Here is a 55,694-nt window from a genome sequence, read left to right as displayed (position 1 = left end):
CGACCACTTCAGTGACCTTGCCGGCTTCCTTCAGGCGCATCGCCTCTTCCAGTGCGATCTCATCGAAAGGGTTCATCGACATTTTGACGTTGGCGGTATCGACGCCAGTGCCGTCACTCTTGACGCGGACTTTGACGTTGTAGTCGACCACGCGTTTGACGGGTACCAAGACTTTCATAGCTATGCCTTTGGGAAATTATAAAAATGACGGATCAAGTGCTGATTGTGCGTTCGATTATAAGAGAAATTTGAATCTTGAACCGAATTTAAGCACGATCGTGCGATTTTTTGTTAGAGCAATCCATCTAAACTGTCCAGCTTTGATGATTTCAGGGGGCTCGGCCGCTACGCTGCAGGGCAGCAAAAGGGCCAGAAAGTGACGCAAAAACGGCACGGCAAGGAGAAAGCCAGGCCGCGCCACGGCGGCCCCGGCTGGCAGAATTATTTGCGTTGCATCAGGAAGACGAACTCGGTGCCCGTCTGCACATGCGACAGCAGGGCATTGCCCGTTTGCTTGGCAAAGGCCTGGAAGTCGCGCACGGAACCGGGATCGGTTGCCATGATGCGCAGCACTTCGCCGCTTTGCAGCTCTGACAAAGCCTTCTTCGCCTTCAGAATCGGCAAGGGGCAGTTCAAGCCCCGCGCATCGAGTTCTTTGTGAAATTCCATAATCTCGGTATCAAGTAGTGTGTCGCTCATCATCAATATCCCACCATTTTTGTTGTACTGATTTTCGACATACTACTCTAAATCAGGGGCATTGACGCGCTGCACCAAAATAGTTCATCGGCTGTTGTGGGGTCACAACGGGATTCAAAAATAAATAACGGCCCGCACACACCGTCTGCGGGCCGTTTTCAAGAGGCTGTGGGGCGAAAACCCCGCATGCCTGCTAGCTTACGCTTTATTTCGCGCGTTCGCCGACCCAGGCCGGCACGCCGGCCAGGGCGTTCGCCAGGCCGCTCGGATCGGTGCCGCCGGCCTGCGCCATATCGGGGCGTCCGCCGCCTTTTCCGCCCACTTGCTGTGCAACGAAGTTCACCAGCTCGCCCGCCTTGACCCGGGAGGTCGCGTCCGCCGTCACGCCGGCGATCAGGCTGACCTTGCCGTCCGCGACGCTGGCCAGCACGATGGCGGCCGTCTTCAGCTTGTCCTTCAGCTTGTCCATGGTCTCGCGCAGGCGCGCCACGTCGGCGCCGTCCAGCACGGCCGCGAGCACCTTGATGCCGTTGACGTCGACGGCTTGCGTGACCAGCTCATCGCCCTGGCCCGACGCCAGCTTCGATTTCAGCGCGGCCAGTTCCTTCTCCAGCGCCTTCACGTGGTCCTGCACCTGGACGATGCGGGCCGTCAGCTCTTCCGGCTGCGCCTTCAGCGCATTGGCCGCTTCGGCCAGACGGCGGTTGATGGTTTGCACCAGCGCCAGCGCGCCCTCGCCCGTCACCGCTTCGACGCGGCGGATGCCGGCGGCCACGCCGCTTTCGCCGATGATCTTGAACAGGCCGATGTCGCCCGTGCGCTGCACGTGGACGCCGCCGCACAGCTCTTTCGAGCTGCCGATGTCGAGCACGCGCACTTCGTCGCCGTATTTCTCGCCGAACAGAGCCATCGCGCCATGCTTGACGGCATCGTCAAACGACATCAGGTGCGCCTGCGTGGCGCGGTTTTCCAGGATCTCTTTGTTGACGATGGTTTCCACGGCGGCGATCTGTTCCACCGTCATCGGCGCATTGTGGCTGAAGTCGAAACGGGTCTTGTCCGGATCGACGAGCGAACCCTTTTGCGCCACGTGGCTGCCCAGCACTTCGCGCAAGGCCTTGTGCATCAAGTGCGTGGCCGAGTGGTTGCGGATGGTGCGCGCGCGCTTGGCAGTGTCGACTTCGGCCGAGACGGCGTCGCCCACCTTCAGCACGCCCGACTCGAGCACGCCGTGGTGGCCAAACACGTCGGCCTGGATTTTCAAGGTATCGCTGACGGCAAAGCGGCCGGCGCCCGAGGCGATCACGCCCTGGTCGCCCACCTGGCCGCCCGATTCCGCGTAGAACGGCGTGGTGTCGAGCACGACGATGCCCGCTTCACCGGCCTTCAGTTCAGCTACCTGCGTGCCGGCCGCGTACAGCGCCACGACCTTGCTGCTGAACGTCAATTGATCGTAGCCGACGAAGGTATTTTTCTCGCCCGTGTACTCAACCTTGCTGTCCTTGTGCGTCTTGCCGCCCTTGCGCGACAGCTCCTGGCTTTCCTTCAGGGCCGCGTCGTAGCCGGCCTGGTCGAACGTGATGCCGCGTTCGCGGCAGATGTCGGCCGTCAAGTCTGGCGGGAAGCCGTAGGTTTCGTACAGCGTGAAGGCGGTGGCGCCGTCGATGCCCGTGGCATCCTTGGCCAGCTGCGCTTCCAGCACTTTCATGCCCGTTTCCAGGGTTTCGCCGAAACGCTCTTCCTCGGCCTTCAGCATGTTGGCGACGTTGTCCTTCGCTTCTTCCAGCTCGGGATAGGCGCCGCCCATCTCGATGGCTAGGTCGGCCACCAGCTTGTAGAAGAACGGTTTCGTCTGGCCCAGCTTGTGGCCATGGCGCAAGGCGCGGCGGATGATGCGGCGCAGGACATAGGCGCGGCCTTCGCTGCCCGGAATGATGCCGTCGACGATCATGAAGGCGGCGGCGCGGATGTGGTCGGCGATCACGCGCAGCGACTTGTTTTCCAGGTCGGTGGCGCCCGTTTCGCGCGCGGCAGCCTTGATCAGGTGCTGGAACAGGTCGATCTCGTAGTTCGAATGCACGTGCTGCAGCACGGCGGCCAGGCGCTCCATGCCCATGCCCGTGTCGACGCACGGCTTCGGCAGCTTGTGCATGACGCCCGCTTCGTCGCGGTTGAACTGCATGAACACCAGGTTCCAGATTTCAATGAAACGGTCGCCGTCTTCGTCAGGCGAGCCCGGCGGGCCGCCAGGAATGTCGGCGCCGTGGTCGTAAAAGATTTCCGTGCACGGACCGCACGGGCCCGTGTCCGCCATCTGCCAGAAATTGTCCGACGCGTAGCGCGAACCCTTGTTGTCGCCGATGCGGATGATGCGCTCGGTAGGCACGCCGATTTCTTTCGCCCAGATATCGTACGCTTCGTCATCTTCGATGTACACGGTGACCGTCAGCTTTTCAGCCGGCAAGCCATACACCTTGGTCAGCAGTTCCCACGCGTACTGAATCGCGTCGCGCTTGAAATAGTCGCCGAAGCTGAAGTTGCCCAGCATTTCAAAGAAAGTGTGATGGCGCGCCGTGTAGCCGACGTTTTCCAGGTCGTTGTGCTTGCCGCCGGCGCGCACGCAGCGCTGCACGGACGTGGCGCGCGTGTACGGGCGGCTGTCCGTGCCCGTAAACACATCCTTGAATTGCACCATGCCGCTGTTCGTCAACAGCAAGGTCGGATCGTTGCCTGGCACCAGGGAGCTGGAACGGACGATGGAATGGCCCTTGGACTCGAAAAATTTGAGGAACTTGTCGCGGATTTCAGATGATTTCATGTTTTTTTGGCAAAGAGTGGCGGCAGCTTTAAAGGGGAGATTATACGTGATATGGGGTGCGGCAATGACGGCTGGCAAGGGCATTGTTGCGCCCGTGCCAACATCGACAACCTGCCCGCTCAGGCCGGGTCGTGCTGGCTGGCGCAGGCGTGCGCGGTGCCGGCAGCCGCGGCCCCCGCCGCGGCGGAGCCCGCGACGCCGGCGGCCGCATTGCAGTCGGCGCAGCGGCCGTACAGGGTCAGTTCGTGGCGCTCGACGACAAAGCCTTGCGGCGCCATGCGCTTCAAGTCGCCCGGGCAATCATGCACGTCGAACACGCGCTGACATGTGGTGCACTGGAAATGGTGGTGGTGGTGATTGGCGGCCGTGTTCGATTCGTAGCGCGGGTTTTCGCCCGGCAAGGTCACGACATGTACTTTTTCTTCCAGCACCAGCGATTTCAAATTACGGTAAACGGTGGCGATGCCCAGCTGCGTCACCTGCAGGCTGGCCTGTTCGAGGATTTCCTGCGCCGACAGCGGGCGCTGGGCCGACTCGATGGCGGCTTGAATGGCGGTTTTTTGGCGTGTTGTGCGTTCCATAGCCGACAGAATACACCATCCGCCTTTTTCCACCGCCCGGAAAAACTGTCACACAATAATGATAATGGGTTATCATTATCATCTTCAGGCAGTCACCCCATCCGGCAATGACCTGCCCAAACCCTGCCAACACCGTTAGCCGATAAAGGAATTCTCGCCCATGTCCGCACCATTGCACGCTTCCCACGCCCGACCGACCCCGCTCGCCATCGCCCTCATGCTGGCCTTTGCCGCGCCCGCCAGCGCATGGGCGCAGCAGGCAGCCACCTTGCCCGCCGTCACCATCTCGGCCAGCGCCCTGGCGCTGGGCAGCGACGACATGAGCACGCCCGTCACCGTGCTCGAAGGCGAGGAACTGGTGCGCGCCCGCGAAGCGACCCTGGGCGAAACCCTGGCCGGCCAGCCCGGCATCACGTCCAGCCATTTCGGCGCCGGCGCCAGCCGCCCCATCATCCGCGGCATGGATGGCCCGCGCGTCAAGGTGCTGTCCGACGGCGCCGAAGTGCAGGATGCCTCGACCATCAGTCCCGACCATGCTGTCGCGGCCGAGCCGATGCTGTCGGAACAGATCGAAGTGCTGCGCGGCCCGTCCGCACTCGCGTATGGCGGCGGCGCCGTGGGCGGCGTCGTCAACGTGATCGACAAGAAAATCCCCACGCGCGTGCCGGCCAAGGGTTTCGAAGGCAGCGCGGAAGTGCGCGCCAACTCGGCCGCACGCGAAAAGGCGGGCGCCTTTGAAGTGACTGGCGGCTCCGGCAACATCGCCTTCCACGCGGAAGGCGTCAAGCGCGACGCCAAGGAATACAAGGTCGGCAGCGGCTGGCAAGGCGGCTCGAAAGTGGCCGGCAGCTACAACGAAACGGACACGGGCAGCGTGGGCGTGTCGTGGGTGGGAGCGCGCGGCTTCCTGGGCCTGGCCTTCACCAGCCAGCACGCGGAATACGGCTTGCCCGGCCATAACCATGAATTCGAGAGCTGCCACCCGCACGGCACGCATCTGCACTGCGGCGGCCATGAAGGCCACGGCCACGGCGATGAAGAAGAGCACGACCATGACCACGAACACGGCAGCGTGCCGTACGTGAAGCTGAAGAGCGAGCGCTGGGACGTGCGCGGCGAATTGCGCGACCCCGTGCCCGGCTTCGCCAAGCTGCGCCTGCGCGCCGCGTTCACCGATTACAAGCACGACGAAATCGAAGGCACGGAAATCGCCACCACCTTTAAAAACAAGGGCCACGACGCGCGCCTGGAAATGGAACACCATCCCCTCTTCGGCTGGCGCGGCGTGGTCGGCCTGCAAACGTCGAAGCGCGACTTCTCGGCCCTGGGCGAGGAAGCGTACGTGGCGCCGACGGTGACCAAGAAACACGCGGCCTTCCTGGTCGAGGAATACAAGCTCGACCAATGGCGCTTCGAGGCGGGCCTGCGCCACGAATGGCAAGACATCACGGTCGACAGCCCCACCTTGCAAGACCGCAGCGCCAAGGGCACGTCCGTGTCGCTGGGCGCCGTGTGGAAATTCGCGCCCCAGTATTCGCTCGGTTCGATCATTTCGCGCACGCACCGCCTGCCCAGCGCCGAAGAGCTGTATGCACATGGCGTGCACATGGCCACGGCCACGTATGAGCTGGGCAATGAAAACCTGGGCAAGGAAACGTCGAACAATATCGACTTGACCTTGCGCAAATATGCGGGCGCCACGACGTTCTCGGCCAGCGCTTACCGCAACAAGGTAGATAATTACATCTTCGGCTCCACGCTGGACAGCCACGAAGGCTTCCAGCTGATCCAGTACGCCCAGCGCGACGCCACGTTTACGGGCGTCGAAGGACAGATCCGCCAGCAGCTCAACCCCATGTTCGGCGCCAGCGTGTTCGGCGACTATGTGCGGGCCAAGCTGGCCAACGACGGCGGCAACCTGCCGCGCATCCCGGCCCAGCGTTTTGGCGTGAAATTCGACGCCAACTGGCAGGCGTGGAGCGGCGTGGCCGAGTTCTACCGCGTGGGCAAGCAGGATAAAGTGGCGGCGTTCGAAACGGAAACGCCGGGCTACAACATGCTGAACCTCTCGGCCAACTACGACACGCGCATCGGCACCACGCCGGCCCAGTTCTACATCAAGGCCAACAACCTGACGAACGAACTGGCGTACAGCCACACCTCGTTCATCAAGAACGCGGCGCCTTTGACGGGGCGCAATATCACGGTCGGCATGCGCGTGACGTTCTAAGGACGGCTGTCGGTCGGGTTAGGCTGTAGGTCGGGTTAGCGCAAGGCGCGTAACCGGACATCGCCACCGGCTGTGCCAACGCTGTCGTCGGATTACGCGGGGCCTTGCCCCGCTAATCCGCCCTACTCCATGGATGGAATCAGATCGATCCGGTCCGTGCAAAAACCGTCCACGCCCCAGGCCAGCAATTCACTGGCCCGTTCGGGCGTGTTGACGGTGTAGCAGAACAATCCCAACCCTGCTTCCTTGATTGCCAGCGCCAGCGCGTGCGTCAGCTGCTGGTGGTCGCAATGGAGCGCCACCACGTCCAGTTCGCTCGCCTGCCGCGCCCAATCGGGCGGTAGCTGTTCGACCAGCCAGCCGCGCGCCAGTTCCGGCGCCGCCTGGCGCGCCGCCTGCAAGGCTGCGGTGCTGAACGACGACAGCAAGGGCAATAATTCCCCGGCGGCGATCTCTTGCGCAAAGTAATCGCGCGCGGCACGCGCCACCGCTTCGCCCGTCTGCGCGTCATGGCCGGGCGCCGGCTTGATCTCGATATTCATCCAGATGCGCTGCGCCTTGCAATACGCCACCACGGCCTCAAACGTGGGCACGCCCTCGCCCGCGAATGCGGGGCCGAACCAGGCGCCCGCCTCCATCGCCCCCAGCTGCGCCGCCGTGTAATCGCTGACAGCGCCGCTGCCGGCCACCGTGCGCCCCAGCTCGGGGTCGTGCACGACGACGGGCACGCCGTCGGCTGCCAGCATGACGTCAAATTCCACGGCGCGGTAGCCGTAGGCGAGGCCGCAGCGCAGGGCGGCCAAGGTATTTTCAGGCGCCAGGGTGCCGCCGCCGCGGTGCGCCAGGATGCGTGGATAGGGCCACATGGGATTTCCTTTTTCGCGAAACTGCTAGTTCAAGACTGTCTTGCCGTACTATTGCGCGCAGGGAGCAAAAAGTAAAGCGGGGCCGCTTGGCGCCGCCATGGCGCTTCTGGCGCCGTGCCGGTACCGTTTCGTCGCAGCCCTGTTGCGCCGCCGGCAGCGCCGGCAGACAATGCCCCATCGCTCAACGCTCCTTGCCACCACCAGACACGCGCATGAAATCCGACGCCCGCATCGCTGACGCTCCAGCCGCCTCCAAGGCCCGCTCACCCTACTACCGCATGCTGCCCGACGCGCGCTATGCGCTGGCGCTGAACGCGATCTGCGCACTCGTCATCACCTACATCCTCAATCCCGGCAGCCATCTGGGACAGAACATGGTCGCCTCGATGTGCATCGGCACGATCGCCTTCCTGCTGATCGACGGCATCCGCCTGACCCTGTGGGGCGATGGCCAGCGGCCGAAGTTCCTGCCTTTCCTGCTGATCATCGCGTTCTCCGTGCCCGTGGCACAAGTGCTGGGCCTGCTCCTGTTCGGCTGGCTGACGGGCGTGGAGGTGGGCGGCATGGAAAACCTGATTCCCACCAGAATGATGGGCACGCTGGTCTTCACCCTGCTGGTCACGGGCGGCGCCGTGCTGTTTTTCTCCAGCCGCGAAAAGATTGCACGCCTGCAAATGGCGGCAGCCGAGGAAAAGGCCCGCGCCGAATCCGTGGCGCGCCAGGCCATGCAGGCCCAGCTGCAACTGCTGCAGGCGCAGATCGAACCGCACATGCTGTTCAACACCCTGGCCAACCTGCAAGGCCTGATCGGCTTCGACCCCGACCGCGCCCAGCTCCTGCTCGACCAGCTGATCCAGTATCTGCGCGCCACCCTGACTTCCTCGCGCGCCGCATCCACTACGCTGGGCCAGGAATTTACGCTGATGCAAGCCTACCTGGGCCTGATGACCGTCCGCATGGGCGCGCGCCTGCACTTTACGCTGGACTTGCCGGACGCCTTGCGCGACATCAAGGTGCCGCCCATGCTGCTGCAGCCACTGGTGGAAAACGCCATCCAGCACGGACTGGAACCGAAGATCGAAGGCGGCCACATCCACGTACAGGCGGCCATGGCCGGCGGTCTGCTGACCCTGACCGTCGCCGACGACGGCCTGGGACTCGATCATCCGGGCCAGACCAAGGGCACGCAGCTGGGCGTATCGAACATCCGCGCACGCCTGCACGTCATGTACGGCACCGCCGCCAGCCTGTCGCTGGACGCCAACACGCCGGCCGGCGTCGTCGCGCGCCTGGCCCTGCCCCTTTCCTCCACCACTACCACGAGCGCCCTTCCATGACCGACCACACGACCGCCGCGCGCGCCCTGATCGCCGAAGATGAACCGATACTCGCCGCCGCCCTCGCGCATGCCTTGCAACGGCTATGGCCCGAACTCGACATCGTGGCCACCTGCCCGAATGGCGTCGACGCCGTGCGGCAAGGCCTGGCGCTGCAACCCGACATACTCTTTCTCGACATCAAAATGCCGGGCAAGACAGGCCTGGAAGCGGCCGAGGAGCTGGCCGAGCAATGGCCGGACGGCGCGCCGTTCCCGCACATCGTCTTTGTCACCGCCTATGACGAGTACGCGCTGGCCGCCTTCGAGCATGCGGCCGCCGATTACGTGTTAAAGCCCGTCAACGACACGCGCCTGGGCAAGACGGTGGAACGCCTGCAGCAGCGCTGGCAGGACAGCCAGGCCGCGGCAAGGGCAGCAACAGGTTCAACAGATTCAATCGCGCCAGCCTCGCCGGCGCCCACGGTCATCGGCGAGGCCAGTGCCCATGCCAATGCCAACGTCAACAGCGAGGCCGCCAGCGACGCCAGGCTGGCCCATCTGTTGGCCCAGCTGCAGGCGATGGTGCCGCCCGCCCCGCGCCTGCAAATGATACGGGCGGCCGTCGGCAACAGCGTGCGCATGATCGCGCTGGCCGACGTCGTGTATTTCGAAGCGCTCGACAAATACATCAATGTCGTGTGCCGCGACAGCGAAGCGCTGATACGCACGAGCCTGAAGGAACTGCTGCCCCAGCTTGATCCACAACAATTCTGGCAAATCCACCGAGGCACCATCGTCAATGCCAGCGCCATCGCCAGCGCCGTGCGCGACGAAGCGGGCAAGCTGTCGCTGACCCTGCGCCAGCACCCGGCGCAACTGCGCGTCAGCCCCTTGTATGCCCATCTGTTCCGCCAGATGTAAAACCGTTACGACGCCTGACAAAACCGTGCTGACAAAACCCTGGCGAGCGGGTGTGAAGCTCGGCGCCCCGTTGGCCAGAGAAACACGGCCGTGCGAATGCACGGGGACGCCGGGCCGGTGAGCATCGCAGGCCGCGCCCCACGACGCGCAGCAGGTCTTGACAGGCGTTCAATGCAGCTGGTGCTTCAAGTCCGATAATTCGTTGTGGACCTTCAGCACGGCGCGCTGCATTTCCGGCGTCAGGCCGGCCGCCGTGCCGCACGCCCGCTTGGCGCGGTCGCCCAGCGATTCCATCTGGTCGACGGCCTGGCGGATGCGCGCATCGTCATGCGTCTCGATGGCTTGCCGCACGGCGCTCTTTTGCTGGTCCATCTGATTGAGGCAATCCTTCAAGTCCATCGGCATGCCCTGCTGCTTGCCGCACAGCTGCGCCGCCTCGCCTATCGCTTGCTCGATGGAGCCAAAGCGCCGCGCCACTTCCTTTGCCTGCAACATGGTGATCTCCTCTTCGCGTGATGTCTTCCTGATTGGATCATCCGGCTGGCGCAGGGTTCCCTGGCGGCCGCCTTGGCGTTGAAATTGCCAAGAGGAACTTTTTTGTAAGCGCTTGTGACATTTTAGATAATTATCAAATACCTCAGATACATTGGCGTACCTGAACCACCATGTCCTCCATGACCTCGCTGCCATCCCTGCCCCGCCGCGCTCCCGGCCTGCTGCTGATCGTCCTGCTGCACGTGGGCCTGGCCTATATCTTCCTGCAGTCGCGGCCCCGCGTTGCCACTGACGGGGATCTGCCGCGGGGTCCGGCCATCGCCTGGCTGCGCCACACGCCCGCTGCGCACCCGAAGCCGGTACCGTCGCCCAGCGCAAAACCAGTGGCCGCGAGCCTGCCGCGCCGGCCGGTGCCGGCCCCCATCAGCCGCGCCCTGCCCGCCGCAACCGTCGAGCAGGCCCCGCCGCCGGCGCCTGCATCGCCGGAAGCGGTCACGCTCGTCACGCCACCGAGCGCGGCCGATATCCTCGCGCAAGCCAAACGCGACGTGGGCAAGATCGACAGGGAGCTGCGCAAGGAATTCCCGCAGCGGGGCGGGGAGAAATTCGAGGACACGGGCTTCAAGCGCATGCAGCAAGGCTTTGCCGAGGCCTATGCGGCCGTGCCGCCGAAATGGTACGAGGCGTCGAAAATCGAGGAAATCGGCGCCAATGCGGCCAAGGGCAGCCGCACCTACAAGATCACCAGCGCGCTGGGCACCTTGTGCGTGACCACGCGCGCGGGCAAGAATGGGGAAACGATGATCGGCATGTGCCCGAAATAGCCGCCTCAGCCCACCGCTTCGCGCGCGCCCAGCGGCTGCAGGTGGCGCAGGCGCAGGGCGATCAGCACCCCGCCGCCCAGGCAGACACCCAGCATGGCGACCACGCCCGTCCAGCCGTCGAAGCCCCACATCATGCCCGAGGCGGAACCGATCAGGCTCGAGCCCAGGTAATAGAACAGCAGGTAGAAGGCCGAGGCCAGCGCCTGCGGCGCGCGGGCGCGGCGGCTGACCCAGCTGCTGGCGATCGAGTGCGAGGCAAAGAAGCCGAACGTGGCCAGCGCCATGCCGCCGACGATCAGCGGCAGCGAGTCGAACAAGGTCAGCAAAATACCGGAAAGCATCACCGACAGCATGATCCACAGCACGCCACGGCGCCCCAGGCGGTCCACCAGGCGGCCCGCCCAGACGGAGCTGAAGATGCCGATCAGATACAAGAAGGCCAGCAAGCCGACCGTGCTCTGGCGCAGGCTGAACGGCGCGGCCAGCAGGCGGTAGCCGATGTAGTTGTACAGGCTGACGAAACAGCCCATCAGCACGAAGGCCAGGCAGAACAGCCACGGCAAGCCACGGTCGGAAAAATGCTGGCGGATGGCGTGCGGCAAGGCATTCCAGCCCTTGGTGCTGGGCACGAAGTTTTTCGACGCGGGCAGGCTGCGCCAGAACTCGGCTGCCGCCAGCACGCCGGCCACGCCCAGCACGCCCAGGGCCCAGCGCCACGAGAGGAAATCGCTGAGCATGGATGCCACCAGCCGTCCCGACATGCCGCCAAACGCGCTGCCGGCGATGTACAGGCCCATCGACAGGCCCAGCGACGGTCCCTCGATTTCCTCGCCCAGATAGGCCATGGCCACGGCCGGCATGCCGCCCAGTGCCACGCCCAGCGCGGCGCGGATGGCCAGCAGCTGCGCATAATCCTGCGCGAACGCGGACAGCACCGTCAGGATGGCGGCAGCAAACATCGACGCCACCATCAGCGGCTTGCGCCCGACCCGGTCCGACACGGCGCTGAGCAGCACCAGCGAAATGGCCAGCAAGCCGCTCGACACGGACAGCGACCAGCTGCTTTGCGCTGGCGTCAAATGAAACTGCTGCGACAGCAGCGGGAACAGGGGCTGGATGCAATACAGCAGGCTGAAGGTCGAAAAGCCGCCGAAGAACAGCGCGCGGTTGCTGCGCTTGAATTCGATGGACCCCTTGGCGATGGCCGTGCGGGGCGCCGGAGCGGGAGCGGAAACCGGGATGGCGGATGGGGCGGCGGGAGCAAAGGCAAGCGATGAATCAGACATGGCCGTGTTTCGGAAGAGGAAGCGAGTCTCCATGTTAGGATTGCCAACTCATATCGTCCAATATATATTTAAGGCCCAACTCATACTTTAAAACGATTACTGGATCGACTTATCCCATGGAATTACGCCACCTGCGTTACTTCGTCGCCGTCGCCGAAGAGCTGCACTTCACGCGCGCGGCCGAGCGCCTGCACATCGGCCAGCCGCCGCTGAGCCAGCAAATCCAGGCGCTGGAAGCGGAACTCGGTGCGCAGTTGTTCGAACGCAACAAACGCTCCGTGCGGCTGACGCAGGCCGGCCGCCTCTTCCTCGACGATGCGCGGCGCATCCTGGCCCTGTCGGAACAGGCGGCCGTCACGGCGCGCCGGGCCCAGCGCGGCGAAGCGGGAGAGTTGCGCATCGGCTTTACCTTTTCCACGCCATTTACGCCGTACTTCGCCACCGTCATCAACCGCTACCGCCAGCAATTCCCGCACGTCACATTGACCTTGCACGAGATGGCGACCCTGCATCAGCTGGTAGCGATCAGTGGCCGTACCATGGACCTGGGCTTCGTGCGCCCGCCGGAAACGGCCTACCCCGACGATATCAAGCTGACGGAACTGCGCCAGGACCCGCTGTTCCTCGTGCTGCCCGTCGCCCATGCGCTGGCGGCCAAGCGCAGCATCGCCATCGCCGACATGGCGGGCGAAGCGTTTGTCATGTATCCCAAGGATGCGGGCACGGGGATTTATCCGCAGATCTTCCGCCTGTGCAAGGCGGCCGGCTTCGTGCCCCACGTGGCGCAGGAAGCGGGCGAAGCGTCGACCATCATCGGCCTGGTGGCGGCTGGCTGCGGCATTTCCGTGCTGCCCGCCTCGTTCGACCGCATCCGCATGGATGGCGTGTGCTACCGCCCGATCGCCGACCCGCAGGCGACCACCAGTCTGTTACTGGCACAACGGGAAGAAGAGACATCGCCGCTGGTGGCGGCGTTCGTCAAGCTGGCCGAGGAAGCGGCCATGGAAGGACAGCAGTAGGTCGGATTAGCCCGCAGGGCGTAATCCGACAATCGCATGCATCAATGCAACGCCAGCAATGTCGGCTTACGCTGAGGCTATGCCGCAGCTAAGCCGACCTACAGGACGCGCGTCGGCGTAGGTCGGATTAGCGGTGGCGAAGCTGCCCCGTGATCCGACATCAACGATCACGAATAATCCGCGTCCAGCTCCGAACCCGCATAGTTTTCCAGGTCCTCGAACAGGCTTTTCATGCTGGCCCGCGTGAGGATCTTCTGCACGACGGTGCAGCTGCGGCGGTAGGAAGCGATGCGGTCGAGCAGCACCGGGTGATGCTGGACGGGCACCTTGGCCACCAGGGCGGCCCAGCCTTCCTCGAAGTCGGGCTTGTTCTTGCGCACGGAGCGCACGAAACGCTCGAACTCCTTCTGTCCCGTGCGCGCGATGATGCGCCCGCCGCCCTCGATGGCGAAAATGATGGCCAGGGCAATGACGCCCTCGGCATTCAAGTCGCTGTCGCTGACGGGACCGTTGTCATGGTGGCGGCGCAGCCAGCTGGCCAGGCGCACGACGGCTTGCACTTCCTTGCGCTGTTGCAACTGCAGCGCATACTTTTCATAGCCGGCCCAGTTCTGGTTCGGGTCGGCCTGGCAAATATCGATGAACAGCTCGCGCAGCCGGCGCTGCAGGTAGACGGGGTCCTGGTCGTATTCGCCGACGAGGGCGTCTTCGGGCAGCTGCGACAATTCCTTGATCAGGCGAAAGCCCACCTGGAACGCGTGCTCGGCGCCGTGCTCGACGAGGAAGTCGAGCGCGGCCTGGTCGCCTTCATGCGTGACGGCCTGCTCCAGGCCCAGCGACACGCCGCCCACGGTCAGGTACAGCGCCTTCTGGATGCCGTCGGCCGTGCGTTCATTGGTGAACTTCTCGGCCACCATGGCCGTGATGCCCGTCAATTCGTCGGCCAGGTTCAGCGCCGCGTCCTCGCGCGGGTCGTTCGGCAGCAGCTTGATGGCGCGCACCAGGCGCGGAAGATTCTCTACAACAATTGCTGGCAGCATCAGTCGTTCCCTGCTTTCATCACGAGAAAATGCCGGTGCCCAGGCTGCGGCGCGTACTGCTGCGCGGCGCGCTGCGCGTGCTCGGCACTTGCTTGCGCAGGCGGTACAGCAATTCCTTGGTACTGCGCTGCAACATGGTCGGTTCTTCGTCCGGGTCGTCCGAATATTCGGCGTCGGCCAGGTCGGCGCTGTGGCGGAAGTCGGGGAACAGCTCGAACAGCGAACGGTCCCAGCCGTCTTCATTCGCCTGCGCCAGTTCGATGGCCAGCGGCACGACGTCGTTGTCGGACGAGGTCACGCCCGTCACGTACGGCCCCTTGATGACGATTTCGCCCGCCACTTCGAGGATTTCCTTCGGCGCCATCGAGAACAGGATGGCGAAGGCCGTCGCGCCCCAGTCGGTGGCCGACGCTTCCAGCAGCAGCTCGCGGCGGCGCTCGGCATCGTCGGTGGAAAACACCACGCCGTGGATGTGCGCGAACAGCGCCTCGGCGATGCGTTCCGGATCGTCCTCGATCTGGTCGTCGCTCCAGGTGGCGGCGATGAAGGCCAGGCTGTCGGCCCAGGCCTTCGGCGGCACCAGCAAGGTTGCCAGCGACATCTTGCCGCCGTCGAAACCGGCCAGGTGCAGGGCCGTCACCTGCGGCGGGATGGCGTTCAGCACTTCCACCACGGCCAGGTCGCCATACTGGTCGGCCGCGTCGGCAAACGCCTGCTCGGCGTGACCCAGCGAACCGGACAATACCAATTCCGTGACCTGTTTCGTCAGCGCGGGAAGATTGCTCTTTTGATCCGCATTTTGCTTGTCATTATCTGCCATGGTCATCTCCATCCTGGTCAAACATCTGGGCGAAATCGTCGGTCGCTTCGTCTTCGTCGTGCTCGTCGTCGCCGTCGTCATTGGCGGCCAGCTGGTCGAGCGACTGATCGTCGTCGTCCCACAGGCGCGGATTCTTGTGCAGGAAGGCGGTGATGATGGCCTGGCGCGCCAGGTCCGGGAAGCTCTCTTCGATGGCGGCGTACATCTTCGCCGCCTCGGGCGCGGCGCAGCTCGCCATGGAGAACACGCGGGCCGGGTCGCCGAACTCGTAGTCTTCGCTTTCGGCCAGCAAGCCTTTCGGGTCGCTGAACGTGATGTGGTCGACCAGCGCGAAGGCCAGCATGTTCACGTCTTCGATGCCGCCGCCGCTTGCGTACTCGCCGACCAGCGCGTCGACCATGCTTTTATAGTTCTTGCGGTTCGGCGGGTCGCCGAGGATGCCTTCGATCTGGCCTTCCAGCTCGCGCGACTGGTACGCGAATTCAGGGTGTACTCTTCTCATGCTGTGCTTTCCAATGTAATACGCGGCGCTGTCATAGATAAGCGCCATTGTTATTTTTCAAATTATTCAGGCTGGCCAGGCGGCCGCCAGCGCCTTCAATCAGCCGGAAGCGCGGTGCCATGCAGGCGGAACACGCCGCACCACAAGGCGTACGCTTCCGCTTCCGGGTCGATGATGATGCGGTGGTTCACGCTCTGGTCGTATTCGGCCCGCTTGGCCGGGTCGGCCAGGATCTCGTAAGCCTTGGTGACGCTCTTGAAGCGCGCCTCGGCGCCGGGGGCCTGGTTGCGGTCGGGGTGAAAGCGCATGGCCAGCGAGCGGTAAACCTTCTTGATTTCATCGTCGCTGGCATTGGGCGCGACACCGAGGACGTTATATAAATTTTCCATATGAGGCTCCGGGGTCACGTTTTCTTTGCTAATTAAAGGCGAATTATCCTATAGAACGGCGCCGGCGTCGCTTGCATGGCTGAATATGCGGGCAAATACCGGTGAATTGGCAGCGAATTGGTCGTATCCAAGCGCTTGCGGTACGGTAAAATGCTCTTTACTGTCACTCTTCCGCATTGATCAATGAGCAACGATAAACATAGTACCGCTGCCGCCGCTCCGGCGCTGGCGCCCAATTTCTTGCGTAACATCATCGAAGCCGACCTGGCTGCCGGCACCCACGTGCGTCCCGGCCTGCCCCAGGTGATCACGCGTTTCCCGCCGGAGCCGAACGGCTACCTGCACGTGGGCCACGCCAAGTCGATCTGCGTCAACTTCGGCCTGGCGCGCGACTACGCCGGCCAGTGCAACCTGCGCTTCGACGACACCAATCCGGCCAAGGAAGAGCAGGAATACGTCGACACCATCATGGACAGCGTGAAATGGCTGGGCTTTGACTGGGAACCGAAGAATGGCGACGGCCAGAGCCACCTGCACTACGCGAGCGACTATTTCGACCAGCTGTACGCGATGGCCGAATACCTGATCACGGCCGGCTTCGCCTATGTCGACAGCCAGAGCGCCGAAGACATGGCCGCCAACCGCGGCAATTTCGGCCAGGCCGGCAAGAATTCGCCGTTCCGCGACCGTCCGCGCGACGAATCGCTGGCCCTGTTCCGCGCCATGAAGGCGGGCCAGTTCAAGGATGGCGAGCACATCCTGCGCGCGAAGATGAGCGAAGATGCCATGAGTTCGCCGAACATGAACTTGCGCGATCCGGCCATCTACCGCATCCGCCACGCGCACCACCACCGCACGGGCGACGCCTGGTGCATCTATCCGATGTACGACTACACGCACCCGATCTCGGACGCGCTGGAAAACATCACGCATTCGATCTGCACGCTGGAATTCCAGGACCACCGCCCCTTCTACGACTGGCTGCTGGCAACCCTGGCCGCCGGCGGCTTCTTCCAGCAACCGGTGCCGCACCAGTTCGAATTCTCGCGCCTGAACCTGACCTACATCGTCACCAGCAAGCGCAAGCTGCGCCAGCTGGTGGAAGAAAAAATCGTCGACGGCTGGGACGATCCGCGCATGCCGACCCTGGTGGGCATGCGCCGCCGCGGCTACACGCCGGAAGCGATCCAGCTGATGTGCGAACGCACGGGCGTGACGAAATCGGACGGCTGGATCGACTACAGCGTGCTCGAAGGCTGTTTGCGCGAAGACCTGGACCCGAAGGCGCCGCGCACGGTGGCCGTGCTGCGTCCGCTGAAACTGATCATCGACAATTTCCCTGAAAACGAGAGCGTGGAATGCACGGCGCCCGTGCACCCGCACTTCCCCGAGCGCGGCCTGCGCACCTTCCCCATCTCGCGCGAGCTGTGGATCGAGGAAGACGACTTCATGGAAGTGCCGAACAAGGGCTATTTCCGCCTGTATCCGCCGATCGACGACAAGCCGGGCAGCAAGGTGCGTTTGCGCTACGGCTATGTGATCGAATGCACGGGCTTTGACAAGGATGCCGACGGCAAGGTCATCGCCGTGCATTGCACCTACTTCCCGGACAGCAAGTCGGGCACGGAAGGCAGCGCCAACTACAAGGTCAAGGGCAATATGCACTGGGTCAGCGCGCCGACGGCGATTGCCGCCGAAGTGCGCCTGTACGACCGCCTGTTTACCGACCCGCAGCCGGACGCGGGCGGCAAGGACTTCAAGCTGGCCTTGAATCCGCTGGCCAAGGAAGTGGTGCAAGCGTGGCTGGAACCGGGCGCGGAACTGGCCCAGCCGGAACAGCGCTTCCAGTTCGAGCGCCACGGCTACTTCGCGGCCGACCGGATCGACAGCCAGCCGGGCAAGCCCGTCTTCAACCGCATCGTCACCCTGAAAGACAGCTGGCAGCCTGCCAAGTAAAGCGCCAGACGACCCACGAAAAAACCGCTGCGGCGGTTTTTTTTCGTTTCAAGCCGATGCTTTACAAGAGAAACATTGCCAGTTGACTACATTAACAATAGTTTTGTATATTGTGCACCTATTGAGCAATTTACAATTGTGCTTGTGCAAGCCAGCAAGGCCACCGCCCCTCAGGCGGCACCCGATTCCACCTCCTGATGCGGATTGCGATGTCCTCTACTGCCGGCGAGCAACAGTTATCCCCTGAAAAAAAACCGCTGTGGCTGCTCGGTTTCATGCTGTCGCTGATGGTAGGCATGCTGTTCTACATGGCCGCCTCGCTGTCGATCGAGAACGATGCCAGCGAACTGTTCAACAATCTGGCGCGCAACGCCAGGCAAAACATCGAATCGCGCGTCAAATCGTATGCCGACCTGCTGCGCGGCGCGGCCAGCCTGTTCCGCGCCAACGAACATGTGAGCCGCGAGCAATTCCACCGCTACGTGGCGAATATGGACTTGAAGCAAAATTTTCCCGGCGTGATGAATCTCAATTACGCCCAGGAAGTGAGCGCGGCGCAATATCCCGCGTTCGAGGCGGCCATGCGGCGCGATTATCCGGCCGGGCGCGATGGCTACCCCGCCTTCGCCATCCACCCGCCCGGGCCGCGCGAACACTATTCCGTGCTCGTGTACATCGAGCCGATCGCCAGCGCCACGGATAAATATGGCTACGACATCTCTGCGCGCCCCCTGATCGCCGAGGCGCTGGCGCAGTCGCGCGACTCCAGTCACATCAGCAATTCCGGCATGCCCGTGCCGATGCAGAGCCGGCCGCAGCTAACGGGCATGGCCATGCGCCTGCCCGTGTACCGCATCGGCATGCCGACCGACACCGTGGAACAGCGGCGCGCGGCCCACCAGGGCTCGGTCGGCATCGGCTACGATCTGGTGACGATGGTGCGCAACACGCTGACCGACATGCCGGTACGCAATGTCCGCCTGACCCTGTTCGATATCGGCCCGCAAGCGCGCACCCCGCTGGACTTGCCGCACGACATGCGCCCCATCTTTGACAGCGCGGCGGGCCTGCACGCGCCCTGGTGGCAGCCTGGCAGCTCAGGCAAGTTTCTGAGCAGCACGATGCTGATCGAGCACAATGGCCGCGTCTGGCAAGCGCTGTTCAGCGTGCGCAAGAACGACTTGTATACACGCTTCGACGCCTTCCTGCCGTGGCTGGCCCTGCTGATCGGCTTTACCAGCGCCATGCTGCTGTACACCTTGTTCCACACGCTGGCCTCGTCGCGCCGGCGCGCCATCCAGATGGCGAACGGCATGACGGAAGAATTGCGGGCCAGCCAGATCCGCTTGCAGCTGTCGCACCAGAAACTGCGCCGCCTGGCGGCCCATGCCGACCAGATCAAGGAAGAGGAGCGCAAGCGCATCGCGCGCGAAATTCACGATGACCTGGGCCAGAACCTGCTGGTGCTGCGCATCGACGCCGACATGCTGGCCTCGCGCACGCAGCGGCGCCACCCGCGCCTGAACGCCCGCGCCCGCTCTACCCTGGATCAGATCGACGTCACCATCAAGAGCGTGCGCCAGATCATCAACGACTTGCGCCCTACCGTACTCGACCTGGGCGTGAATGCGGCCGTCGAATGGCAGGTGGCGCAGTTCCGCCTGCGCACGGGCATCGCCTGTGAAGTAAGCGAGAGCCATGACGACATTTGCCTGAGCGACCAGTGCGCGACGGCGCTGTTCCGCATCCTGCAAGAATCGCTGAGCAACATTTCCCAGCACGCCAATGCCAGCCGCGTGCAAGTCAAGCTGGAGAAATGCCGCGACACGGTGTCGATGAGCATCAGCGACAACGGCGTGGGCGCGGCCATCGACGGACGCAACAAGCTGGGCTCGTTTGGCCTGGTCGGCATCGAGGAACGCATCAAGCTGCTGGGCGGCACCTTCTATATCGAGAGCAGTCCCGGCGCCGGCATGAGCGTGCATGTCAGCGTGCCGCTGAGCGCCGATGCCACCCGCTTCCCCTACCAGGAAGAAAGCCGGGCCAACGCCTGAGGGATGCGGCGCACTTCAAGCAAGCTCAGCTTGCATATTTTGTAATTAGATGCAATATTGACGTAGAACAACTCACAGCGCCTGCCCGCCATGGGCCAGGCATTCCTCTGCCACTAGCCAGGAGTTCACACCGCCAGCCTCTCCGTTTCTTCGCCGTACTTTCCCCAACACTGTTTATCAAAGGACATTCATGGATACGAACGACAGTTTCAAGGCAATTGCCGATTTGAATTTGGACGCGATCAAGGTCAAGCTGATGCACCGGGAATCCGGCGAGGGATGGAGCCTGGACAAGGCCAATGCGGTGGAGTTCGAGTATCGCCGCTTCCTCATCCTCATGAAGCAGTTCCCGCAGGAAGAAACGGCGCCGCTGATGGATGTCGACACCTTCTGGCACTATCATATTCTCGACACGCTGAAATATGCGGCCGATTGCCAGCAAGTCTTTGGCTACTTCCTGCACCATTTCCCCTACATCGGCCTGCGCGGCGAAGACGACGAAGCGGCGCACCACCGCGTGGGCGAGCGCATGAAACAGTTGTACGAGCAGACATTCGGCGAAGATTACATCCGTGCAGAGACGGCATATTCGGGACGCGCCGTGCAGGCGGCGTTTTCCAGTGCGGCAGTACAGGCGACGGCATTTTCCAGCGCGGCGGTACAGGCGACCGCATACTCGGGCCGGGCCGTGCAAACGGCATTTTCCAGCGCAGCCGTGCAGGCGACGGCATATTCGGGACGGGCCGTGCAAACGGCGTTTTCCAGTGCAGCGGTACAAGCGACGGCGTATTCGGGCCGCGCTACCGGTGCCGCGCAAACCGCTTTTTCCAGCGCGCCCGGCAAACTGGCCGCAGCGCTGGTCGAGTCATCCCCGACTGGCCTGGAAACAGGGCGCTTCTATACAGATCGTCCGACTCTGAGCCCGGACACGCAATAGAAAACCGGAAGACAGGTATGGCTGCCGCACGCGGCAAGCTTGACTAACGCAGACGGCACCTCTCAGTTTGCCGTCTGTCAGGCGCTCTTAGGCAGCCATCAACTCGCGCAGCTCACGAATGCTGAAATCGCTGATTTCATGCATGCGGATGAGGATCGTGGCGCCGATCGGCAAGGTGTTGTGACGAATCTTGCTGATAACGGGTGGCGCCACTTCCAGTGCTCGCGACAGGGCGGCATCATTTTTCAGCTGCAGCTTGTCGATGATCGCATCGAGGACGCGATTCGGGTTGTAGGTAGGCAAAGAGGTAATTTGTTTGAGAGACATAATCGAAAATCCGTACTTGTTGTATTAATGCAAAAAGAAACCGAATGTCGCTTTTGCAATAATTCAGGGTAAACACACTAAAAAGCGCCATCACTTATGCGGTTTTTATTCCGCAAACAATATAATACACGCTATTGTTGATTTTTGCGTAACTTAAAGCAAAATTGTGATAATTGAAGAGAATTGACGCACTTGGAATGTGCTAGAGGATAACTCAAAATGGAAAAATTTGCTGCAAGTCATCAATTTTTACGATGAGCAACACCGCTATGCATGAACCAGGCTATGGCCATGAGGGTGCTCAGGCGGGCCATGTCGGCCGATAAATGCCAGCCGCGCGCGGCCACGCCGGCCGGCGTCATGCCCAGGCCGGCGCCCGTCCTGGCATCCACGCGGCACCAGGCCAGTTGCCGGCGGATTTCATCGGGTGGCGGAGGCGGCTGCCGCGCGTGTTCGCGGCGGCGCATGTAGGCACGCACTTGCTCCTTGCTGGGATGACTCGTCTGATGCATCAGCTGCTCCCGTCGCGCCGGCGCGTGACCGGCCAGCGCGATGAATTGCGGTAAGAACCATGCCGACACGGCACATGTGACGACATCGCCCACCATATCGCCACGCCGCCCTGACACGTTTGCGCTGCATCAAAGTCCGGCCCCCCCGGTATTGCGCCGGGGCGCCGCGGCTTCAGGCCAGCGGCGGCCTGAGGAGCGGTCGCCGCTGGCCTGCCGTCATTTCTTCTGCTGGCGTACCCGCTGCTGCTGCTTTTCCTGCGTTTGCTGGCGGTTCTGCTTGCGCTCGAACAGGGTCACCGCATCCTTCTTTGCCTGCTCCACGGTGCGCATTTCCTCATGTGCATCGTGCGGCACGAAAAATTCGGCATCCTGCGCTGCCACGACCAGCTTGATGGCGGCCTCGTCATCGAGGTCATACAGTTCCGTCAGGACGGTGGTGACCTCGTCCAGGTATTCTTCGTAAGTGAGGGTGGTCATGCTGTATTCCTTTAGTAGATGGCGCGCGTCAGGCCCGGCGCGCGGCGCGCCGGTCAGTGCAAAATGCGAAAATAACCGGCCATTTTAACTGATGCCGGCCTTGCCGTCCGACATCGATTGCAAGGCATCGGCCACGCGCGGGTAGCGCAGGCGCACGCCCAGCTCGCGCTTCATGCGGCGATTGTCCATGCGGCGCGACTCGGACATGAACGACAGCAACATCGGCGTGACCGCTTGCTGCAGCGCCGCCCGGGGCAGGCGCGGCGGGCGCGGCAGGCCGAAGGTATCGGCCACGGCATCGAAATATTCCGCCATTTTCAGTTCGCTGTCATCGCTGGCGTGATACATGCGCCCCGGCCTGCCCCGCCACAGGGCCCGCTCGATGATGCGCGCCAGGTCGTCGGCGTGGATATGGTTGGTGTACACGTCATCGGCCTCGGCCAGCGCCGGCGTGCCTTCACGCAAGCGTTTCAGGGGCAAGCGGTCGTCCGCATAAATGCCGGGCACGCGCAGGATGGCGACGCTGGCGCCGCGGCGCGCGCCCCAGGCCCGCAAGACCTGCTCCGCATCGACGCGCCGCTTCGCGCGCGCATTGGCCGGCGCCACGGGCCGCGTTTCCGCCACCGTGGCGCCGCCGCAGTCGCCATACACGCCGCTGGTGCTCACATACACCATCCGCGCATGCTCGGGTAAAATGGCGGCCAGATTCCGCGTGCGCCGGTCCAGCAAGCCGGACGACAGGGGCGGCGCCAGGTGCACCACCATGGATGCCAGCCCCGCCAGCCGTTGCAGGCTGGCGCGGTCGTCGAGGTTGGCCACGATGGGCACGGCGCCGGCCTCACGGAGCTGCGCACAGCGCCCCGGCTGGCTGGTGACGGCAAAGACGCGAAAGCGCGCGCGCAGCAAGGGCAACAGCCGCATGCCGACGTCGCCACAGCCCAGTATCAGCAGGCGCGGCAGCCCCACCGGCTTGCGCAAAGAATGCATTAACATATTTTTCATCTCAAGGATTGTATGACTTTTCAAGTTACTGTTCAGCCCAGCGGCCACCAATTCAGCTGCGAGGCGGACGAAACCGTGCTGGCGGCGGCGATCCGCGCCGGCGTGGGCTTGCCCTATGGCTGTAAAAACGGCGCCTGCGGCTCCTGCAAGGGCAAGGTTGTCGCCGGCAGCGTACAGCACAAGGCGCACCAGCAGCGCGCCCTGACGCCGGAAGAAGAAGCGGCCGGCTTTTCCCTGTTCTGCTGCGCCACCACGCAAGCCGACCTCGTCATCGAGGCGCGCGAAGTGGCCGGCAGCAGCGACTATCCGATCAAGAAGATGCCGTCGCGCGTGACGACGATCGAGAAAGTGGCGCCCGACGTCGTCGTGCTGACCCTGCAGCTGCCGGCCAGCGAGCGCCTGCAGTACCGCGCCGGACAGTATATCGAATTCATGCTGCGCGACGGCAAGCGCCGCTCGTACAGCATGGCCAGCGCACCGAGCGACGGCGGCCCCGTGACCCTGCACATCCGCCATATCCCGGGCGGCCTGTTCACCGACCAGGTGTTTACCACGCTGAAGGAACGCGACATCCTGCGCTTCGAAGGGCCGATGGGCACCTTCTTCCTGCGCGACGACTCCGACAAGCCCGTCGTGCTGCTGGCCTCGGGCACGGGCTTCGCCCCGCTGAAAGCCATCGTCGAGCACATGATCCATGCACAGTCGACGCGCCCGATCACCCTGTACTGGGGCGGCCGCCGTCCGCACGACCTGTACATGGATGCGCTGTGCCGCCAGTGGGCCGCCGACTTGCCGCAGTTCACGTATGTGCCCGTCGTCTCGGAAGCCTTGCCGGAAGACGCATGGAGCGGCCGCACGGGCTTCGTGCACCAGGCCGTCATCGCCGACTTGCCCGACCTGTCCGGCCACCAGGTATATGCGTGCGGCGCACCCGTGATGGTCGATTCGGCCAAGCGCGATTTCGTGCAGCAATGCGGCCTGCCCGACGACGAGTTCTACGCGGACGCCTTCACCACCGAAGCCGACCTGGCCAAGTAGGCAGCCACCGTCCAGACAGCGGGGCGCTGCTGGTGCGGCGCCCCGCCGCCGCCACGCCGCCCCTGCCACCCCGCTGTTCCCTGGAAATATCATGTCTCTCGCCTCCGCCGGCAACGGCTTCAGTATCTTGCGCCACCGCAACTTCGCCTGCTACCTGTCGGCCCGCGTACTGGGCACGGTGGCCGTGCAGATGCAAAGCGTGGCCATCGGCTGGCAGGTGTATCAGATCACGGGCAGCCTGTTCGACCTGGGACTGATCGGCCTGGCGCAGTTCGCGCCCTTCCTTGTGCTGATCTTGCCCGCCGGCCACGTGGCCGACCGCTACAACCGCCGCAACATCATCGCCTGGTGCCTGGCGGCGCAGCTGGCGTGCGCGCTGGCCCTGCTGGCGTTCACCGTCAGCGGCCTCGCCATCGTCTGGCCCGTGTTTGCCGTGCTGGTGCTGTTCGGCAGCGCGCGCGCCTTCATGATGCCGGCCACGCAAGCCGTGCTGGTGAACATGGTGCCGACGCAGCACTTCAGCCGCGCCCTGGCACTCAGCTCCTCGAGTTCGCACGTGGCCATCATCCTCGGCCCCACCCTGGGCGGCCTGCTGTACTACTTCGGCCCCAAGGTGGTGTACCTGATCTCGTCCGCACTGCTGGTCGCGTCCGTCCTGCTGATGCACGCCACCACGCCGGCGCCGCAACTGGTGAAACGCGAACCCGTCAGCTGGCACACCCTGCTCGAAGGCTTGCGCTTCGTCTGGTCGAAACCGATCGTGCTGGGCGCCATCTCGCTCGACCTGTTCGCCGTGCTGTTCGGCGGCGCCACGGCCCTGCTGCCGGCGCTCGCGCACGACGTGCTGCATATCGGCCCCAGCGGCCTGGGCCTGCTGCGCACGGCGCCCGGCGCCGGCGCGGCCCTGTGCTCGATCGCGCTGGCCTGCTTCCCCATCACGCGCCGGGTCGGCGCCTGGATGTTCGGCGGCGTGGCCGTGTTCGGCCTGGGCACCCTGGTGCTGGGCAGCACCAGCTATTTCCCGCTGGCCCTGGTGGCGCTGTTCCTGATGGGCGCCGGCGACATGGTCAGCGTCTACATCCGCCACCTGCTGGTGCAGTTCGAGACGCCCGACGAGATACGCGGCCGTGTCAGCGCCGTGAATGCCGTCTTCATTGGCGCCTCGAACGAACTGGGCGAGTTCGAATCGGGCCTGACGGCCGGCTGGTTCGGTCTCGTGCGCGCCGTCCTCTTCGGCGGCGCCGCCACCCTGGCCGTGAGTGACGGGCGTGTGGGCCGTGCTGTTCCCCGTGCTGTCGCGCATGGACCGCTTCCCCCACCACGAGAAGGAGGCGGCCTCCAGGGCGGCCACCGCGACCACGACTTAAGGGCTAAGATGCGCTATCGCCACTGAGGTCACCGCGCCATGAAAATCACGCTTCCGTTTCACAGCTTCATCCGCAGCCGTCCGCACCTGAGCCTGGCCACCGCCATCGGCGTGGCGGCCGGCCTGCTGCTGCCGGCGTCATGGCAACAGATGACGCGACTGCTGACGGCCTGGAACGTGGCCGTCTGGTTCTACCTGGCGACCATGGCCTGGATGATGATGCGTGCCAACCATCACAAGGTCAAGGCCATGGCGCAGCGCCAGGATGAACGGGCCGCCACGGTCCTGTCGGCCCTGTCCGTCGCTTCCGTGATGAGCCTGGCAGCCATCATCTCGCAGCTGTCGTCCATGAAGGACATGGCCGCCGATGAGCGGGCCCTGCACTACGCGCTCACCATCCTGACCCTGGTCGGCTCGTGGTTCCTCGTCGGCACCCTGTTCTGCTTTCACTATGCGCACCTGTTTTACCAGGCCGACCCCGCACTGCGCCCCCTGAAATTCCCCGACGACGAGCCCGACCCCGATTACTGGGACTTCCTGTATTTCTCGTTCACCATCGCCGTGGCCGTGCAAACGTCGGACGTGTCCGTGCAGACGCGCATGATGCGGCAAATCGTGCTGGGACAATCCGTGCTGAGCTTTTTCTTCAACCTGGTCGTGCTGGGCCTGTCCATCAATATCGCTGCCGGCCTGATTAACGGCTGAAGACGGCGTCAGGGCGCGACTGGCGCTGGGCCGCAAAAAATTCCTTGAGGAAACTTGATCTGGCTGTAGGGTTAAGCCCATCTTAATCGTGCAAACCCCTTGAAATTGTAGAAACTGGAGTAAGATAAGTTACATACACGAGGTCATGTGTATGAGGCAAGAACCAGGCGCCGACGCGCCCTGGCAGCAAGCAGCACCGCTGCCGTGCATGGCGCCTGAGATGGGTTTTTTTTGAATTGACAGGAGTAAGCATATGCAAATCAATATTCATACCGACAGCACCATCGCCAACACCGCTGGACTGAACGAACATGTGCAATCCGTACTGGAAGCCGCACTGAACCGCTTCCGCGACAACCTGACCCGCATCGAAGTCCACCTCAGCGATACGAACGGCCCGAAAGGCGGCGCGGACGATATCCGCTGCGTCATGGAAGCACGCGTTGCCGGCTACCAACCAATTGCCGTCACTGAACAAAACGCCACCGTGCACCAAGCCGTTGCCGGCGCCACCGACAAACTGAAACGCGCCATCGATAGCGCCCTGGGCCGCCTGCAAGACAGCAAGCGCCACGCCACCGGCAAGAATGCCGTGATCGATACGACGGAAGTCGAAGAAGCGGCCGAGTAATTCCCCACCCGCAGTTTTGCCAGAGACCAAGGCAGCCGTTCAAGGCTGCCTTTGCACATCGGGTGCACCGTTTCGCCAGCGGCAACAACGCTATCAAAACCACAAGCATTTCAGCTTATTAACGCGACAATGAAATAATTGTCGTATTTCTCACAGTAAGTGACCTCAAGCAAGCCTTTGCCGTTACGGCCGGGGCAGCTTTACGCTATCATGAAGATACCGGCACGTTGCTCGCGGGCGCCGGCTTTTTGAAAGTGTGATTGTGGAACAGATCGGCAACTTTGGTGCTTCAGGCTGCAACATCGGCGATTTACAGCTATTTCGCGATGGGGCGGACAGCCGGACGACCGCCATGCTGGCCCCCTGCCCCGTCATGCGCCTCGAAGCGGGCGAAGCCATTACCGACACGCGCGGCGCCAGCCTGTACATCGTCCTGCGCGGCTCGCTGGCCGTGGCCGCCGACACCCATACGGGCATGGATGACGGCACCGTCAGCAAGGTCTTGCCCGGCGAAAGCGTGGGCGAACAATCGGTGCTCGACGAAGCGAGCAACCTGGCCGCTATTTCCGCACTGGAAGAAACCGACTTGCTGGTGATCGACGCGGCCATCGTCTGGGAATTGATCGAGCAGTCGAACGGCCTGGCGCGCAACCTGCTGCGCCTGCTGTCCTTCCGCATCCGCGCCGCCAACGCCCTGCTGCGCCGCCGGCAGAAACTGGGCGAATTCTACCGCCAGCTATCGATGGTCGACAGCCTGACGGGCCTGTACAACCGCGCCTGGCTGACGGACCTGCTGCCGAATATGATCGTCACGGCCCACGGCAGCGGCGCGCCGCTGTCGCTGATCATGATCGACCTCGACCATTTCAAGCGCTTCAACGACACGCACGGCCACCAGGCGGGCGACCAGGCCCTGCGCATCGCCGCGCAAGTGCTGGGCGCGGCCCTGCGGCCGACGGATTTTGCCGTGCGCTACGGCGGCGAGGAATTGATGGTAATCTTGCCCGATACCAATGAAAACGTGGCCCTGCGCGTGGCCCAGCGCCTGTGCGAACGCATGCAGCAAGCCATCATCTTCAACGACATGCGCAGCCCGCTGCCGCACATCACGGGCTCGTTCGGCGTGGCCAGCCTGGCCCGGGAGCAGGACGACCATGGCCTGATCGCGGCGGCCGATGCGGCCCTGTACCGTGCCAAGGCGGCTGGCCGCAATAGAGTAAGCACCTGATGCAGCGTCCATGGCGCCTGCACATGTTCTCGGGCGCCTGACGTCAATCGTCTCAGGCCGCCTTGCTGTCGGCCGGCTTGGCCGGTGCGGCGGCGTCATCCTTCTTGCTGCCGTGCGCGGCGATGAAGTCCGCATAGCCCTTCTGCACCAGCGCATAGGTCTTGTCGATATTGCTGGCGATATCGCCGCCGAGCACCTTCAAGCCCTCGAGGATGTCGCGCGCCTCCTTGAAGCCTTTTTCCATGCCGCCACTGATGGTGTCCATGAACTTGCTCAGGGCGGCATCGTCGTCCAGCTCGGGATTCTGCTTTTTGAATGCGTCAAAAAACCCCGTCGACAGCGATACAATACGGCTCGCCGTCGCTTCGGCGCTATTGTCCTGCGAGGCCGCGTTCTGGATCGCATCGTCGCCGTACTGTCCCTGCAACGCTTCATTGATGCTGGTGATGGCCGATTTGTAGACCAGCGCCAGCGGATCGTTCTGCGCGCCGATCGACACGTTCAGCGATGCCTGCATGATGGATGCGTTCAATTGCAGCTTCGTACGGTCGTTAACGCTCATTTCCGTCTTGCTGGCGTCCTTTTGCTGGACTTTATCGTCCTTGCCGGCAACGCCAGTACTGATGGAACTCACGGAAGCGGCGGAATTGCCGCCTGCGGCGATGGGAATTGACACGATAGGCCTCCTTGAACGGGCAATGTATGACACCATGCGAAAACCGCAACGGTGACTATCCTCTCGTGTAGTATCGGCAGGTTTTCAGAAAACTGTAGCGATGACGCCTTGAGCGGCCCGGACAAAACATTCAGCAACCCATCAGCACACGATAAGCAACGACCATCAATGACTAAGCAGACTTTCCTTTGGCACGACTACGAAACCTTTGGCGTCCAGCCGCGCCGCGACCGCCCGGCCCAGTTCGCCGCTATCCGCACGGATGCCGAACTCAACGAGATCGGCGAACCCATCATGCTGTATTGCCAGCCTGCCAATGATTTCCTGCCCGACCCACAGTCGTGCCTGATCACGGGCATCACGCCGCAGCAATGCCTGCAACTGGGCGTGCCCGAGCACCAGTTCGCCGCCACCATCGAAGCGGCTTTTTCCGAGCCGGGCACCATCGGCGTGGGCTACAACACCATCCGTTTCGACGATGAAGTGACGCGTTTCCTGTTCTGGCGCAACCTGATCGACCCGTATGCGCGCGAATGGAAGAACCATTGCGGCCGCTGGGACATCCTCGACGTCGTGCGCATGACGCACGCGCTGCGCCCGGAAGGCATCGAATGGCCAAAGCGCGACGATGGCCAGACCAGCTTCAAGCTGGAACACCTGAGCAAGGCCAATGGCCTCGTCCACGAAGCGGCGCATGATGCGCTATCGGACGTGCGCGCCACCATCGCCCTGGCGCGCCTGATCAGGGAAAAACAGCCGAAACTGTTCGAATTCTGCCTGGCCCTGCACAAGAAGGACAAGGTCGCCAGCGAAATGGGCATGCACCTGGCCGCCAGCGAGCGCCAGCCCTTCCTGCACGTGTCGGGCATGTTCCCGGCCGAACGGGGCTGTTTGGGCGTCGTCTGGCCGCTGGCCACGCATCCGAGCAACAAAAATGAAATCCTCGTGTGGGATTGCCAGTACGACCCGCGCGAACTGTTCAGCCTGGATGCGGACACCATCCGCACGCGCCTGTTTACGCGCAAGGACGCCATGCCCGAAGGCATGACGCGCCTGCCCGTGAAAAGCGTACACCTGAACAAGTCGCCCATGCTGGTCGGTAATTTGAAGACCCTGTCGCCTGCCATGGCCGCGCAATGGGGCATCGACGTGGACGCCGCGAAGATCAACGCGCAATTCGCCGCCACGGCGCCGAACATGGACGCCATCTGGGCCGAAGTGTTCCAGCGTCCGGGAGCGAATACCGCGCTGGACGTGGATGAAGATTTGTACAATGGTTTCGTCAGCAACGACGACCGCCGCCTGCTCGAGTCGCTGCGCCGCGAAACGCCGGCCAAGCTGGCCACGGCACGTCCCTCGTTTGCCGACGAGCGCCTGCAGGAACTGCTGTTCCGCTACCGCGCCCGCAATTTCCCGCACACCCTGAGCGAAGCGGAAAGCCTGCGCTGGGAACAGCACCGGGCCGCCCGCCTGTTCGACGGCGACGGCGGCGCCCGCACCATCGAAATGCTGTTTACGGAAATCGACGTACTGTCGGAATCCGTGGATGAGCGGGGGGAGGAAATTCTGGGAGAGTTGTACGACTATGCGGAGATGGTCGCGCCCATGCGCGACTGAAACCCGGGCAGGTCGGATTAGCGAAGCGTAATCCGACAAGTGCCGACGACGACCCATGTCGGCTTACGCCATGCGACTAAGCCGAGCTACCAATCAAAAATGCCGGGCTAGCCCGGCATTTTTTATGGATGCAACTTAAACCGAACGATGGGCATTGATCGCATCGCGCGTTTCAATCGCCACGCGGCGCGCCGCATCGGCGAAGTCTTCGCCAGCCTGCGGCGTGGCGTAGATGATGGCGCGCGAGGAGCTGATCATCATGCCCATGCCATTGGCCGTCTGGCCCGCGCCGACGGTGGCGGCGATGTCGCCGCCCTGGGCGCCGATGCCGGGCACCAATAAAGGCATGTCGCCGACGATGGCGCGCACCTGTGCCAGTTCCTCCGGGAAGGTGGCGCCGACGACGAGCGCGCACTGGCCGTTCTTGTTCCATTTCTCGGCCACCAGGCGCGCCACGCGCTGGTACAGCGGCACGCCGTCCGTATCGAGGAATTGCAAGTCCGAGCCGCCCGGGTTCGAGGTGCGGCACAGGATGATCACGCCGCGGTCGCTCCACGCCAGGTAGGGGTCGAGCGAATCCTCGCCCATGTAGGGGTTCACGGTGACGGCGTCGGCGCCGTAGCGCTCGAACGCTTCGCGCGCGTATTGCGTGGCCGTGGCGCCGATGTCGCCCCGTTTCGCGTCGAGGATCAGCGGGATGTGCGGGTAATTCTCGCGCACGTAGCGGCAAATGTCTTCCAGCTGTTTTTCCGCGCCCAGCGCGCCGAAATACGCGATCTGCGGCTTGAAGGCGCAGGCCAGGTCGGCCGTGGCATCGATGATGCGCGTGCAAAAGGTCGTGATTCCATCGGGCAAGTCGCGCAATTCGGCCGGCAGCTTCGCCAGGTCGGGGTCCAGTCCCACGCACAGCAGGGAATTATTGGCCGTCCACGCGGCGGATAATTTATTGATGAAATTCACGGCACACCTTCTCTATATTCAGTTGCAAACCCCGTATTGTAACGCGGCGCGGGCTTGCCACGGCAGTCCGCGCCCGCGCCGAAGCGGTCTGGAGCGCTTATTAAACCAACATCTTGTGCCGTTTCAGGTATATTTGCCTCACCTCCCCTTTACGCACGGAACCCATCATGCAAATCACCAATCAATTCACCAAATGGCTGCGCCTGGCGCTGAGCGTCACCGTCCTGGCCGGCGTCCTGACGGGCTGCGGCTACAACGACTTCCAGAGCAAGGACGAGGCAACCAAGGCCGCCTGGGGCGAAGTGGTCAACCAGTACCAGCGCCGCGCCGACCTGATCCCCAACCTGGTGAACACCGTCAAGGGCTATGCTACGCACGAACGGGAAACGCTGGAAGCGGTGACCAAGGCGCGCGCCGCCGCCACCAGTTTCCAGATCACGCCGGAAGTGCTGAATGACCCGGCCGCGTTTGAAAAGTTCCAGCAAGTGCAGGGGCAACTGTCGTCTGCCCTGTCGCGCCTGATGGTGGTGTCCGAGAAATACCCGGACTTGAAGGCCGACACCAGCTTCCGCGACTTGCAGTCGCAGCTGGAAGGCACGGAAAACCGCATCACCGTGGCGCGCCAGCGTTACATTACCGCCGTGCAAGACTACAACGTGCATGCGCGCAGCTTCCCGAACAACCTGACGGCCATGGTCTTCGGCTACAAGGTCAAGCCATCGTTCACGGTGGAAAATGAGAAGGCCATCTCGACCGCGCCAACCGTCGATTTCGGCAAATAAGATGAAAGCCTGGTCTTATCTGGCGGCGCTGGCGACGGCGCTGCTGCTGTGCACCAGCCTGCCCGCCAGCGCGCAGGAGCTCGTGCCCGTGCCGCCGCTGGCGGCGCGCGTGACGGACGACGCCGGCATGCTGGACGCCAAGCAAAAGGCGGCGCTGGAAGCCGTGCTGGCCGATTACGAAGCCAAGACGGGCAGCCAGATCGCCGTGCTGCTGGTCAAGAGCACGGCGCCGGAAGCGATCGAGCAATACAGCATCCGCGTGACGGATGCGTGGAAGCTGGGCCGCAAGGGCGTCGACGACGGCGTGCTGCTGATGGTGGCGAAGGACAACCCGTCCGCCCTGCGCCGCCTGCGCATCGAGGCGGGCCGCGGCGTGCAGGGCGTGCTGACGGATGCGCAATCGAAACGCATCCTGCAGGATGTCATCGCGCCGCATTTCAAGCAGGATGACTATTACGGCGGCCTGGTGGCCGGCATCGGCGCGATAGCCACCTTGCTGAACCAGGAGCAATTTCCCGCGCCTGCCCAGCAGCAGGCGCCGCGCACGGTGGAAGCGGGCGGCCTGACCTTCTGGCTGCCGCTGCTGTTCTTCGGCTTCCTCGTCGTGCTGACCCTGTTCCGCTCGCGCGGAGGACCGACGCGGCTGCAGCGCGGCAGCAACTGGTCCAGCGGCGCCACCGGCGTCGTGCTGGGCAGCATCCTCAGCCAGGCGCTGAACAACCGCGGCGGTGGCGGCTTCGGCGGCGGCGGCGGTTTTGGCGGTGGCGGGGGCGGCGGTGGTTTCGGTGGCGGCGGCGGTGGTTTTGACGGCGGCGGCGCCTCGGGAGATTGGTAATGACGAAACAACTGACATTCGGACAGCGCTGCGGGCGCGCCTTGAAGCATTTGCGGGGCACGCCGGCCACGGGACGCCAGGCTTTCCCGGAAAGCACCTTGCAAGCCATCGAGACGGCCATCGCCGACGGTGAACAGATGCACCAGGCGGAAGTGCGGCTGATCGTCGAGGCGGCCCTCACACCGGGCATGGCGTACCAGGGCGTGAGCAACCGCGAACGGGCGCGCGAACTGTTCGCCCAGTATGGCGTATGGGACACGGAAGACAATGTGGGCGTGCTGATCTACATCAACCTGGCCGAACACCAGGTCGATATCGTGGCCGACCGCAACGTGGGCCGGCGCGTCACGCCGGAGCAGTGGCAAGCCGTGTGCCGCACCATGACCAAAGGGTTTAAGGATGGCAACTACCACGACAGCACCCTGGATGCCTTGCAGCAGCTAAACAGTTTGCTGCAAAGCCACTTCCCCGCCAATGGCACGCGCGGCAACCAGTTGCCGAACGAACCCATCCTCCTCTGAATGGCGGGCAGGGATTAGAATCTGCCATTGCCGCGCACAATGGCAGCGCGCCCCACCCGCCGAGGAGAACACATGAAACTGATCAATAAAACCGCCATCGTCACGGGCGCCACGCAAGGCATCGGCCTGGCGTGCGCCAGCCGCCTGCTCGCCGAAGGGGCGCAAGTGATGCTGGTCGACATCAAGGAAGAAGGCGCGCAAGCGGCGGCCGCCCTCGGTCCGCAGGCGCGCTTCTTCTGCGCCGACGTCAGCCAGAAGGCGGACGTGGACGCCATGCTGAAGGAAACCCTGGCCCAGTTCGGCCACATCGATATTCTCGTCAACAATGCGGGCGTGACGCACGCGGCCGATTTCCTCGATGTCTGCGAAGACGATTTCGACAGGGTCATGCGCATCAACCTGAAGTCGATGTTCCTGTGCGGCCAGGCCGTGGCGCGCGAAATGGTCAAGCGCAACAGCGGCTGCATCATCAATATGTCCAGCGTCAATGCGGAGCTGGCGATCCCGAACCAGGTGCCCTACGTTGTGTCGAAGGGCGCCATCAACCAGCTGACCAAGGTCATGGCCTTGAATCTCGCCCCGTACGGCGTGCGCGTGAACGGCATCGGGCCGGGCACCATCCTGACGGAACTGGCCAAGCAGGCTGTGCTGTCCAGTCCGGAGGCGCGCCACACGATCTTGTCGCGCACGCCGCTGGGCCGCTGCGGCGAACCGGAAGAAGTGGCCGGCATTGCCGCCTTCCTGGCCAGCGACGACGCCACCTACATGACGGGCCAGACCATCTATGTGGACGGCGGACGCATGGCGCTCAATTACACGGTAGCCGTGAAGGAATAAGCGCAGCACGCATCAAGTTATATCAAAAATCAATAATAGATATCTGAAAATACCATTAGACACATATAGTGCGACGCAGCATAATGCACCTGTCTCCACTATTCTCCTCCAAGAAAATAGTTTTAAGCCCGCTTTCACCAGCGGGCTTTTTTTTGCTGCCACTCCTGCAACATGGCTATTCTTGCCACCTCCCATCCTCGCCTGAAATAAAATCGCGCCTTCGCAAAAAATGTTGCGGCGTGTCATAGGCCCGTCATTTTCGCCCCCTATACTTGCTTCATCTGCTGTACAGGCAACCGATATGCCTGACTACAGACAGGTGTGCCGCCATGGCACACCACTCCCTTTCATGACCGTGGCGCGCGCCGGCAAGGCGGGCGACAAGGTTAGTACCGAGCAACTCTCACTCTTGACCCATTTCATTTGGGTTTTTGGCCCGCGCCCCCGCGGGCCTTTTTTTTGCCAGCGATACACATCCTTGCGCAAAAACACGACCGTCCCTCCCGCCCATGATATTGTTCGCTTCCTTATGCTTTCCTTCACGACCATGTTCCCGCCCCTGCTCCAGCTGTGTTTTGCCGACCGATACGAACGCCTGCGCTACCGCACCGCGCTGCTGTTGTACGTACTGGTGATCCTGATCGGCGATATCCCCGGCGTGCGCGCCGACGTCGGCCAATATGCCTCGGGCGGCGTGCTGCATTCCGTCGGCTACGGCGTGCTGGCGCTGATTCTGTTCAGCGGCACGGGCGGCAGCATGGGCCGCCGCGCGCTGCTGTCGATCCTGATGGTAACGGCCATGGGCGCGCTCGACGAGTTCATCCAGAGTTTCCTGCCCTACCGCCGTGGCGCAGTCCAGGATTGGATGGTCGATATCACGGCCGCGGTCGCCGTTACCCTGCCGCTGTGTTTCCTCTGGCCCAAAATGGTCGCCGCCGCGCTGGGCCAGGCAAGGCCGTTGCCAGAAGCTTAGTGCCTGGCGCGCAGCCGGCATCAAGCGCGTTCGTTGTTGTCGCTGCCGAGCAATTCCAGCGGCAGTTGTTCCTGGCTGCGCGCGCTACGCGTGCCCATGCGCCGCATCAGGGCGCGCATCTCGCGCCGGCTGCCGGCGCCCAAGGCGCGCGCCGCGTCGCGCTGCATGTCCAGCAACTGTTCCGAACGCGCCAGCCGCACCAGGCCATGCAAGGCCTGTGCCAACACATGGCGCGCACGGGCATCGCGCGCGGTGCCGATAATGGCCAGCACCAACTCATCAATCAGCTTTACGGTAGGACCTGATGACATTTTTTCTCCTGGTTCAACAGTGAGGAAACGTGCGCACGCACGAAGGGTTTTCGTGAGCATCATTTATACCAAGCACGACAGTCAGCCGCTTGATCTAGCTCAATCGACAATGACAGGCAGCGAACATCTTCCATCCACCGCGCTCTTATATGCAGCTATTGCCGATATCCGCATCGCCGTTGGTGCCGATCCCGAATGTTCGACCATGAGGAGACCAAGATGAGATCACAAACCCCTTTGCTGCTGACTGGCATGCTGTGCGCGCTGCTGGCCGCCTGCCATGCCACGGACGATGCCGGCCTGGCCCGTAGCAACAGCGGCGAAATCTATGCCGCGCCCGCCGCCACGACGCCACAAAGCACGCCAGCCAGCACCGCCACCAGTACCGCCACCGATACCAGCAACATGAGCAACGACACCGCGCCAGCCACCCTGAATATCAGCTCGGCCACCGTGCAATCGATAGAAACCGTGCCGCGCGGCATGGATCAGGGCAGTGGCGACATGCAGGCGGGTACATCGGGCACTGCGGGCACCGGCAGCAGCGCTGGCGCCGCCGGCAACATGCTGTACCGCGTCACCCTGCGCCTGGACGACGGCACGACGCGCACCTTTGTGCAAAACACCCAGCCCGCTTTCCAGATCGGCGAACGGGTCAGCGTGCAACGGGGCGTGATGCAACGCTATTAACCGGGGCGCCGGTGCCATGCATCGGGCCCGCTATCCGCGCCGCTGGCGCCTGGCACGTGAGGCTTGGGGCTTGGGGAAAGTGACAGTCGGACGGGCGACAGTCGCAAGTGACGGCACCCGGTAGCCATCCGGTACTTGCCAGTGCGACAGCGACAGTGCTGCTGCGGCGGCGGCGTGGCAGCGTCGGCTACAACTGCGGTTGCGGTTGCGGTTGCGGTTGCGGTTGCGGTTACCTGTTGCGGTTGCGGTTACCTGTTGCTGTTGCGGTTACTACTGTGGTTGTGGTTGTGGTTGTGGTTGTGGTTGCTGCCGCAACTGAAATCTTGCACCTGAAGCGACCGCCGCTCATGACAAGGCAAGGCATGGTTCGGTACGCCTGTTGCGGATGGTGCGGATGGACGGGTACCGTATCAGCCTCAAACCGGCCTCTCAAACAAACGGCCGCACTGATTTAGAGCTTAATTTAAAGCTTAAAGAGCTTAAAGCGAAAGCGCCTGGCCGGATTCAAGCCGAGCCCGGCTCGGCTTGACTAGGCTCGGATTGGCAAGGCTGGACTCGGTTTGGTTTGGTTTGGTTTGGCTCGGTTTGGTTTGGTTTGGTTTGGCTCGGTTTGGTTTGGTTTGGTTTGACTCGGTTTGACTCGGTCTGGTCTGGTTTGCCTGGCCTGGTAGCGCTAAGCCAATGCCAGTGTCAATGGCCGGCTACGCCCCTGCACGACGGTGGAGGGCCAGGCGGGGTCATGCGTCAGGTTATGCAATTGGTTGGCGTCGAGCAGGAAGGTGTCTTCCACCGTGCTGCCAGGCAGGCTGGGGTGGAACGCCAGCGCCATGCCGCGCTTCAGGATGATTTCCGTATGCGCGCCGGCCGCCACTTCGGGCGCCAGGTAACCATGGATGCCGCCCTGGCGGCTGGTGCGCACCGTATCGGGCTGGCCTGCATATGCATAGGCGCTGTCGAGCGCGTGATACACCATGCTCAGCGCATGGCCCGTCTCGCACGCGTCCAGGGCCACGGCTTCCAGCGCCAGCATGGCCGCATCGGCGTCATCCATGCCGCCCGCCGCCCCCGCCGTGCCCGTGCTCATGCCCGTGCTCAATGTGGGGCCGAAGCGCCGTTGACGGCTCAGGCTGGCGCACAGGCCAAAACGCCGCGCGCACAGGGCCAGCACGGCGTGCGAACCGAGAGCGTCATGGGCAGCCGGTGCACGGCGATAACGCTGCTGACGCTCGGCCCCGGAAGCCAGCACGTGCACGGCTTGCAAGCCGCGCAGCCACAGGGCGCGCACGCACGCGGCGGCCAGTTCCCGCTCGCTCCACTCGGGGCGGGCCTGGCGCAGCGCGTCCGCTGCCGCGCTGGCGGCCAGCTGGCCCACTTGCCGGTAGCGCGACTGCTCCGATTCCAGCAGCACCAGCCGCTCTTCGCGCAAGGCCACGGGCAAGCTGCGCTCATGCAGTCCGGGCCGATCGGACAAGATCGGCGCACCACCGGCTACATGCTGCACGAAATGCTCGCGCAATTCATACAGCTGGGGCTGCATCCATGGCGACACTTGCCACGTCCACGGCCCGCGCACTTCCTCTTCGCGCATGCGCATGGCTTCAGCCTCGTCAGTCAGGATGTAAGCGGCGTCGCGCGTCACCAGCACCTCCGCACAGCCGCACTCGGCTGTCTGGCAATGGCTGTTCGACGCGCCCGCCGTAGCCCAGGCAAACCAGTCCACGCCGCGCAGACGCACAGCACCGGCACGCTGCTCTTCCAGCCAGCCGCGCATCTGCGCCAGCTTGTGCGCCACTTCCAGTTCCAGCGGCCAGTTCATGATCGCTCTCCATCCGGGACCAGCCGCAACGCTGCCCCGCCTGCCACGCCTGCCCGGCCCGCCGCCAGCCGGACGTCCTGTTTGCTATGCATACCTGCCCCCTTCCCACATGGAAACGTATGACACGCATGCATGCAAAAAGTTCGGCAGCCGGCGTTGTCTCAGGGTTGCAGTCTATGCCGCCAGCCTTTTTTTTCAAGCCTTGGCGCCTATCCCGCCAGATAAATACCTGCACAGCCGACGGCCCGCCGAAGCGGGGAGTCGTCGCGTGGCTTGCCCCGTTGCCTCCTCGCGTCCTGTCCGCATCCAGGCCAAACAGGCCGCAGAAGACGCTGCCTGCCGTGACAGGTTCTTATTGCGCCAGCTCAATGAGCACGGCCGTGTACATCTGCAAGTTCAACAACAACTGCTTTTCCGTGATGAATTCGTGTTCGGAATGCCCCGTGTACACCGTATGCGGCATGGCCGGGCCAAAGCTGACGGCGTTCGGGAACAGCCGCGAATTGGTGCCGCCGCCGATGGCCACCGGTTGCGGATCGGCGATGCCTGTGTAGTGCGAAAAGACGGACAGCAGGGTGGGGATCTGCGGCGCCGCCGTCTGCAACCACGGTTCGCCGATCTGCACCTGCAAGGTGGCCGGCACATGTCGCCGCGCCTTCCAGCCATCGAACGCGGCCGTCACCTGCTGCTGCAGCACGGCCGCCGTCTTGCCTTGCGGACGGCGCAGGTTGATATTCAGTTCCAGTTCGCCGCCATTCTGCTTGAGCACGGTCGGCGCCACCGTCATCGGCCCCATGAAGCCATCGCGGTAGGCGATCTGGCCAAAGCGCTCGCCGTGGATGCCCGTGCCCACCAGTTCATTCAGGAACGACAGCATGTCGGCCGCCTGCGTGCCCTGCCATGGCCGCACGGCCAGCGCGTCGGCCAGCATGCTGATGGCGTTGACGCCATCCTCCGGCTTCGACGAGTGGGCCGACACGCCCAGCGCCGTCACCGTCAGGGTGTCGCCGTCCCGCGCGTAGCTGTAGCGCACGCCCTGTTGCGCCTGCGCCCGCGCGCGGATGGCCGCTTCCAGCGCTGGCGGCGCATGCGCGATGACGGCGCTCGCATCTTCCGGGATCTGGCTGCCGAAAAAGCCGCCCGTCAAGCGCGTCAGCACGGGGCCGCCGCCCACCGGCAAGGCCGTGCGCGGCGGCAGGGTCAGCTTGATCGAACCGTAGCCCTTCTCGGCCGTCACCACCGGGTATTCCGCGTCGATGGTGATATTCACCTGCGGCGGCGTATGGGTCTTGAGGAACTGTTTCAATGGCTCCCAGTCCGACTCCTCGGCCATGTAGACGTACAGCTCGATGCGCTTGCTCAGCGGGACTTTCTTATCCTGGATGGCCTTCATCGCATACAGGGCCGTGGCAATCGGGCCCTTGTCGTCTTCCGTGCCCCGTCCCAGCAGCTTGCCCGGCTCGCTGGTGCGGTCCAGCTCGAACGGCGAACGGGCCCACTTGGCGGGATTCACCGGTTGCACGTCGCCATGCGTGATGACGCCCACGCGCTCGCTGCCACTGCCCATGCCGATAATCACCACGTGGCCGTGATCGTGAAAATCAAAGCCGAGGCGCTGCGCCTCTTGCGCCAGGTAGCGCTTGAAGCCCGTGTGCTGGGGATTGTCGGCAAACGGCACGGCCGGGTCGGCCACCGTGTTGTAGCTGACCATCTTCGCCAGGCTGGCGATCAGCGGTTCGGGATAGGTGGCCAGCGCATGGCGGGCCGTTTCCTGCGCCTGCGCACTGACGGGCGCGGCGTGGGCGGCAAGCGGGAAGGCGGACTGCAGCAGCAGGGTCAGCAGGGTCAGCAGGACGGGTTTCTTGGTCATGGCGAGGGGTGTAGGGTTGGGAGGCCCACTCTAGCATTGCTGTCATGAATTTCCAATCAAGGCGAGTTTTTTACCGATCAGTACGCAAATTCCCGATTCGCATTATCATGTGCACAGCCTGTCTTCCCCGCCATGCTGTTGTGGCTGACCCTGCTGTCGTCAGGGGATAGACAAATCGTCCATTGTGATTTTCCACCACGTCCCGATATCGCTACCATGATTCCATTTTCCATACTCGACCTGGCCCCCATCGCCGAAGGCAGCGACGCCAGCCAGTCGTTCAAGAACACGCTCGACCTGGCGCAGCACGGCGAACGCTGGGGCTACAACCGCTACTGGCTGGCCGAACACCACGGCATGCCCGGCATCGCCAGCGCCGCCACGGCCGTCGTGATCGCCCATGTGGCGGCCGGCACGAAAACCATCCGCGTGGGCGCGGGCGGCGTCATGCTGCCGAACCATTCGCCGCTGGTCATCGCGGAACAGTTCGGCACCCTGGAAGCGCTGCATCCGGGCCGCATCGACCTGGGCCTGGGCCGTGCCCCCGGCTCCGACCAGACGACGGCGCGCGCCTTGCGCCGCGACCTGCAATCCGATGCCGAGCAATTTCCGCAGGACGTGCTGGAATTGATCGACTATATGTCCGACGAGCCGCGCCAGCGCGTGCTGGCCGTGCCCGGCAAGGGCGCGAAAGTGCCCGTGTGGATACTCGGCTCGAGCCTGTTCGGCGCCCAGCTGGCGGCCCACCTGGGCTTGCCATATGCGTTTGCCTCGCATTTCGCGCCGCAAATGATGCTGCAAGCCGTGGCCTATTACCGCGAACACTTCAAGCCTTCAAAACAGTTGGCGAAACCGTACGTGATGCTGGGTTTCAACGTATTTGCCGCCGACACGGATGCGGATGCGCACTTGCGCGCCACGTCGATGCAGCAGGCGTTCGTGAACTTGCGCACGGGGCGCCCGTCGCGCTTGCAACCACCGGTGCCCGGTTACCTGGAGCAGCTGGGCCCGCAGGAACGCGCCATGCTCGATTCCGTCCTGTCATGCACGGCCATCGGCGCGCCAGACACGGTGAAGGCAAAGATGGCCGCCTTCATCGCCGAAACGGGCGCCGACGAGCTGATGATCACCTCGCAGATTTTCGAGCATCAGCACCGGCTGCGTTCATACGAAATCACGGCGCAAGTGCACGCGGAACTGGCGCGCCAGTCATAACAACGCTGCCCAGACTGCCACGGGCGCAAGCGCGTGGCCGACGAGACCCTGCACCGTGCTGATGCGTGGAACCGCCGAGGCAGCGGGCAATGCCGGCCGCCGAAGCACGCAATCGGCACTTTCAGCAAGTGTAGCAATTGTTTTCTGTTTTCCTCCCTCGGTATATCCCCGTATACCCTTTTCCCGGCCGTCGGCAACGATCGCCGGGATTTTTTTTGCCTGGCGTCCCGCCGCCAGAATCGGCCATGCCCGGCAAGAAATGCGCAGCCCCGCTATCATGCTGATCCAAAAGCGTCATTCCAAGAAAGTCGTATCGCATGAAACCAGCTGTTCCCGCTACCCTCGACGCCAGCACCCTACTGAGCGCCACCCGCATCCTGCTGTTTGCCCTGTCCGCCGGCGTGCTCGTCGCCAGCCTCTATTATGTGCAGCCGCTCACGTCCATGCTGGCCGCCTCGTTTGGCGTCAGCGTGCCGCAAGCGGGCTACCTGGTCACGGCCACGCAGATCGGCTATGTGCTGGGCATCGTCTTCCTCGTACCGCTCAGCGACGTGCTGGACCGCCGCCAGTTGCTGACGTGGATGTTGATCGCCAAGATAGCCGCCCTGCTGCTGGCGGCCACCAGCCAGAATATTATTGTCTTTGCCATCGCCAGCGTCTTGATGGGGATCACGGCCAGCGCATTGATGGTGGTCACGGCCATGGTGGCCTCGTATGCGCCCGATCACAGCCGGGGCCGCATGGTGGGCACCGTCATGACGGGCTTGTTGCTGGGAATCTTGCTGGCGCGTACAGTGTCCGGCACGGTGGCGCAGATCAGCGGCGGCTGGCGCACCGTCTACGTGCTGGCCGCCATCGTCGTCGCGGCGCTGCTGTTGATGCTGCGCCGCATCCTGCCGAACGAGGCGCCACGGGGCAAGCTGCAATACGGCAAGCTGATGGCCTCGCTGGCCGACATCATCCGCCAGGAGCCGCTGCTGCGCCAGCGCGCGCTGTTCTCCGGCCTGGGCCTGGGCACCTTCAGCGTGTTCTGGACGGGCCTGACCTTCTTGCTCAGCGGCGCGCCCTACCACTACTCGGAAATGCAGATCGGCCTGTTCGGCCTGGCGGGCGCCACGGGGGCGTTTGCCGCGAACACGGCGGGCCGCATGGCCGACCGCGGCTACGCGCGCCAGGCCACGTGGCTGCTGGCCGTCGCCTCGCTGGCGGGATGGGCCCTGATCGGCTTCGGCGCCCACTCGCTGGTGCTGCTGCTGGTCGGCATCGTCCTGCTGGACATGGGCGTGATGGGGCTGCAAGTGACGCACCAGTCCATCATCTATAAGCTGGCGCCGCATGCGCGCGCAAGGGTCACCACCGTCTTCATCGCGGGCGGCTTCATCGGCGCCTCGGCCGGTTCGGCGCTGGCCAGCGCCAGCTTTGCCGCCGGCGGCTGGCTGGCCCTGTGCGCCGTCGGCGGCGCCATGCCGCTCCTGCTGCTGCTGGTGTGGAGCAAGTACCGCCACACGCAGCGACGGCTGGAACGGGCCGTCCAGCCATCTATCACGTAGATCGAATTAGCGGCCGCACGCCGCGTAATCCGACACTGCTGCGCCAACCCTGTTGTCGGATTACGCTCTTCGAGCTAATCCGACCTACGATCCTACACGCAGCACCGCCTGGAGCGGACCAGCTAATCAGGTATCACGTGGGCCGGGTTGGCGCGCCAGCGCGTAACCCGACACCATGGCGCCAACAATATTGTCGGATTACGCGCGGCTTTACCGCACTAATCCGACCTACTCTCCCTTATTTTGCGGCTTGCTCGCGCGCCTTGCCGAACGCGTCGCCCGCCTTCCAGGCCGGCATCTTCGCGCCATTCGCCACGGCCTGGCCCAGGTTCAGGGTGAACTGCGCCTGCTGCGTCATGCCGGACAAATCCCAGCTGGCGTCGTACTCATCGGTGACCTGATGATAGCGGGGGCCATACGCGGCCGCCTTCGCTTTCGACGCTTCCACGTCCTTGATGTACTCGCGTCCGCCATTGATGGAAAACGCGGGCACGCCCGCCTTGGCAAAGCTGAAATGGTCGCTGCGGAAATAGCCGCCGGCCAGGTCAGGGCGCGCTTGCGCGATATGCATGCCCATGGCTTTCGCCACCGTGGCCGCCATGGCGCCCAGTTCCGTGCGCTCGCTGCCCTGTGCACCGATGTCATGCGTGGCGCCGACGAAGTTCAGGCTGTCGAGATTCAGCGCGGCAGCCGTCTTGTCCAGCGGCCACAACGGATCGGCCGCGTAGGCGGCGCTGCCCAATAAGCCCTGTTCTTCGGCCGCCACCCACAGGAAAATCTGCGTGCGCCTGGCCGGCTTTTTCACGGCTTCCTGCGCCATGGCCAGCAAGCCTGCCGTGCCCGAGGCATTGTCGACGGCGCCGTTGTAGATGGTGTCGCCCGTGTCACCCTGCTTGCCCAGGTGATCCCAGTGGCCGCTGTAGATGACGGCTTCATCCTTCAGCTTCGGGTCGGTGCCCGGCACCATGCCGGCGATGTTGAACTGCTCCACCTTGCGCACGGCGGACTTCATTTCGCCCGACAGTTTGGCGTCCAGTGCGACGGCTTTAAAGTCCTTGCTTTCCGCCTTGGCGCGCAAGGCGTCCAGGTCCTGGCCGCCGGCCGCAAACAGGCGGCGCGCCGCGTCTTCCGTGATCCAGCCCTGCAACGGCGTGCCTGCCGTGCGGTCAGCCAGCTGGAAGCGCTCGCTGCCGCTCCAGCTGTTCTGCACCACGCTCCACGCATACGATGCCGATGGCTTCGTGTGGATCAGCAACACGCCGGCGGCGCCCTGGCGCTTGGCTTCCTCGAATTTATACGTCCAGCGGCCGTAATACGTCAGCGCCTTGCCGGCGAAGCGGTTCGGCTCGGCCACGGTCGGCTGCGGGTCGTTGACCATCATGACGACGATCTTGTCCTTGACATCGACACCGTTGAAATCGTTCCAGCCTTCTTCCGGCGCCGTGATGCCATAACCGACGAACACCAGCGGCGCATCCAACGTGTGGGCGGCAACGGAGTCGCCCGTGGCCCATACCCAGTCCGGGCCGAACGCCAGCGGCACGGCCTTGCCGCCCGCCACGGCCTGCAGGCTGCTCTCGGCCGGCAGCGACTTCACGCCAGCGATCTGCACGCTCTGGCGGTAGCTGTTGCCGCGCACGGGTTTCAGCCCTGCCATCTGCGCCTGGGTTTCCAGGTACGCCACCGTCAGGTCGGCGCCGCGCTGGCCCGTGCCGCGGCCTTCCAGCAAGTCGTTCGACAGGAAGGCCAGGTGGGCGCGCAACGGCGCTTCCTGCACGGTCGGCAAGTCCTTGGCGGCAGGCGCGGCGGCGTGCGCGGAAAACGCCAGCGCCAGGCTGGAAGCGAGCGCCGTGAAGGCCAGGGAGGAAAACAGCTTCTGCATAAGATCCTTTTGATAAGAGGAGTAAGTCAGTCCGGCGGATGGCCGAGCCGGCGATTGTATGCCATGGGGCAAGCACAGCAAAATGCGGACGAAAAAAATCCCCGCGGCAAGGGCGGGGATTCTTCAATGAAAACGTTCGGACCAGCAATTACACCAGCAAGGCGGCCGCCAGCGATTCGATCTCTTCGGCCGATTCCTCGAGTATCGTATGCAGGGTGCTGCCGCCGATGCCGAAGTCGATCTTCGCCGCCGCCTGGCGCCGCGCGGCGCTTTCCGGCGGGTGCAGGGGCGAGCCGACGGGCGCCAGGTCGTTGGCCAGCACCAGGGTCGCGCCCAGGGTGCGCGGCGGAAACGGGCTGCCGCCATGCCACATGCCTTCCACGGCCTGCAGCACGAGGTCCGGCACTTCCAGCTGGCGCAGCACGCCGCGGCCGATCAGTTTTTCGCCGTATTCGATCCAGTCTTCCGTATTATCGTCGAGCAAGCCCGGATATTCCTCGGCGCGCGACAGCAGATAAAAGCCGCCCACTTCATGCACGATGGCGGCAAACATGGCCGTTTCCACGTCCACATGCGTGACTTTCCTGGCGATCACCTGGCTCAGCGCGGCCACGTGGGCCGTGTGTTCCCACAGCTTGGCGGACTTGGCGCGCAATTGCGGATCGGTAATCTGGCTGCCCAGCTGGCGCACGATGACGGATGCCACCATCGATTTCAAGGTGGCAAAGCCCAGTCGCGAGACGGCCGCGCGCACATTGGCGATTTCATTGCCGGTACGGTTGTAGGCGGCCGAGTTGGCCAGCGCCACGACCCTGGCAGACAACAGCGGCTCGGCCATGACCATGCGCGCGGCCGCCTCGATGTGGCAATCGGGATCGTCCAGCGCTTCCTGCAGCTTCAGGGTGGCCTTGACGTTGGCAGGGAAGGTCAGCTCGCCCTTGCTGGCCTGCAACGCGATAATCTTGAATACTTCCAGTCTATCCATGGGTCGTTCTCCGGTACGGGCCTGTTCAGGCTCTGCTATGTGAGCGGGCCGGCGACGCGCAGTGCGTCCCGGCCCCGCTCCCGTTTCCGGCAATATTACAGCAAGTTTATACTCAAACCTATTACTTTCCGGAAACTTTTCCAGCCACGCCTTCGACAAAATAATCCATCTTCGTCAGCGCCGCATCGTCCAGCACGCCTTTGTCCAGGCGCACTTTGCCGTCGTTATCCTTGATCGGTGCGCTGAACGGGTTGAGCTTACCAGCAACCAACTCTTTCTCTCGCGCCAATACAAACTGTTTGACGTCCGCCGGCACGGCGGCGTTGACGCCTTCCAGCCTGACCATGCCATCCTTGATGCCGCCCCAGGTGCTGCTCGACTTCCATGTGCCGTCCAGCACGGCCTGCGCCTGCTTCGTATAGTAGTCGCCCCAGTGGTGGGTGACGGCGGCCAGCTGGGCCTTCGGTCCGTACTTCTTCATGTCCGAGTGGTAGGCGATCGCATACTTGCCCTTCTCTTCCGCCGCCTGCACCACGGCGGTCGAATCCGTGTGATGGGTGACCACGTCGGCGCCCTGGCCGATCAGGGTGATGGCCGCGTCGCGCTCCTTGCCCGGGTCGAACCAGCTATTCACCCACACCACCTTCACTTCCGCCTTCGGGTCGACGCTGCGCATGCCGCGCGTGAAGGCGTTAACGCCTTGCAACACTTCCGGAATGGGAAACGCCGCCACGTAGCCGGCCACATGGGTCTTGCTCATCTTGCCTGCCAGCACGCCGGCCAGGTAGCGGCCCTCATAAAAGCGCGCATTCGTATTGGCCACGTTGGGCGCCGTCTTGTATCCCGTCAAATGAATGAACTTCACATTAGGAAATTGCTTCGCCACTTTCAAGGTGGGATTCATGTAGCCGAACGAGGTCGTGATGACCAGCTTGCTACCCGTTTGTGCCAGGTCGCGGATCACGCGTTCCGCATCGGCGCTTTCCGGCACGTTTTCCACATACTTGGTGGTGATCTTGCTGCCCAGCGCCTTTTCCATTTCCTTGCGCGCCTGGTCGTGCTGAGTGGTCCAGCCCGCGTCGCCGATGGGGCTGATATACACGAAGCCGACATTCAACGGGGTAGCGGCAGGCGCGGCGGCCAGGGCAGGCATCAGAACGGCACTGCAGACGGCGGCGCACAACAGTTTCTTGGACATGGTTTTCCTTTGATGGCCCCCCATCGGAAATCAAGAAGACAGCGCGCCGCGGGGGAGTGACGGCGTGCCTTCGAGCGGCATGGGCTAAGCGCCCGGATTGAAATTCTTCCCCAGCGAAGCGGGCATGTTGAGCTTGATGTAATTGGCATTGCTGGAAATCAGGACCAGCACGACGATGGCCGCCACGTACGGCAGCATCGACAGCAGCTGCGAAGCGACGGGCACGCCCAGCGCCTGCGCGTGGAAGGTCAATATCGTGATGCCGCCAAACAGATAGGCGCCGCCCACCACGCGCGCCGGGCGCCAGGTGGCAAAGGTGGTCAGCGCCAGCGCGATCCAGCCGCGCCCCGCCACCATGCCCTCGACCCACAGCGGCGTGTAGACGAGCGACAGGAAGGCGCCGGCCAGGCCGCAGCAGGCGCCGCCGAACAGCACGGCCGCCAGGCGGATGCGCCGCACGGGATAGCCGAGCGCATGGGCCGAGGCCGGCGACTCGCCCACGGCGCGCAGCACGAGGCCCGCCCGCGTGCGGTACAAGAACCAGGCGATGGCCAGGCACAGCAGCAGCGACAGATACATCATCGGATGCTGGCGGAACACGGCCGGACCCAGCACGGGAATGTCTTCCAGGAAAGGGATGCCGAAGCGGCCGTTCTGCAAGCTGTTGCCCACGTACTTCAGGCCGATGTACGTGGACGCTCCCGCGCCGAACAGCGACAGGGCCAGGCCCGTCGCGTACTGGTTCGTGCCCAGCCACACCGTCAGCCACGCGAAAAAGCCGGACAGGACCATGCTGGCGCCCGCACCGGCCAGGAAGCCCAGCGTGGGGCTGCCCGTGTTGACGGCCACGGCAAAGCCCGTGATGGCCGACACCAGCATCATGCCTTCCGCGCCCAGGTTCACCACGCCCGCCTTTTCATTGACGAGCAGACCGAGCGCGGCCAGCATCAGCGGCGTGCCCGCATTGATGCTGGCGGCGACCAATGGCGCAATCGTCAGGGCCAGGTTATCCATGTTTCCTCCAGCGCAGTTTGTATTGGATCAACACATCGCAAGCGAGCAAGGCGAACAGCAAGATGCCCTGGAACACGCCCGTGATCGCGCTGGGCAAGCCGAGGCGCGATTGCGCCAGCTCGCCGCCGATATAGAACAGGGCCATGACGAAGCTGGAAAAGATCACACCCACCGGATGCAGGCGCCCGACGAAGGCGACGATGATGGCGGCAAAGCCGTAGCCAGGCGAGACGGTAGGCGTCAGCTGCCCCATCGGTCCCAGCACTTCGCACGCGCCCGCCAGGCCCGACAGCGCACCGCAGATCAGCAGGGACGACCACAAGGTCTTGCGCGACGAAAAGCCCGCATAGCGGGCGGCGGCCGGCGCCATGCCGCCCACGCGCAGGCGGAAGCCTGAAATGCTTTTCGACAGGTACAGCCAGCCGCCCAGCGACGCCAGCAGGGCAAAGACGATGCCAAGGTGCAAGCGCGTGTCCGCCACGACCATCGGCAGCAGCAAGCCGTCCGACAGCAGTTTCGACTGGGGAAAATTGAAGCCTTCCGGGTCGCGCAGCACGCCATACACGAGATAGCTGAGCAGCAACTGCGCGATGTAGACCAGCATCAGCGAGACGAGGATTTCGCTGGCGTTGTAGCGGTCGCGCAACCACGCCACCAGTCCCGCCCACGCCATGCCGCCCGCCATGCCGGCCAGCAGGGACACGCCGATGAAGGCCGCGCCGCCGACGCCATCGTCGAGGTGCAAGGCGGCCGCGCCGCCGCAGATGGCGCCCAGCGTCAGCTGGCCTTCCGCGCCGATGTTATAGATGTTGGCACGAAAGCAGATGGCCAGGCCGACGGCGATCAACAGCAGCGGCGCCACCTTGAGGCCCAGCTCGGACCAGCCGTGCGCATCGCGCAGCGGTTCGACAAAGAAGACGGCCAGGCCGGCCAGCGGATCGTGTCCCAGCGCCATAAACAGCAGCGCGCCGCACAGCACGGTGAGCAGCACGGCCAGCACGGGCGACAGCCACGCCATCAACCTGGAAGGGGACGGACGGGCTTCCAGGCGCAAGGCAAACTTAGCCATGGGCAGCCTCCTGCGGCCACAACCCGCTCATCCATTGTCCCACTTGCGCGACGCTGGCCTCGCCCACGGCCACGGAGGGCGACATCGTCCCCTTCGCCATCACCAGCAGGCGGTCGCTGATCTCGAACAATTCATCGAGTTCCTCCGACACGACGAGCACGGCGCAGCCCGCATCGCGCAGCGCCAGCAACTCGGCGCGGATTTGCGCGGCCGCACCCACGTCCACGCCCCAGGTCGGTTGCGCCACCACCAGCACCGTGGGTGCGCGCAGGACTTCGCGCCCGACTATGTATTTCTGCAAGTTGCCGCCCGACAGGCTGCGCGCCAGCGCCTGCGGCCCGCCCGCCTTCACCTGGAAGCGCGCGATGATGGCGGCGGCGCGCTGGGCAATGACCTTGTGGCGCAGGAAGCCGTGGCGGATGGTGGCTGGCGTTTGCAAGCTCAGCAAGACGTTGTCGGCCAGCGACATGTCGGGCACGGCGCCCCTGCCCAGCCGCTCCTCCGGCACGAAACCCAAGCCCAGCGCGCGGCGCCGGCCCGGCGGCAAGCGGCCCGCCGGCGTGCCGTTCAGGACGATGGTGTCGGCGCCGGCGCGCCTGTCCTCGCCCGACAGCGCGGCCAGCAATTCCTGCTGGCCATTGCCGGACACGCCGGCGATGCCGACGATCTCGCCTGCGCGCACGTTGAAATGGATATCCCTCAATTGCGTGGCGAATGGATGGCTCTTCGGCAAATGCAAATTCTTGACGCTTAGCATGGCCGCACCGGGCGTGCGCGCCACGCGCGTGATGGCGGGCGGCTCGGCGCCGATCATCATGCGCGACAGGCTGGCCGCCGATTCCAGCGACGGATCGCACACGCCCGCATTCTTGCCGGCACGCACCACCGTGCACGTATGGCACAGGGCACGGATCTCGTCGAGCTTGTGGCTGATGTAGAGGATGCTGCACCCCTCGGCCGCCAGCTGGCGCAGGGTGGCAAACAGTTTTTCCACGGCGCCCGGCGTCAGCACGGACGTCGGTTCATCGAGGATCAGCAGTTGCGGCCTGGCCAGCAAGGCACGCACGATTTCCACGCGCTGGCATTCGCCGACGGACAAGGTGTGCACATGGCGCTGCGGTTCCAGTTCCAGCCCGTACTGGCGCGCCGTCGCCTCGATGCGCAGCGCCAGCTCCGCCATGTCGGTTCCAGCAGGCAAGCCGAGGGCGATGTTTTCCGTCACGGTCAAGGTATCGAACAGGGAGAAATGCTGGAACACCATGGCGATGCCGAGCGCGCGCGCGGCCGACGGGCTGGCGATATCGACTTCGCGCCCATTCCACAGGACGCGGCCGCCATCGGGCTGTACGGCGCCGTAGATGATTTTCATCAAGGTCGATTTGCCGGCGCCATTCTCGCCCAGCACGGCGTGGATTTGCCCGGGTGCGACGGTGAGATGGATGCCGTCATTGGCCACCACGGCCGGATAGCGCTTGCTGATACCGATGAGTTCCAGGCGTGCCGTCATTGTTGTTCTCGTGCCTCGCTGCCGTATATCGATGGGAGAGGAAAACCGGGCCGTGCATGTGTCTGACAGGTATCGTATCGGCATCCGCGGCGCTTTGGTGGATGGCGTGACGGCGCCCATTTCCATTTCCGCAAAAAAACAACACCTGTATACAATTTTGAAAAAAATTATCAGCTTTGCAGCACCCACCTTGCCCCGCAAGGACGAGAAGGTGCGATGATTATATGCAGGAAATGATAGTAAGTATGCACATGATACATATCGTCCGGCGCCGCGCTGCTCGCATCATGGATTGAACGGCACGCCTTTTTTCCGCGTCGCCGCAAGGTGCGGGCACCCCGTCCCGCCATCGCGCAGCACCGTTTTCCACACCGCCACCAGGAGCCGAAAGTGCCAAAAAACCTACCGTGTCTGTTGCTGTGCCTTGCCACGACCCTCGGCCCGGCGGCCGCCGTCCAGGCCGCCGAATGGAGCGATACCGCCCTCAGCTGGCGCGCCGGCAACGACTACCGCGAACCGTTCAATCCCGATGACATCAAGAAAAACATCTTTGCCATCACGCATGCCAGCGGCTACAAATACGGCAGCAACTTCGTCAACCTGGACTTCCTGATTTCCGACAGCAAGGACCCTGGCGCGCTGGGCAAGACCTCGGGCGCGCAAGAGGCCTACCTGGTGTACCGCAACACCATCGACATCGGCAAGGTGCGCGGCAGCGACATCAAGTTCGGCCCCGTGCGCGGCGTCGGCGTCACCCTGGGCTTCGACGCCAATACCAAGAACGACGTCGGCTACAACTCGCGCAAGCGCATGCTGGTGGCGGGCCCGACCCTGATGTGGGACGTGCCCGGTTTCTTCAACACCAGCCTGCTGTTGCTGCGCGAAAGCAATGCCCCCAGCGGCGCCTTCCCGCCCATCTCGCAAGTGACGGGCCGCTACACGTACAAGACGCACGCGATGCTGACGGGCGCCTGGGCCATCCCGCTGTCGCCGCTGTTCTCGTTCGAAGGATTCTTTAACCTCATCGATTCAAAAGGCAAGGACGAGGTCGGCCGCGACACGGCGGTGGAAACGAATATCGACATGCAAGTGATGTACGACGTGGGCGCCGCCCTGGGCAGCGCCAAGAACACCTTCCGCGTGGGCCTCGAGTACCAGTACTGGAAAAACAAGTTCGGCAATTCGCCCGCCACCACGGGCAACACGGGGCAGACGGCGAAGACGCCGATGATACGCGCCGAGTACCATTTCTAGGAATCATAGTCACGCATCGACACCCACGCGCGCGCCTGATGCCAGCATGGCGCTTTCCGGCTGGCGGAGGGCGCGAGCGTGGAACAACTGCCGGCAAGTTCCCTGGATTCTATTTGTCCTTTCATTCGCACAACTTCCGCGAGATGCCATCGCCGACATCGCGCGCATCCGGCAAACCAGCATGGCGTTACCGCTCATGACGGCATGCAGCATTTCGCCCCCGATTTGACACGCCACGTTCGCTCCCCGATACTTGGCTCCAACCATAGCCAACTCCCCAAGCGCAGACTACCGGTGTAGCCGCCTGCGCCTGCACGAATGAACACTTCTTTCCCCACCGCCCCCTACATCGGCCGCTTCGCCCCCTCCCCCTCCGGCCCACTACACATGGGCTCGCTTGTTGCGGCCATGGCCAGTTATCTCGATGCCAAGGTGCATCGCGGCACGTGGCTGCTGCGCATCGAGGACCTGGACTATGACCGCAATGTCGAGGGCGCCGATCTCGGCATCCTGGCCAGCCTGCAGCGTTGCGGCATGCAGTGGGATGGCGAGGCGACGTGGCAGAGCAAGCGCTTGCCGCTGTACGAGGCGGCGCTCAAGCAGTTGCAGGATGATGGCCTCGTGTATGCGTGCGGCTGTTCGCGCAAGGAAATCCAGGATTCGGTGCTGCAATCCGGTGCGCCGAAAAACGGTACCGCCGTGTATCCGGGCACCTGCCGCCACGGCCTGGCGCCGGGCAAGGCGGCGCGCGCCATGCGCCTGCGCGTGCCGGAGGGACCGCAAGCCGTGTATGGCTTTACCGACCGCTGGCATGGTGTGCAACAGCAAGACCTGGCCAGCGAGGTGGGCGACTTCATCGTGCTGCGCGGCGACGGCTACTGGGCGTACCAGCTGGCCGTCGTGGTCGACGATGGCGCGCAAGCAATTACCCACGTGGTGCGCGGCGCCGACTTGCTCGATTCCACGCCGCGCCAGCTCTACCTGCAGGATGTGCTGGGTCTGCCGCATCCGGGCTTCCTGCACGTGCCCGTCGTCACCAACGACAGCGGCGAAAAACTGTCGAAGCAGACGGGCGCCCTCGCCTTCGATACGGGCACGGGCACTGCCGGGCTGCTGGCGTCGGCGCTGCTGCCTGCCGCCCGCTTCCTCGGCCTCGACGTGCGCGCCGATAACGTGGATGCGTTTTGGCGGCAGGCCATTCCCGCCTGGGCCCAGCGGCTGGCGCAACTTCCCGCGCGCGCATAAAAAAACCCGCCGCGGCGAACCGGGCGGGTAGCAATGCAGGCGCCGGCACATGGCCGGCGCCTGGTATCGGGCAATTAGAAGTTGCCCTTGAATTGCACGCCAAACTGACGCGGCTCATTGATGAAGCCCGTGCGGTTGTTGAAGTCGATGGCGCCCGTGATACGCTGGGTGTCGGTGATGTTGCGGCCAAACGCAGCAACTTCATACTTGCCGGCATCCCAGGTGTAGCCCACGCGCAAGCCGCCTTCGACCATCGGCTTGCCGGTGAACTCGGTTGCCTCATACAGGAAGAAGTTGATCTTGCTGCGGTATGCCCAATCCGTGAAGACGAAGAACTCGCCGTTTTCCATCGGGATCGAATAACGGCCCGTGGCGGTGATCGTCCACTTCGGCGCTTGCGGCAATGGATTGCCGTCGATGATGGCCCGATTGCCCGTGGTGAGCGGATCGGTCACGGTGCAGCGCGTTTGGGCGCAGGTGGCGATCGACAGGCTCGGGTCCTTGATTTCCGTGAAGTTGTAGCTGCCGCCCAGCGACATCTTCAGGCTCGGCGTGACAAAACCTTCCAGTTCCAGTTCCGCGCCACGGCCATTCGTCTTGGCGGCATTGATCAGGCGCGTGATGTTCGACGTGCCGCCCACCACCGTCAGCTGCTGGTTCTTCACCTGGTAGTCGTACACGCTGAACGCGACGCGGGCGCGGCGGTTGAACAGGTCGGCCTTGATGCCGGCTTCAAACGAGGTGATGGTTTCCGCATCGGCCACGGTGACGGGCACGCTGGTGCTGGCCGGAGCGATACTTGGCGCGCGGAAACCGGTAGCGATACGGCCGTAGAAGTTCACGTCCTTGTTGTATTTATAGGTGCCGCTCAAGTCCCAGTTGACCTTGGCTTTGCTGACATCGGCGCTGGTCGGGTTGACTTGCACGATGTTGGTCGCTTCCACCGTGTTGAAATCCTTCTTGTCCTTGGTGTAGCGCAAACCGGCGCGCAGCATGAAGTCATCGTTGACGGCGTAGTTGACGGAACCAAACGTTGCCCAGGCCGAGTTCTTCTGGCGGCTGGCCAGGTGGGTGGTCAGCACATGCGTGTCGGTATTGAAGTTGTCGGTGAAACCATTGGCATCTTCGTTGAAGTAGTACACGCCTGCCTGCCAATTGAGCGGACCGGCATTCTTCGATTCGGCGCGGAATTCTTGCGAGTATTGCTTCACGCTCGTGATGCCGCCAGCCGTTTCAACCTGGAAAGGAATAAAGCCGGGGCCCGTCGGCGTGCCGCCATCGATGTCGCCATGCGACACGTAATTACCGACCTGCTCAAAGCCCGTGATCGAATACAGTTTGATACCATCCAGGTCCCAGCTCAGGCGGGCGCTGGCGCCGTTGGTGCGCAGGCGCTGGAAGTTCGGGGCATTCGTAAACGATTTGTTCGGGTCGAAACCGTCGACGATATCGTTCGTGCCCTGCTTGATCATGTTGGCGTAGAAGACGCGCGCGCTGCCCGTAGTGTTGCGCTGGTGCACGTTAAACAGGGCGTTGAACGTCGTGTTCGGTGCGTACAGCAGTTGCACGCGCTCGGCGTGTTCGTTGTAGCCGTCCAGCGCGTTTTTCTTGCCCGTAAAGGTGTTGTCGACGTAATCGTCGCGGTGCTGGCGCAGGGTCGAGAAGCGCAGCGCCCATTCCTTGCTCAACGGCACGTTGACGGCGCCGTCGAAATTGCTCGTGTTATGCGTGGCGGTGGAGACGTTGTAATAGCCTTCGACCTTGTCCAGGTTCGGCTTGACGGATTCGAACTTGACCACGCCGGCAGGGGTATTGCGGCCGAACAGGGTGCCTTGCGGGCCGCGCAGCACTTCCACGCCGGCCACGTCGAAAATCGGATAGCCCTTGAGGATCGGATTTTCTTGCACGACATCGTCGTAAATCAGGGAAACAGGTTGCGATGCAAAGATGTTGAAATCGGTATTGCCGTAGCCGCGGATGTAGAAGCGGGGGAAGGTACGGCCATTCGACGATTCCACGTTCAGGCTGGGCACCTTGCCGGCCAGCACGCGGATATCCTGGCCGCTGGAGACCAGCACGTCGAGCTTCTCGTCGCGCAACAGCGACACGGAGACGGGCACGTCGCGGATATTTTCCTTGCGGCGCTGCGCCGTGACCGTCACGGTCTCGAGCTGGCTGGCGGCAGGCGTCGTATCTGCGGCGGCTTCATCCGCGTAAGCCGTGCCGATAGGCAGGGCTGCGGACAGTGCCAGCATGGCGGCGCTTTTGGCGCACAAACGCTTGTGCATCTTGGACATTTTGATCATGTTGTTTCCCAGAAGTTTAAAAAAGAATTGCGAAATCTGTATTTCTTGCAACCTGTCTCCGGAATGTGTACGGCGCTGGACGATCATTTGCACTACCGTGGTGCAACAGCGCGAGCGGATGTCCCCCCGCTCTCGGCGTCACTGGCTCTGCCCTGGCTGTCACGCAAGTTGACAGCGGTCCTGGCCGCATCTCTGGGATGTCTGATGAACACCAACTTTTCAGTAAGGCGCCAATTTAATTCAAGCGCCTTATGCGCCGCAAGAATATTGTTATGTAAAATATTTATTAGTTAACATTAACGACTGCCTAGTGGTTATTCAGCCACACTACGGGCATGCCGGCGCCGTTTTCGCCGTTTGCCGGCGCCGGCGCCGGCATGGGCGCCCAGTGCGCAAAAGGCGAAGCCAGCTGTGTGGAAGACGCGCCCGCAGCGGCATTTGACTGTAATATCGCCGTACCTAGCGATGCCGTTCTGCCACATTCCGGTGCAGCGGCGGCGCGCCGCACCATAGCCGATCACATCCATGCCAGAACCAAGC

The 55,694-nt window shown here is 63.5% G+C and carries 54 protein-coding genes and 1 pseudogene (2 of these 55 running past the window's edge); 26 read left to right on the top strand and 29 right to left on the bottom strand.

Annotated features, from left to right (window positions below; genetic code table 11):
• The 4 genes from AC1RDJ_RS11930 to AC1RDJ_RS11915 all read right to left on the bottom strand — a co-directional run.
• Nucleotides 1–178 carry the 5' portion of an electron transfer flavoprotein subunit beta/FixA family protein gene (locus AC1RDJ_RS11930; protein ID WP_034759884.1) on the bottom strand. The gene continues 572 nt to the left of window position 1, outside the view, so 178 of the gene's 750 nt are visible here — the first part of the coding sequence; its start codon is at nt 176–178; the stop codon falls past the left edge of the window.
• Nucleotides 179–441: 263 nt separating this feature from the next.
• Complete coding sequence (locus AC1RDJ_RS11925; RefSeq protein WP_010395510.1) at nt 442–669, bottom strand: sulfurtransferase TusA family protein; 228 nt, start codon at nt 667–669, stop codon at nt 442–444.
• Between the two features lie 235 nt (nt 670–904).
• Nucleotides 905–3,517: an alanine--tRNA ligase gene (gene alaS, locus AC1RDJ_RS11920; RefSeq protein ID WP_493027544.1), complete on the bottom strand. Its 2,613-nt coding sequence runs from the start codon at nt 3,515–3,517 to the stop codon at nt 905–907.
• A 119-nt stretch (nt 3,518–3,636) separates the two neighbouring features.
• Entirely contained in the window at nt 3,637–4,098 is a 462-nt protein-coding gene (locus AC1RDJ_RS11915) for a Fur family transcriptional regulator (RefSeq protein WP_493027543.1), read from the bottom strand.
• A gap of 160 nt (nt 4,099–4,258) precedes the next feature.
• Here AC1RDJ_RS11915 and AC1RDJ_RS11910 point away from each other — a divergent pair, with 160 nt between their 5' ends.
• Nucleotides 4,259–6,328 carry a TonB-dependent receptor domain-containing protein gene (locus AC1RDJ_RS11910; protein ID WP_493027542.1) on the top strand — a complete coding sequence of 690 codons (2,070 nt, stop codon included), beginning with the start codon at nt 4,259–4,261 and terminating at the stop codon, nt 6,326–6,328.
• A 122-nt stretch (nt 6,329–6,450) separates the two neighbouring features.
• Here AC1RDJ_RS11910 and ugpQ read toward each other — a convergent pair whose 3' ends face one another.
• Nucleotides 6,451–7,194 (bottom strand): glycerophosphodiester phosphodiesterase, encoded by a 744-nt coding sequence (gene ugpQ, locus AC1RDJ_RS11905; protein ID WP_493027541.1) that lies wholly within the window; start codon nt 7,192–7,194, stop codon nt 6,451–6,453.
• Between the two features lie 212 nt (nt 7,195–7,406).
• Between ugpQ and AC1RDJ_RS11900 the strand changes: the two genes are divergently transcribed.
• On the top strand, nt 7,407–8,531 hold the full coding sequence (locus tag AC1RDJ_RS11900; protein WP_493027540.1) for a sensor histidine kinase: 1,125 nt from the start codon (nt 7,407–7,409) through the stop codon (nt 8,529–8,531).
• Complete coding sequence (locus AC1RDJ_RS11895; protein ID WP_493027539.1) at nt 8,528–9,433, top strand: LytR/AlgR family response regulator transcription factor; 906 nt, start codon at nt 8,528–8,530, stop codon at nt 9,431–9,433. The genes AC1RDJ_RS11900 and AC1RDJ_RS11895 overlap by 4 nt, the downstream gene beginning before the upstream one ends.
• 168 nt (nt 9,434–9,601) lie before the next feature.
• Here the strand turns inward: AC1RDJ_RS11895 and AC1RDJ_RS11890 are convergent, their stop codons facing one another.
• Complete coding sequence (locus AC1RDJ_RS11890) at nt 9,602–9,928, bottom strand: hypothetical protein (RefSeq protein WP_071325005.1); 327 nt, start codon at nt 9,926–9,928, stop codon at nt 9,602–9,604.
• A 170-nt stretch (nt 9,929–10,098) separates the two neighbouring features.
• Between AC1RDJ_RS11890 and AC1RDJ_RS11885 the strand changes: the two genes are divergently transcribed.
• Entirely contained in the window at nt 10,099–10,752 is a 654-nt protein-coding gene (locus tag AC1RDJ_RS11885; protein ID WP_493027538.1) for a hypothetical protein, read from the top strand.
• A gap of 5 nt (nt 10,753–10,757) precedes the next feature.
• On the opposite strand, the gene AC1RDJ_RS11880 is transcribed toward AC1RDJ_RS11885, so the two are convergent.
• Nucleotides 10,758–12,038 (bottom strand): MFS transporter, encoded by a 1,281-nt coding sequence (locus tag AC1RDJ_RS11880; RefSeq protein WP_493027537.1) that lies wholly within the window; start codon nt 12,036–12,038, stop codon nt 10,758–10,760.
• Between the two features lie 116 nt (nt 12,039–12,154).
• Here AC1RDJ_RS11880 and AC1RDJ_RS11875 point away from each other — a divergent pair, with 116 nt between their 5' ends.
• Nucleotides 12,155–13,057: a LysR family transcriptional regulator gene (locus AC1RDJ_RS11875; RefSeq protein ID WP_071325008.1), complete on the top strand. Its 903-nt coding sequence runs from the start codon at nt 12,155–12,157 to the stop codon at nt 13,055–13,057.
• A gap of 167 nt (nt 13,058–13,224) precedes the next feature.
• On the opposite strand, the gene AC1RDJ_RS11870 is transcribed toward AC1RDJ_RS11875, so the two are convergent.
• The 4 genes from AC1RDJ_RS11870 to AC1RDJ_RS11855 form a co-directional block, all read right to left on the bottom strand.
• Nucleotides 13,225–14,097, bottom strand: a complete 873-nt coding sequence (locus AC1RDJ_RS11870; protein WP_071325009.1) for a hypothetical protein — start codon at nt 14,095–14,097, stop codon at nt 13,225–13,227.
• Nucleotides 14,098–14,116: 19 nt separating this feature from the next.
• Entirely contained in the window at nt 14,117–14,917 is an 801-nt protein-coding gene (locus AC1RDJ_RS11865) for a hypothetical protein (RefSeq protein WP_034781755.1), read from the bottom strand.
• Nucleotides 14,907–15,419, bottom strand: a complete 513-nt coding sequence (locus AC1RDJ_RS11860; protein ID WP_071326651.1) for a hypothetical protein — start codon at nt 15,417–15,419, stop codon at nt 14,907–14,909. The genes AC1RDJ_RS11865 and AC1RDJ_RS11860 overlap by 11 nt, the downstream gene beginning before the upstream one ends.
• A gap of 95 nt (nt 15,420–15,514) precedes the next feature.
• Nucleotides 15,515–15,808: a DnaJ domain-containing protein gene (locus tag AC1RDJ_RS11855; RefSeq protein WP_071325010.1), complete on the bottom strand. Its 294-nt coding sequence runs from the start codon at nt 15,806–15,808 to the stop codon at nt 15,515–15,517.
• Nucleotides 15,809–15,991: 183 nt separating this feature from the next.
• On the opposite strand from AC1RDJ_RS11855, the gene AC1RDJ_RS11850 reads away from it, so the two are divergent.
• From AC1RDJ_RS11850 to AC1RDJ_RS11840, 3 genes are all read left to right on the top strand, one after another.
• A complete protein-coding gene (locus tag AC1RDJ_RS11850) occupies nt 15,992–17,764 on the top strand; it encodes a glutamine--tRNA ligase/YqeY domain fusion protein (protein ID WP_071325011.1) in 1,773 nt (590 codons plus the stop codon).
• Between the two features lie 209 nt (nt 17,765–17,973).
• Nucleotides 17,974–19,818 carry a CHASE domain-containing protein gene (locus AC1RDJ_RS11845; RefSeq protein ID WP_232250953.1) on the top strand — a complete coding sequence of 615 codons (1,845 nt, stop codon included), beginning with the start codon at nt 17,974–17,976 and terminating at the stop codon, nt 19,816–19,818.
• A 190-nt stretch (nt 19,819–20,008) separates the two neighbouring features.
• The gene (locus AC1RDJ_RS11840; protein WP_071325012.1) at nt 20,009–20,755 is read left to right on the top strand and encodes a glycine-rich domain-containing protein; all 747 of its coding nucleotides are present in this window, start codon (nt 20,009–20,011) and stop codon (nt 20,753–20,755) included.
• A gap of 87 nt (nt 20,756–20,842) precedes the next feature.
• Here the strand turns inward: AC1RDJ_RS11840 and AC1RDJ_RS11835 are convergent, their stop codons facing one another.
• The 4 genes from AC1RDJ_RS11835 to AC1RDJ_RS11820 all read right to left on the bottom strand — a co-directional run bounded on the left by AC1RDJ_RS11835 (nt 20,843) and on the right by AC1RDJ_RS11820 (nt 23,073).
• A complete protein-coding gene (locus tag AC1RDJ_RS11835) occupies nt 20,843–21,082 on the bottom strand; it encodes a hypothetical protein (RefSeq protein ID WP_029496207.1) in 240 nt (79 codons plus the stop codon).
• A 242-nt stretch (nt 21,083–21,324) separates the two neighbouring features.
• A complete protein-coding gene (locus AC1RDJ_RS11830) occupies nt 21,325–21,594 on the bottom strand; it encodes a hypothetical protein (protein WP_493027535.1) in 270 nt (89 codons plus the stop codon).
• Nucleotides 21,595–21,810: 216 nt separating this feature from the next.
• A complete protein-coding gene (locus AC1RDJ_RS11825) occupies nt 21,811–22,071 on the bottom strand; it encodes a hypothetical protein (RefSeq protein WP_071325014.1) in 261 nt (86 codons plus the stop codon).
• An 84-nt stretch (nt 22,072–22,155) separates the two neighbouring features.
• Complete coding sequence (locus tag AC1RDJ_RS11820) at nt 22,156–23,073, bottom strand: SDR family oxidoreductase (protein WP_493027534.1); 918 nt, start codon at nt 23,071–23,073, stop codon at nt 22,156–22,158.
• A gap of 12 nt (nt 23,074–23,085) precedes the next feature.
• Between AC1RDJ_RS11820 and AC1RDJ_RS11815 the strand changes: the two genes are divergently transcribed.
• From AC1RDJ_RS11815 to AC1RDJ_RS11795, 5 genes and pseudogenes are all read left to right on the top strand, one after another.
• On the top strand, nt 23,086–24,111 hold the full coding sequence (locus AC1RDJ_RS11815; protein ID WP_289888414.1) for a CDP-6-deoxy-delta-3,4-glucoseen reductase: 1,026 nt from the start codon (nt 23,086–23,088) through the stop codon (nt 24,109–24,111).
• A 91-nt stretch (nt 24,112–24,202) separates the two neighbouring features.
• Nucleotides 24,203–25,478, top strand: a pseudogene (locus AC1RDJ_RS11810) (MFS transporter).
• Nucleotides 25,479–25,516: 38 nt separating this feature from the next.
• Nucleotides 25,517–26,182, top strand: a complete 666-nt coding sequence (locus AC1RDJ_RS11805) for a DUF1345 domain-containing protein (RefSeq protein ID WP_071325018.1) — start codon at nt 25,517–25,519, stop codon at nt 26,180–26,182.
• A 253-nt stretch (nt 26,183–26,435) separates the two neighbouring features.
• Entirely contained in the window at nt 26,436–26,813 is a 378-nt protein-coding gene (locus AC1RDJ_RS11800) for an HPF/RaiA family ribosome-associated protein (RefSeq protein ID WP_071325019.1), read from the top strand.
• Between the two features lie 262 nt (nt 26,814–27,075).
• Entirely contained in the window at nt 27,076–28,041 is a 966-nt protein-coding gene (locus AC1RDJ_RS11795) for a GGDEF domain-containing protein (protein ID WP_071326653.1), read from the top strand.
• A gap of 52 nt (nt 28,042–28,093) precedes the next feature.
• On the opposite strand, the gene AC1RDJ_RS11790 is transcribed toward AC1RDJ_RS11795, so the two are convergent.
• Entirely contained in the window at nt 28,094–28,717 is a 624-nt protein-coding gene (locus tag AC1RDJ_RS11790; protein WP_493027533.1) for a DUF5610 domain-containing protein, read from the bottom strand.
• 168 nt (nt 28,718–28,885) lie between these two features.
• Between AC1RDJ_RS11790 and sbcB the strand changes: the two genes are divergently transcribed.
• Nucleotides 28,886–30,334, top strand: a complete 1,449-nt coding sequence (gene sbcB, locus AC1RDJ_RS11785; protein WP_071325021.1) for an exodeoxyribonuclease I — start codon at nt 28,886–28,888, stop codon at nt 30,332–30,334.
• Nucleotides 30,335–30,469: 135 nt separating this feature from the next.
• Here the strand turns inward: sbcB and pyrF are convergent, their stop codons facing one another.
• Nucleotides 30,470–31,294, bottom strand: coding sequence for an orotidine-5'-phosphate decarboxylase (gene pyrF, locus AC1RDJ_RS11780; protein WP_289888408.1), 825 nt, complete (start codon nt 31,292–31,294; stop codon nt 30,470–30,472).
• 167 nt (nt 31,295–31,461) lie between these two features.
• Here pyrF and AC1RDJ_RS11775 point away from each other — a divergent pair, with 167 nt between their 5' ends.
• From AC1RDJ_RS11775 to AC1RDJ_RS11760, 4 genes are all read left to right on the top strand, one after another.
• On the top strand, nt 31,462–32,076 hold the full coding sequence (locus AC1RDJ_RS11775; protein WP_071325023.1) for a LemA family protein: 615 nt from the start codon (nt 31,462–31,464) through the stop codon (nt 32,074–32,076).
• Nucleotide 32,077: 1 nt separating this feature from the next.
• On the top strand, nt 32,078–32,911 hold the full coding sequence (locus AC1RDJ_RS11770) for a TPM domain-containing protein (protein ID WP_493027532.1): 834 nt from the start codon (nt 32,078–32,080) through the stop codon (nt 32,909–32,911).
• The gene (locus AC1RDJ_RS11765) at nt 32,911–33,432 is read left to right on the top strand and encodes a TPM domain-containing protein (protein ID WP_071325025.1); all 522 of its coding nucleotides are present in this window, start codon (nt 32,911–32,913) and stop codon (nt 33,430–33,432) included. Before AC1RDJ_RS11770 ends, AC1RDJ_RS11765 begins: the two co-directional genes overlap by 1 nt.
• 72 nt (nt 33,433–33,504) lie before the next feature.
• Nucleotides 33,505–34,269 (top strand): SDR family NAD(P)-dependent oxidoreductase, encoded by a 765-nt coding sequence (locus tag AC1RDJ_RS11760; protein ID WP_071325026.1) that lies wholly within the window; start codon nt 33,505–33,507, stop codon nt 34,267–34,269.
• 12 nt (nt 34,270–34,281) lie between these two features.
• On the opposite strand, the gene AC1RDJ_RS11755 is transcribed toward AC1RDJ_RS11760, so the two are convergent.
• Nucleotides 34,282–34,515, bottom strand: a complete 234-nt coding sequence (locus tag AC1RDJ_RS11755) for a hypothetical protein (protein ID WP_493027531.1) — start codon at nt 34,513–34,515, stop codon at nt 34,282–34,284.
• 55 nt (nt 34,516–34,570) lie between these two features.
• On the opposite strand from AC1RDJ_RS11755, the gene AC1RDJ_RS11750 reads away from it, so the two are divergent.
• Nucleotides 34,571–35,242: a VanZ family protein gene (locus AC1RDJ_RS11750; protein WP_493027530.1), complete on the top strand. Its 672-nt coding sequence runs from the start codon at nt 34,571–34,573 to the stop codon at nt 35,240–35,242.
• Between the two features lie 20 nt (nt 35,243–35,262).
• Here the strand turns inward: AC1RDJ_RS11750 and AC1RDJ_RS11745 are convergent, their stop codons facing one another.
• The gene (locus AC1RDJ_RS11745; RefSeq protein ID WP_156894931.1) at nt 35,263–35,553 is read right to left on the bottom strand and encodes a hypothetical protein; all 291 of its coding nucleotides are present in this window, start codon (nt 35,551–35,553) and stop codon (nt 35,263–35,265) included.
• Between the two features lie 219 nt (nt 35,554–35,772).
• Between AC1RDJ_RS11745 and AC1RDJ_RS11740 the strand changes: the two genes are divergently transcribed.
• A complete protein-coding gene (locus AC1RDJ_RS11740; RefSeq protein ID WP_493027529.1) occupies nt 35,773–36,243 on the top strand; it encodes a hypothetical protein in 471 nt (156 codons plus the stop codon).
• Nucleotides 36,244–36,916: 673 nt separating this feature from the next.
• Here the strand turns inward: AC1RDJ_RS11740 and AC1RDJ_RS11735 are convergent.
• A complete protein-coding gene (locus AC1RDJ_RS11735; protein WP_493027527.1) occupies nt 36,917–38,059 on the bottom strand; it encodes a M24 family metallopeptidase in 1,143 nt (380 codons plus the stop codon).
• 352 nt (nt 38,060–38,411) lie between these two features.
• Nucleotides 38,412–39,929 (bottom strand): dipeptidase, encoded by a 1,518-nt coding sequence (locus AC1RDJ_RS11730; RefSeq protein ID WP_071325030.1) that lies wholly within the window; start codon nt 39,927–39,929, stop codon nt 38,412–38,414.
• A gap of 216 nt (nt 39,930–40,145) precedes the next feature.
• Between AC1RDJ_RS11730 and AC1RDJ_RS11725 the strand changes: the two genes are divergently transcribed.
• On the top strand, nt 40,146–41,144 hold the full coding sequence (locus tag AC1RDJ_RS11725; protein WP_493027526.1) for an LLM class flavin-dependent oxidoreductase: 999 nt from the start codon (nt 40,146–40,148) through the stop codon (nt 41,142–41,144).
• Here AC1RDJ_RS11725 and AC1RDJ_RS11720 read toward each other — a convergent pair.
• Nucleotides 41,139–41,423: a hypothetical protein gene (locus tag AC1RDJ_RS11720; RefSeq protein ID WP_493027525.1), complete on the bottom strand. Its 285-nt coding sequence runs from the start codon at nt 41,421–41,423 to the stop codon at nt 41,139–41,141. The two genes, AC1RDJ_RS11725 and AC1RDJ_RS11720, sit on opposite strands and share 6 nt — an antisense overlap.
• A 38-nt stretch (nt 41,424–41,461) precedes the next feature.
• Between AC1RDJ_RS11720 and AC1RDJ_RS11715 the strand changes: the two genes are divergently transcribed.
• Nucleotides 41,462–42,694, top strand: coding sequence for an MFS transporter (locus AC1RDJ_RS11715; RefSeq protein WP_493027524.1), 1,233 nt, complete (start codon nt 41,462–41,464; stop codon nt 42,692–42,694).
• Between the two features lie 238 nt (nt 42,695–42,932).
• On the opposite strand, the gene AC1RDJ_RS11710 is transcribed toward AC1RDJ_RS11715, so the two are convergent.
• The 6 genes from AC1RDJ_RS11710 to AC1RDJ_RS11685 form a co-directional block, all read right to left on the bottom strand.
• Nucleotides 42,933–44,576 (bottom strand): M28 family peptidase, encoded by a 1,644-nt coding sequence (locus AC1RDJ_RS11710; protein ID WP_493027523.1) that lies wholly within the window; start codon nt 44,574–44,576, stop codon nt 42,933–42,935.
• A 148-nt stretch (nt 44,577–44,724) separates the two neighbouring features.
• Nucleotides 44,725–45,561 (bottom strand): HDOD domain-containing protein, encoded by an 837-nt coding sequence (locus AC1RDJ_RS11705; RefSeq protein WP_071325034.1) that lies wholly within the window; start codon nt 45,559–45,561, stop codon nt 44,725–44,727.
• Nucleotides 45,562–45,682: 121 nt separating this feature from the next.
• Nucleotides 45,683–46,759, bottom strand: coding sequence for a BMP family ABC transporter substrate-binding protein (locus tag AC1RDJ_RS11700; protein WP_071325035.1), 1,077 nt, complete (start codon nt 46,757–46,759; stop codon nt 45,683–45,685).
• Between the two features lie 84 nt (nt 46,760–46,843).
• Nucleotides 46,844–47,773 (bottom strand): ABC transporter permease, encoded by a 930-nt coding sequence (locus AC1RDJ_RS11695; RefSeq protein ID WP_493027522.1) that lies wholly within the window; start codon nt 47,771–47,773, stop codon nt 46,844–46,846.
• Nucleotides 47,766–48,842 carry an ABC transporter permease gene (locus AC1RDJ_RS11690; RefSeq protein ID WP_493027521.1) on the bottom strand — a complete coding sequence of 359 codons (1,077 nt, stop codon included), beginning with the start codon at nt 48,840–48,842 and terminating at the stop codon, nt 47,766–47,768. Before AC1RDJ_RS11690 ends, AC1RDJ_RS11695 begins: the two co-directional genes overlap by 8 nt.
• Nucleotides 48,835–50,349 carry an ABC transporter ATP-binding protein gene (locus tag AC1RDJ_RS11685; protein ID WP_071325038.1) on the bottom strand — a complete coding sequence of 505 codons (1,515 nt, stop codon included), beginning with the start codon at nt 50,347–50,349 and terminating at the stop codon, nt 48,835–48,837. The genes AC1RDJ_RS11690 and AC1RDJ_RS11685 overlap by 8 nt, the downstream gene beginning before the upstream one ends.
• Nucleotides 50,350–50,401: 52 nt before the next feature.
• Here AC1RDJ_RS11685 and AC1RDJ_RS11680 point away from each other — a divergent pair, with 52 nt between their 5' ends.
• The 3 genes from AC1RDJ_RS11680 (at nt 50,402) to gluQRS (ending at nt 52,848) form a co-directional block, all read left to right on the top strand.
• A complete protein-coding gene (locus AC1RDJ_RS11680; protein WP_493027520.1) occupies nt 50,402–50,569 on the top strand; it encodes a hypothetical protein in 168 nt (55 codons plus the stop codon).
• A 170-nt stretch (nt 50,570–50,739) separates the two neighbouring features.
• The gene (locus AC1RDJ_RS11675; protein ID WP_493027519.1) at nt 50,740–51,603 is read left to right on the top strand and encodes an outer envelope protein; all 864 of its coding nucleotides are present in this window, start codon (nt 50,740–50,742) and stop codon (nt 51,601–51,603) included.
• Between the two features lie 318 nt (nt 51,604–51,921).
• Complete coding sequence (gene gluQRS, locus AC1RDJ_RS11670; RefSeq protein ID WP_493027518.1) at nt 51,922–52,848, top strand: tRNA glutamyl-Q(34) synthetase GluQRS; 927 nt, start codon at nt 51,922–51,924, stop codon at nt 52,846–52,848.
• 74 nt (nt 52,849–52,922) lie between these two features.
• Here gluQRS and AC1RDJ_RS11665 read toward each other — a convergent pair whose 3' ends face one another.
• Nucleotides 52,923–55,154, bottom strand: a complete 2,232-nt coding sequence (locus tag AC1RDJ_RS11665) for a TonB-dependent receptor (protein ID WP_289888389.1) — start codon at nt 55,152–55,154, stop codon at nt 52,923–52,925.
• 525 nt (nt 55,155–55,679) lie between these two features.
• Here AC1RDJ_RS11665 and AC1RDJ_RS11660 point away from each other — a divergent pair.
• Nucleotides 55,680–55,694, top strand: partial view of a hybrid sensor histidine kinase/response regulator gene (locus AC1RDJ_RS11660; RefSeq protein WP_493027517.1) — the beginning only. Its footprint extends 2,661 nt past the window's final position; 15 of the gene's 2,676 nt are visible here — the first part of the coding sequence; it begins with the start codon at nt 55,680–55,682; the stop codon falls past the right edge of the window.

The organism is Janthinobacterium sp. GW822-FHT07H10 (genome assembly GCF_058798675.1).
This window is presented reverse-complemented; position numbering and strand designations above follow the sequence as displayed.

Coding starts and splice junctions, on each gene's coding strand:
- AC1RDJ_RS11765 (WP_071325025.1), top strand. CDS start 32,911: ATGACGAAACAACTGACATTCGGACAGCGCTGCGGGCGCGCCTTGAAG.
- AC1RDJ_RS11745 (WP_156894931.1), bottom strand. CDS start 35,553: ATGTCATCAGGTCCTACCGTAAAGCTGATTGATGAGTTGGTGCTGGCC.
- AC1RDJ_RS11740 (WP_493027529.1), top strand. CDS start 35,773: ATGAGATCACAAACCCCTTTGCTGCTGACTGGCATGCTGTGCGCGCTG.
- AC1RDJ_RS11815 (WP_289888414.1), top strand. CDS start 23,086: ATGACTTTTCAAGTTACTGTTCAGCCCAGCGGCCACCAATTCAGCTGC.
- AC1RDJ_RS11895 (WP_493027539.1), top strand. CDS start 8,528: ATGACCGACCACACGACCGCCGCGCGCGCCCTGATCGCCGAAGATGAA.
- AC1RDJ_RS11825 (WP_071325014.1), bottom strand. CDS start 22,071: ATGACCACCCTCACTTACGAAGAATACCTGGACGAGGTCACCACCGTC.
- AC1RDJ_RS11715 (WP_493027524.1), top strand. CDS start 41,462: ATGAAACCAGCTGTTCCCGCTACCCTCGACGCCAGCACCCTACTGAGC.
- AC1RDJ_RS11890 (WP_071325005.1), bottom strand. CDS start 9,928: ATGTTGCAGGCAAAGGAAGTGGCGCGGCGCTTTGGCTCCATCGAGCAA.
- alaS (WP_493027544.1), bottom strand. CDS start 3,517: ATGAAATCATCTGAAATCCGCGACAAGTTCCTCAAATTTTTCGAGTCC.
- AC1RDJ_RS11865 (WP_034781755.1), bottom strand. CDS start 14,917: ATGGCAGATAATGACAAGCAAAATGCGGATCAAAAGAGCAATCTTCCC.
- AC1RDJ_RS11870 (WP_071325009.1), bottom strand. CDS start 14,097: ATGCTGCCAGCAATTGTTGTAGAGAATCTTCCGCGCCTGGTGCGCGCC.
- AC1RDJ_RS11840 (WP_071325012.1), top strand. CDS start 20,009: ATGGATACGAACGACAGTTTCAAGGCAATTGCCGATTTGAATTTGGAC.
- AC1RDJ_RS11735 (WP_493027527.1), bottom strand. CDS start 38,059: ATGAACTGGCCGCTGGAACTGGAAGTGGCGCACAAGCTGGCGCAGATG.
- AC1RDJ_RS11725 (WP_493027526.1), top strand. CDS start 40,146: ATGATTCCATTTTCCATACTCGACCTGGCCCCCATCGCCGAAGGCAGC.
- gluQRS (WP_493027518.1), top strand. CDS start 51,922: ATGAACACTTCTTTCCCCACCGCCCCCTACATCGGCCGCTTCGCCCCC.
- AC1RDJ_RS11710 (WP_493027523.1), bottom strand. CDS start 44,576: ATGCAGAAGCTGTTTTCCTCCCTGGCCTTCACGGCGCTCGCTTCCAGC.
- AC1RDJ_RS11805 (WP_071325018.1), top strand. CDS start 25,517: ATGAAAATCACGCTTCCGTTTCACAGCTTCATCCGCAGCCGTCCGCAC.
- AC1RDJ_RS11835 (WP_029496207.1), bottom strand. CDS start 21,082: ATGTCTCTCAAACAAATTACCTCTTTGCCTACCTACAACCCGAATCGC.
- AC1RDJ_RS11700 (WP_071325035.1), bottom strand. CDS start 46,759: ATGTCCAAGAAACTGTTGTGCGCCGCCGTCTGCAGTGCCGTTCTGATG.
- AC1RDJ_RS11885 (WP_493027538.1), top strand. CDS start 10,099: ATGTCCTCCATGACCTCGCTGCCATCCCTGCCCCGCCGCGCTCCCGGC.
- AC1RDJ_RS11800 (WP_071325019.1), top strand. CDS start 26,436: ATGCAAATCAATATTCATACCGACAGCACCATCGCCAACACCGCTGGA.
- AC1RDJ_RS11855 (WP_071325010.1), bottom strand. CDS start 15,808: ATGGAAAATTTATATAACGTCCTCGGTGTCGCGCCCAATGCCAGCGAC.
- AC1RDJ_RS11720 (WP_493027525.1), bottom strand. CDS start 41,423: ATGATAGCGGGGCTGCGCATTTCTTGCCGGGCATGGCCGATTCTGGCG.
- AC1RDJ_RS11915 (WP_493027543.1), bottom strand. CDS start 4,098: ATGGAACGCACAACACGCCAAAAAACCGCCATTCAAGCCGCCATCGAG.
- AC1RDJ_RS11685 (WP_071325038.1), bottom strand. CDS start 50,349: ATGACGGCACGCCTGGAACTCATCGGTATCAGCAAGCGCTATCCGGCC.
- AC1RDJ_RS11750 (WP_493027530.1), top strand. CDS start 34,571: ATGCCTGACTACAGACAGGTGTGCCGCCATGGCACACCACTCCCTTTC.
- AC1RDJ_RS11760 (WP_071325026.1), top strand. CDS start 33,505: ATGAAACTGATCAATAAAACCGCCATCGTCACGGGCGCCACGCAAGGC.
- AC1RDJ_RS11845 (WP_232250953.1), top strand. CDS start 17,974: ATGTCCTCTACTGCCGGCGAGCAACAGTTATCCCCTGAAAAAAAACCG.
- AC1RDJ_RS11730 (WP_071325030.1), bottom strand. CDS start 39,929: ATGACCAAGAAACCCGTCCTGCTGACCCTGCTGACCCTGCTGCTGCAG.
- AC1RDJ_RS11875 (WP_071325008.1), top strand. CDS start 12,155: ATGGAATTACGCCACCTGCGTTACTTCGTCGCCGTCGCCGAAGAGCTG.
- AC1RDJ_RS11925 (WP_010395510.1), bottom strand. CDS start 669: ATGGAATTTCACAAAGAACTCGATGCGCGGGGCTTGAACTGCCCCTTG.
- AC1RDJ_RS11880 (WP_493027537.1), bottom strand. CDS start 12,038: ATGTCTGATTCATCGCTTGCCTTTGCTCCCGCCGCCCCATCCGCCATC.
- AC1RDJ_RS11820 (WP_493027534.1), bottom strand. CDS start 23,073: ATGAAAAATATGTTAATGCATTCTTTGCGCAAGCCGGTGGGGCTGCCG.
- AC1RDJ_RS11770 (WP_493027532.1), top strand. CDS start 32,078: ATGAAAGCCTGGTCTTATCTGGCGGCGCTGGCGACGGCGCTGCTGCTG.
- AC1RDJ_RS11830 (WP_493027535.1), bottom strand. CDS start 21,594: ATGCATCAGACGAGTCATCCCAGCAAGGAGCAAGTGCGTGCCTACATG.
- AC1RDJ_RS11910 (WP_493027542.1), top strand. CDS start 4,259: ATGTCCGCACCATTGCACGCTTCCCACGCCCGACCGACCCCGCTCGCC.
- AC1RDJ_RS11755 (WP_493027531.1), bottom strand. CDS start 34,515: ATGACACGCCGCAACATTTTTTGCGAAGGCGCGATTTTATTTCAGGCG.
- AC1RDJ_RS11695 (WP_493027522.1), bottom strand. CDS start 47,773: ATGGATAACCTGGCCCTGACGATTGCGCCATTGGTCGCCGCCAGCATC.
- ugpQ (WP_493027541.1), bottom strand. CDS start 7,194: ATGTGGCCCTATCCACGCATCCTGGCGCACCGCGGCGGCGGCACCCTG.
- AC1RDJ_RS11900 (WP_493027540.1), top strand. CDS start 7,407: ATGAAATCCGACGCCCGCATCGCTGACGCTCCAGCCGCCTCCAAGGCC.
- AC1RDJ_RS11690 (WP_493027521.1), bottom strand. CDS start 48,842: ATGGCTAAGTTTGCCTTGCGCCTGGAAGCCCGTCCGTCCCCTTCCAGG.
- AC1RDJ_RS11705 (WP_071325034.1), bottom strand. CDS start 45,561: ATGGATAGACTGGAAGTATTCAAGATTATCGCGTTGCAGGCCAGCAAG.
- AC1RDJ_RS11775 (WP_071325023.1), top strand. CDS start 31,462: ATGCAAATCACCAATCAATTCACCAAATGGCTGCGCCTGGCGCTGAGC.
- sbcB (WP_071325021.1), top strand. CDS start 28,886: ATGACTAAGCAGACTTTCCTTTGGCACGACTACGAAACCTTTGGCGTC.
- AC1RDJ_RS11850 (WP_071325011.1), top strand. CDS start 15,992: ATGAGCAACGATAAACATAGTACCGCTGCCGCCGCTCCGGCGCTGGCG.
- AC1RDJ_RS11860 (WP_071326651.1), bottom strand. CDS start 15,419: ATGAGAAGAGTACACCCTGAATTCGCGTACCAGTCGCGCGAGCTGGAA.
- AC1RDJ_RS11665 (WP_289888389.1), bottom strand. CDS start 55,154: ATGATCAAAATGTCCAAGATGCACAAGCGTTTGTGCGCCAAAAGCGCC.